This window comes from Pseudovibrio ascidiaceicola (assembly GCF_900114245.1).
GTDB classification, from domain to species: domain Bacteria; phylum Pseudomonadota; class Alphaproteobacteria; order Rhizobiales; family Stappiaceae; genus Pseudovibrio; species Pseudovibrio ascidiaceicola.
In genome coordinates this window covers 1-57,671 of the sequence record NZ_FOSK01000019.1, presented here as the reverse complement: position 1 = coordinate 57,671, position 57,671 = coordinate 1, and the positions used below count along the sequence as shown (strand labels likewise).

Sequence of the window (57,671 nt, the reverse complement as noted above, 5' to 3'; positions counted from 1 at the left end):
AGCGTTTCTCCAGTGGTCCACGGCATCACCTCTGCCATACTGATGCCAGCCAAGTCACACAAAGTCGGGCACACATCAATGTTGCTGACGGGTGTGGTGACCAACCTAGCTTCCATTTGTGGGGCTGAAATCATTAGCGGCACACGCGCTGACCCTTCGAAGAACGACATCTTGAACCACAAACCGCGCTCACCCAGCATATCGCCATGATCCGAAACGAACAGGATAATCGCCTCTTGCCGCGTGCTCTCCAGCGCGGTCATGACCTCGCCGATTTTGTCGTCAATGTAAGAGATATTCGCGAAATATGCGCGGCGAGACCGGCGGATATCTTCCTCTTTGATATCAAAGGAGCGCCAGTCATTGGCATCAAAGATGCGCTTTGAATGCGCATCATGGTCCTCGTAAGGCATCGCAGGGACCTGCGGCAGAAGATGCTCACAGTCCTCATAGAGATCCCAGTATTTCTTCCGTGCCACATAAGGGTCATGGGGATGGGTGAACGATACCGTCAGGCACCATGGCCGCTCATCATTGCCCCGCGCCAGATCGTACACCTTACGCGTGGCGTGGTAGGCAACCTCATCATCATATTCCAGCTGATTGGTGATCTCGGCAGTACCTGATCCAGTCACTGACCCCATGTTGTGATACCACCAGTCAATCCGCTCCCCGGGCTTGCGGTAATCTGGCGTCCAGCCAAAATCAGGCGGATAGACGTCAGTGGTCAACCGTTCTTCAAACCCGTGAAGCTGATCAGGGCCAACAAAGTGCATCTTACCCGACAAACAAGTCTGATAACCCGCCCGGCGCAGGTGATGCGCGTAGGTCGGTAAGGAGGATGCAAACTCTGCTGCATTATCATAAACACCAGTCGCACTCGGCAACTGGCCTGACATAAACGAAGCCCGCCCCGGAGCACAAAGCGGAGACGCCGTGTAGGCATTTTTAAAACGAGTCGAGCGCTCCGCCAGTTTCTTCAGGTTCGGCGCGTGGAGCCAATCAGCCGGGCCATCAGGAAACAGAGTTCCGTTCAGCTGATCGACCATAAATATCAGAATGTTAGGTTTGCTCATCGGATCCCGGCTGACGTCTAGAGATAAGGAAGGGCCTGCACGCTCATCTACATGCGCTCTTGCATCATCACCAAACACAAGAACTGAAGCGCGAGTCAGTAATACTCCCTATGCATACAACGTCAGTTAGGTGATTAATACGGGAAACAGCGGTAAGCTATCGCAGTGGCTGGGGTTTTCCAAGGCACTTGAGTTTCCTGTCTTTTTCTTCGCCAAGGTCCATGGTATTGCCATAGTCCTCTGACTATTCAGCGCCATTCCTTGTTTGAGAGTTGAGCGACAGCTGCATGCCGTTTCGTCTAATGACATTGCTGAGATCTGCCCTGCTCACGTGCATCGTTTTGATGCTCGTGTTCTCCGTCATGGGCCGTTCCACGCCATCACATGACCTGGCAGCACTGGCGCAAACCACCTATCAGCAGCATGTGGTTGCGGACACGCATGAACAAGAAGCAGGCCATAGCCACGACGGGTTTGAAGATTCCTTGCAAGTCTCCGGACACCTGCACGGGCATAATTCTGCTGATCATTCTCACGAAGCTCCCGCTGAAGCGGGTTTCACGCGTCTTCTGATTTCCGCTGAGGTTGGCAAGCCCGCCGCCCAGCCTGTCAAAAACCTGCGGTTTGACCTTTCCTCACGGCTGGAACGCCCTCCCCGACCATTCCTTCTGTAGCGCCAATCCTATAAACTACAGTTGGATTTTCCATGACATTTCCTCTTCAGCGCGCAGGCGCTGAGCGGTGGACGCCCGCGCGTTTGCTGCTGCTTTCCTACATCCTATTGCTGGCACTCACTTTGCCCGCAGCGGCCCATGGCATCGCGACCGGTGACAAGGGCTATATTCAAGAGATCTCCGGGATCAACATCATCCCCTTCATGTATCTGGGGGCCAAGCACATGGTCACGGGGTACGATCACATCCTGTTCCTGCTTGGGATCGTGTTCTTCCTCTACAAGACCAAAGACATCGGCGTTTATGTGAGCTTGTTTGCGATCGGTCACTCCACCACGATGTTGCTCGGGGTCTACTTCAACATTGGCATCAATGCCTACATCATTGACGCCATCATTGGTTTCTCAGTGGTCTATAAAGCGCTTGATAATATGGGAGCCTTCCGGGTCTGGTTTAAGTATCAGCCCAACACCCGCCTCACCACACTGGTCTTCGGGTTCTTTCATGGCTTTGGGCTGTCCACCAAGATCCTCGAATACGAGATCTCACCGGATGGTCTGGTGCCCAACCTCATCGCTTTTAATGTGGGCGTCGAGCTGGGTCAGTTACTGGCCTTGAGCGGCATTCTCATTGTCATGGGCTATTGGCGGCGCACGCAGACCTTCTGGCGCTACGCCTATTCCCTGAACACCACCATGATGACGGCAGGCTTTGCGTTGGTAGGATACCAGCTCACGGGCCTCATTCTATCTTTTTAATGTGAGGCACTATGCATAATACAACTCCACCAAAGCGCTCTGAGCTACCAACTTCCGCGCAGCTGAAACGCTCCACCATTATCGCAGCGTTGTCTGCTTTGGCCCTTCTTGTCGTAGTTATCCTACCCTCTGAATACGGAATAGATGCCACCGGCATGGGCCGTATTCTGGGCCTGACAGAGATGGGTGAGATCAAAACCCAGCTGGCAGAGGAAAGTGCAGCCGATGCAGCTGCGACTGCAGCTCCTGCATCGACAACCTCCACCCAACCAGTGGCAACCACTTCACCGGAACTGACCAACCGCGTTGACGAAATTGAACGTAAACTGGCTGAGGTGATGCTGAAACAGCAGTTGCGCGAACGTGTGACTGCCACGTCCCGCCAAGTTGAGGCAAAAGCCGTAGCACCAGCGAAAACTGTTGCTGCGGTACCCGCGCCTCAACCCGTTGCCCCAACACCTGCCATCAAAAACGATCAGACCACCATTCAACTTGATCCCGGTCAGGGTGTTGAGGTGAAGCTGGTGATGAAAGCAGGCAAGAGCGCAGCGTTTCGCTGGACGGCAAACGGAGGCACATTGAACTTCGACACACACGGCGATGGTGGAGGCCGCTCCATCTCCTACGTGAAAGGGCGCGGTGTGCCACAAGATGAAGGACAGATTACAGCAGCATTTGATGGCAACCATGGCTGGTTCTGGCGCAACAGAACTAACAGCCCTGTCACATTATCTTTGCAGACACGCGGAGAATACGAGTCGTTTAAACGAGTAAAGTAAGCGACTCACCAAGTTGACCTAATCGTCAATTCGGGTGGTTTTTCTGTAGTGTCCCGGCAAAATGCCTGCAAAACCGAAAAATCACCCGGGTTTTCCCCTTAAGCGCACAATATTCGGCGACAATCTGTCATGGGGTTCAATACCTATTACTCGAGGTAATACTGATATATGTCTCGCAAAAGCGCTTTGGTACTCATAATATTGCAACTAACCCGCACGTTCCCCTCAGTTAGTTTGTGATTTGTCATTTGAGGGAACTTTAAATCGTTATAACGTGGTCAAACCACGCTTTCGTGCGATTGCATCAGCTACGTATTCCTACTTATTTCATTCCAACGCGTTTCGATGCACTTTCCCTTCAAATCTTTTTGCACCCGGTGAAAAGTTTTTCACCTGCAAGGTTTGCCGCCACCCTCGGCAAACCTAATTCGGGGCCTTACTGCCAGCTATACCCCCTTTTAGCTGGTACGTAACAACCGAACCACATGAGTAAAAGCGAAGTCCGTTCCCTGCTGTTTTAGACAGCGTTCCCTCCTCCCGGGCTTCGCTTTTTACTCACTCAACATGCGATCGGGAGACCTTTAAGGTGACGAAGCTGCGTCCAGGCGTCATTTTTGGCGAAGAATACAAAACCCTCATTCAGGCAGCACGTGAAGGGCAGTACGCTCTTCCAGCAGTAAACGTAGTTGGCTCCAACTCAATCAACGCAGTGCTCGAAGCTGCAGCAGCCAACAAATCCGACGTAATCGTACAGCTCTCAAACGGCGGCGCACAGTTCTATGCTGGAGCAGCCATGCCGGATAGCTTCCAGGCCCGTGTTCTTGGCGCGGTTTCCGCAGCCCAACACGTGCACCTGCTGGCAAAACACTACGGTGTTTGCGTAGTGCTCCACACAGACCACGCAAACCGTAAGCTGGTGCCTTGGCTGGAAGCTCTTATCTCGCACGGTGAAGACTACTTCCGTGCAAATGGCCGTCCACTCTTTACTTCTCACATGCTGGACCTTTCCGAGGAAACTCTGGAAGACAACCTGTCTGAAAGTGAGCGCCTGCTGAAGCGTATGGCTCCACTGCAGATGAGCCTTGAGATCGAACTCGGCTGCACCGGTGGTGAAGAAGACGGCGTTGGCTCCGACGACGACATCGGATCTGACAACCCGAAACTGTACACCCAGCCAGAAGACGTACTGGAAGCGTACAACCGCCTCGACCCACTGGGTCACTTCTCTGTGGCAGCATCCTTCGGCAACGTGCACGGCGTTTACAAACCAGGCAACGTGAAGCTGCGCCCTGAGATTCTTCGTGAAAGCCAGAAACTGGTTCGCGAAACCCACGATCTGGGTGAAAACCCACTGCCACTCGTGTTCCACGGTGGTTCCGGCTCTGAAAAAGCAAAAATCGCAGAAAGCCTGGGCTACGGTGTGTTCAAAATGAACATCGACACCGATACCCAGTTCGCATTCTCCGAACAGGCGGGCGCTTATGTGTTCGAAACGCCAAATGCGTTCAAACACCAGATCGACCCAGAGACCGGTGTCCCTTATAAGAAGGTCTACGATCCGCGCAAATTGCTGCGTGAAGGTGAAAAAGGAATTGTCACTCGTTTGACAGAAGCCTTTGAAGACCTTCGCAGCACAGGTAAATCCCTGGCGCAGTAAGAATGACCTCACAGGCCACACGTTGGGGGTGTGGCCTGGATTTTAATGGAGTACAGGATGAAAGCGCTATTTATTGGCCAGTCCTATATTGACGTGACCTTTTTGTCAGAGACCATGCCGGAAGGTGATGAGAAGGCAATTGCGCAGGATTACGCTGTCAGCTTTGGTGGCAACGCTGTCACCGCGGCTTTCGTCTGCGCAAAGCTGGGCATCTCACCTGACCTGCTGTGCTCCATGGCAGACGACTGGCTGTCTCGCATGTTCCGCGATATGGCGGCCAAGTATTCCATTCCGATCCACGGCGCTAAGGTAAAGGAAAGCTCCCTCTCCTTCATCATGCCTAAGGACGGCAAACGTGCCATCGTACGCTGTCGCGACAATGACTTCCTGCATCCGGTTCCTGAACTTAACCTCGCAGGTTGCCAGGCGCTGCACGTAGACGGTCACATCCCACACGCTGCTCTGCATTACGCAAAGTTGTGCCGCAAGCATGGCATCCTGACGTCTCTGGATGGTGGTGCTGTTCGTGAGAACACCGAGGAACTGCTCGACTACATTGATGTAGCCATCGTTTCTGAGTTGTTCTGTGAACAGCTGGAAAAATCCCCGGAAGACACACTGGAATACCTGCGTGCCAAAGGCGTGAAGGTCGGCGGTGTCACTCAGGGCGAAAAAGGCCTGCTGTGGTACGAAGACAAGTGCCCGATCAAGCGTCTGCCAGCTCTGAAAGTGCCAAAAGAACGCGTCATCGACACCAACGGTGCGGGTGATACCTTCCACGGCGCTTATGTTTACGGCTACCTGGCGGACCCTCAGGGAACCTGGGAAGACCATTTCAAACTGGCTCGTGCGGCTTCCGCACACGCCATTCAGTTCCTCGGCAACGAGGCCTCTCTGCCAACCGTCCTCGATCTGGACAACGTGCAGAAAAATTTTCCTGCGAGCGACTAATCTAAGCGGCTTTGCCATAGGTGAAGCCATTTAGAGCCAAATAAAAACAATAAGAACGAACAAAAATAATAATAGGCCCCACATAGGGCACATGTTCATGTGGCGCTCGCACACTCAAAAAGCCCCGTCTCTTTATGAGGCGGGGTTTTTATTTGCCTTTTTACGCGCAATGCCAGGGACCCGAACCTGCTTCCCTTAGTTATTGTCAGCTATACCCCCTAGATTCAGGCGGACCAGAAAAGAGGGAACGCACTGGCCTGCAGACAATTCCTGCAGGATCACGCCAATAAAAACCCAGATATCTCGGGCTTCTTATTCCTCAAATATAATCCCTTTAAATATTACGGGCTCAGTTTCACTAATATTCTTCGAGAGTCCCAGAGAATATAAGTAAGCACATGATGAAGCCAATTGATCACGGGCTTCTTTCACACAAACACAAATTGCATACAAACAACTGCTCGCCTGATGCGACAGAACAATTTCTGCATGCCAATTACACAGTTCCCGGCAGCAGTATTTAGCTCAGTTTCTATTGTTTAAAACAGGGTTTATACTATGACTCATCTCAAATATTCATGTGCTTTGGTCGCCTTGCTGGCGAGTGCAGGCATGGCACACGCAGGCACAATTACTATCACCACAGATGGCAGCAATGTGGTCACTCATTACACAGGCTCGTCAGACAACGCTACAACAGCTTTTGATGAGGCATCGCTAACCGGCATTGCCGACAGCGCAGACGTTGATCGCATTTTCGCAAATGAAATCAAAGGTAACGCTGCAGATATTGCTAGTAACAGCCAAACTATTTCCGACTTTCAGACCCTGTTTGGAACAGTGCAGACAACAGCACCTGCGGCAATCTCTGATGGTGTTAAAGATCCGCTGAAGAACAACACAGGCACGCCTTTGGAGGAAGTCCGCGATATTGAGGCTGCGCTCAAAGATGGCACAACAGCCAAAACCGAGTGGAAAGCCTATCTGGACCACGTTGAGGCAAAAGCAGCTGCTGGCGAAGAGATCACCATGGATGCTCCAACAGATCCAGTGGCGGGTGATTTCACGAGCGGCGCTCTGCCTGCAAATATGGCGGCAGACCTGGGTACGCTTGATACTGCAGTAGACAACTACGCGGCGGAGCAGTTGCCACACGAGAACTACAGCACCTTCACCACGGCCAATGGCGCCAATGCATCTGGCCGCGCAACGGCTCAGGCATTGGAAAGCGGCGAAGGTCTGGCGAATGGCATTCTGGCATCCTTCAACGCGGTAGATGCTAAGATTGGCGACATCAGCACACTGCCAAGCGATCTGCAGGCACCAACTCCGGCAGATACCACCGTCGTTTCGGCTGTGACTAAGCTGAACGAGAAGGTTGGCTCTCTGGCTGATCTGAACTCTACCTTTACTGGCACAGCCCGTAACAGTGTTGTGGCAGCAGTCAACAGCAATGCTGAGCGTATTACTGCCAACAGCGCAGCTATTTCTGACAACAGCTCCCGCATCGTTTCATTGGAAGAGGACGTTGATGAGCTGCAGTCCGGTGTTGCCATGGCAATCGCAATTGCCAACGCACCGATCATTCAGGGCGGTTACAACGGCCTGTCTCTATCCGGTGGTTTCGGTCACTTCAAAGGCAAGTCTGCAGGTTCTATGAAAGCTGCCTTCATGCCAATGGACAACATGGCGATCACCGCCTCCGTCGCAACCGACTTTGACGACAACGTCGCCGCTGGCGCGGGTCTCGGTTTCTCATTCTAAGTTTTCAAGGAGAGGCACATGAGCCGACTTCTTTCATTTTTCTTCGTTGCCTTCGCCATGGTTTTCCATGGCGGGGGTGTTCTCGCACCTTCCTCAGCTCAGGCAAAAGAAGAATGGTCCGTTCAATGCAGCCGACAACAATGCCAGATGTACGCGGAGATCCGGCTTCAAAACGGAACCTTGTTTAACAACATCGCGTTTCGCAAACTCAACGCCACCACGTATGCAGGCATTTTGAAGCTACCCCTCGGTATTCACATCCCAAGTGGCATCAACATTGGCATTGACGAAGCCGCGATCATTCAAGCCAAGCTGATCACCTGCAATCCTGATGGCTGCGAAGCTGCCTTTACTGCAAACCAGACGGTGGTGGATTTTCTGAAGCGGGGAGACAAGATGTCGATCCTCGTGCGCAAGGCAGGTGACCGGAAGCAGCTGGCTCTCAATTACTCCCTGATCGGCTTCACCCGTAACTGGAACGCATTCCACAAGCGCATGGAAATGCTGACACCGTAGCCAGAAGGCCAAATGGATTTCTTGGGAGTAGTAAGTTATTGATATGCCTTGCACCTGTGGGAGGGGCTAGGCAGCCGTGACATACTCATCCAACACCGACAATTCCATATCCATTCGCGATGAGACCGAATTTCAGCGGTTTATCGGATATGAGCTGGAGCTTTTCCCAAAGGAAGGCACGGCAATCTGTGCGTTGGATATTGATGCCCGGTTTGCCAATCGCAGTGGAGTGGTACATGGGGCGATTGTGACCATGTTGTTGGATAATGCCTGCGGTGGATCTTGCAGTGCAACGGTGGATCCCACAGGTAAACAACCGTTCGTAACGCTGTCTCTCACCGTCAACTTCCTCGCGCCAGCCATCTGCAAACGATTAGTTGCAAAAGGCAAAGTAACTGGAGGCGGCAAATCAACACTCTTTGCCGAGGCGGAGTTGTTTGACGAGAATGATCAGCTGATTGCAACGGCCACCGGCCCTTTCAAACGCGCGCCACAACGCGATGCGCGGCTTGATCACTCCTGAGTTTTGGAGGGTTTTGGTCCAACACCGTCAAAGAAGGTCGTCATAAGCAAAGCCGTGACCTCATGGATATCCGCCTTTTCTTTCACGATCATATCCCATGCTGAGAAGATGAGCGCATCGTAGGTGTTCATCACCCACCGCGTTGGCAGCTCCTTGCGAATATCGCCGTCTTCTTTGGCTTGCTCAACCGTGATGATTGTTTCTTTTTCCATAAAGGCATAGCGTGGATCCTTACTCAGCACACGCTCCCCATCCAGCCAGAAAGAGGAGAGAAAACGCAACCGGTCCGCGAGTGGAAGCATCAGCTCAACAGCCCGCATCATCGCTTGTTTCCCGCGAAGACCTTCTTTCTCCATAGGCGTCAGCGCCTGAATAATGTCCTCAAAGCTGACCTTCAGGACTTCTTCAATCAACGCTTCCCGAGAGGCAAAGTGTCGGTACAGCGTGGCGCGACCAATCCCGGCTATCTCTGCGATTTCCGTTAGTGAAGCCATTGGATTTTCTGGCAATTCAGCCAACCCGGCTTCGATCAGGGCCCTGCGGGACTTAACAGCCCTTTTATCACGCAACACTATTTTACCCTCATTTTATGAGACGTACTTGTCTCACATATATTCATTATGATACACAATCGTCTCACAAATCAAGATCAGAGATGATTACGAGGCATTCACTCAGCGATAATCGGGCATTCCGTAGGCCTTCACCAAACTCTGAAACTTGCCTCTATGAAACGTATTGCTCAGGAGCACTGAATGTCCAAACGGATTGTGTGGTTGTCAGCAGCATTGGTGCTACTGGGAACTGTCGGTACCTATGTTCTTTCGCTGGAAGACACAAGTGATGTCGACATCGGAGAAAATGAAGTTGTTCTGCCTGTGGTGAGCTATGTGACTGCACAGGCAAGCGATAACACCGGCCATATTTCTGTTTTTGCTGAAGTCCGCCCACGCTGGACTGCTGATCTAAAGGCTCAGGTCTCTGGCAAACTGTTGTCCGTTGCTCCTCAAGCACTTGAAGGCAAGAAAGTCTCCAAGAACGAGCCGATGGCGCAGCTGGAAAAGCACACTTATGACGCCCAACTGGAAGACGCCAAATACCAGCAATCAACTGCAGAATTCAATCTGAAGAAAAAGCAGAACAAGCATGTGCTCGCGCTGAAAAACTGGCGTGCAGTGAATCCGAAGGAAGATCCGCCGGAAATGGCTGTTCACATTCCGGAGCTGCGCGTTGCAGAAAAGGCGCTGGAGGCCGCCGTTCAGAAGGTGAAAGTCGCGCGGTATGATGTGAACGCGACCACCATCAAAGCTCCTTTCAGCGGCTTCGTCACCAAACGCCATGCGAGTATCGGACAGAGCATCTCTGTCGGAGATACGCTGTTCACCCTGCTGGACGCTGAGCAACTGGATATTACGGTCTCTCTTGACCAGACCCAATGGAACCTGCTGGAAAAGGCGTGGCAGGAATTTCCGGCTAAGATTTATAATGCCAACAAGGAACTGGTCGGGATTGCAAAGATCCAGCGCGGTGGTGGCTTCCTTGATCCTAAATCGCGCCGTTATCAACTCTTCCTCGAAATCGTGAAATCACCTGAAACCTCTGTTCTGCCGGGCGAGTTCGTTACAGTTGAACTGCAAAGCAAAACAGTCAACGACAGCCTGAAATTGCCTGCAACTGCACTCACACAGGAAGGGTTCGTCTGGTTCCTAAACAACAAGGACGAGTTGCAACGCTTTGAGGCTTCCGTCGTTTTCCGTGATGATACAGATATCATTGTGAAGATGCCGAATGAACTGCAAGACCTTGATGAGAAGCGCGTTGTTCAGCTGCCAATGGCCGCGTTCTTACCCGGTCAGCATGTTGCCCCAACACCAGCGGGGCACTAGCACATGGCCTGGCTCACAAACTGGTTTATTCGCAACCCGGTCGCAGCAAACCTCATCATGGCGTTCATCCTGATTGTCGGGGTGTCTTCTCTCATGAACATCCGCATCGAGGGCTTTCCCAAGCTGCCTGCGGATACTGTGACCATCACGACGGAACTACCCAACGGCTACACCGAGCAGGTTGATAAGCAAATCACCCGCAAAGTAGAAAAAGCATTGGAAGGCCTGAGCGGCGTCAAAAACATCAGCTCAATTTCACAGCCGGGCTCGTCTGTTGTTTCCGTCCAAAAGACAAGCGATACCAAGCTATCCACCCTGCTGGATGACATCCGCTTGAAAATTGATGGCATCTACAATCTGCCCAAGAAAGCAGAACGGCCTGTCATTGAAAAAGAGAGCATGGATATGCCAGCCATGTTTGTGCAGGTCTACGGCGATGCGGATTTCAAAACCCTGCAACGCATAGCCCGCCAACTGCGCAACAAGCTGCTGGCCAGCCCGGAGGTTTCCCGTCTCAAGCAATGGGGTTTGCAGACCGAGCAGATCAAGATCGGTTTAGAACCGTACACGCTGGAACGTCTAAACCTGACCCCTGAGCAGGTCATGAACCGCATCCGCGAGTCTTCTCTTTACTTCTATGGCGGAACGCTGAAGACAGAGAGCGGCTACATCTCTTTGCGAGCAGATACACAGGCCTATTATAAAGCCGACTTTGAACGCATTCCGATCATCGAGTGGGAAGACGGCACCACAACCACTCTTGGCGATATTGCCAAGGTGGAAGACGCCTTTGCTGACATTGATATGGAAGCACGCTTCAACGGCAAAGAGTCCGTTGGGCTGGAAGTTCTGATTGGCCGCAAAGACAACCTTATTAATGTCTCAGAGGATGTGCAGGCCATCATAGCTGACTTCCGCATAACGCTGCCGACTGGCGTACAGGTGGGAATTTGGGGCAACTCCAGTGATTACATCGAGGATCGCCTGACTCTTCTCAGCTCCAACGCATTTCAGGGGCTGGCTTTGGTGGTGTTGATCCTGTCGCTGTTCCTCAACATGAAGCTGGCCTTCTGGGTCGCCATGGGTATTCCAATCTCATTAGCTGGTGCATTTGCTGTGGCGACGACTGGCTGGGTGGATTATTCGCTCAACGACATCACAACATTCGGTCTCATCATCGCGCTCGGCATTCTTGTCGATGATGCAGTCGTGGTCGGTGAAAGTGTCTTTGAGCAGCGCAAACGCTATGCAGACCCACGCAAAGGCACGGCTGCGGGCGTACACAAAGTAGCCGTTGCGACGATATTTGGCGTACTGACAACAACAGCGGCATTCTTCCCAATGCTTCTGATGAACAGTGAGCTGGGTAAGATCCTCGGCAGCTTCTCAGGCATTGTTATTCTGGCGCTGTTGTTCTCGCTGTTCGAGAGCAAGTTCATTCTGCCCGCTCACCTCGCATACATCTCCTTGGAAGAGAAGAAGCAGAACATCTTCTCCCGCAGCTGGGGCAAGGTGCAGGGCGTGACTCGCGGTGGCTTGTTCTGGTTCCGTGATACGGTCTATTTCCCGGTGCTTAGATGGGCTATCCGACAGCGATATGCGGTTCTGGTTGGCTTCATATCTGCAGCAGTGCTTGTGTTCGGCCTGATGTGGAAGGGCAAAATCCACTCTGTGTTCTTTCCGGAAATTCCCGGTCAGTACATCGTGGTGAACATGGAGATGGACCCACGTGCACCATTTGAGCTGACACAGAGCAACATCTCCACGATTGAAAACATCGCAAGTGCTGTTGACCGGCAATATGCCGAGCAACAGCCGGACGTGGGCGGTGTGTTCCAGAACATCTTCCGCATCGTATCCGACAGCACAAATGCCACCATCTATGCAGAGCTGCGCCCGTTGGACGAGCGCGGGGATGCAAAGACAGGTGACATTCTGCGCGACTGGCAGGACCGTACCGGCACTTTGGAAGGTGTTTCCAAACTCACCTTCTCGGGCTTTGAAGCGATCGGTGGCGGGTTCAAGATCCGTTTGTTTGGCGAAAATTCTGAGCAGTTGCAGCTGGCGAGTGAAGAGCTCATGGCAGAACTTGGTAAACGAGCCGGTGTCAACAACCTGCGCGACACGTTCAAAGCAGGTCAGCCAGAACTTCGCCTGACACTGAAACCAGAAGCTCGTCATCTTGGCTTTACGCCGGAGCGACTGGCAAGTCAGGTGGCGCACCAGTTTGGTGGCGGGGAGGCACAGCGCATCCAGCGTGGTGACTCAGAGGTTCGCGTGATTGTTCGCAACACGCTGGATGCTCGTGATGCCATTGAGGACCTTTTGCAGTCCCGCCTGCGCGGTGCCAACGACAACTGGGTCACACTGCAATCAGTTGCCAATATCGAAGCACGCTATGTACCCGGATACGTGTACCGCAGAAACGGCGATCAGGTCGCCACAATCGAAGCTGACATCAATAAACAGATCGTTGCTCCTGCTGAGCTGGGTCAGGATATCTTCACCTCCGTTGTGCCCCAACTACAACAGAAGTATCCCGGCGTTAAAATTAAGCAGGGTGGCGAGCTGGAGGAAATGGGTGAAGTTAAGGGGAATATGAACCGCGCCCTTCTCATCACCTGTTTCCTCATCTTTGTCCTGTTGGCGATCCCGCTAAAGTCCTACTTCAAGCCGTTGATCATCATGTCCGTGGTTCCGTTTGGAGTGGTCGGGGCAATCCTCGGCCATGCCATTATGGGCATCCCGTTCAGCATGATGTCGATCTTCGGCCTGCTGGCGCTGATCGGTGTGATCGTCAACGACTCTCTCGTCATGGTCACACACTACCTTCACCTGCGTGAGGATGGTGTAGAACATATCGAGGCAACGGAGCGCAGTGGCATGGATCGCTTCCAGGCGATCTTCCTGACAACGGCAACCACAGTCGCGGGTCTAATGCCGCTCATGAGCGAAACCTCAGAGCAGGCCAGATACCTGATCCCGGCGGCGGTCTCTCTGGCATACGGGGAAATTTTCGGGACACTTATTACTTTGATCCTGATTCCAGTACTGGTCGCAATTGCGGAAGATATTCGCGTATTTCTCTTCGGCAAACGCGATAAGGCATTGGAATATGCGCAATTGGAGCGAAAAGAGGCTCTGGAAGCAGAGGAAAAACTGGCGATTTTAGAAAAATCCCCAGAGAATGACAAAGATAGAAAACATGAGGGTTTTCCTCTAGAAAAGGCCTAAACGGACCTTACGACACGGCCTCCCCTAGCGGAGGCCGTGTTTTGTTAAGGACTGCCCTAACGAAATCTGCTAGTTAAGCTACTGTGAATCAGCAGAATTTCGGCGTTAAATATATATAAGCGATCACTTAAGTATTAAATTTCATTATATTTGAATATTCTAATATAAATTATATATTAGAAATGCAGAATGCACTTATATATTGCGATATCTCAAAGAGAAAAAATCTACTAATCCGGAATTGATTGCACTCAATTTGTGCTTTTTACATTTACTCTAGGTTCCTGCGCGTACGAGCGGGCACGTATAACGTTACGGTGTCTGCTCCAATCAATAGCTGCAAGAGGCGGCTGTTAGTACGGAGTACGCACATGGCTGGCTTAAGCCAAAATACCCAGACCACCGCTCCAGCAGTGAGTAAAGGCCGCGAGAGAGCAGCATTCTTGTTTCTGGCAGTTGTTCTTGCGCCAGTTCTGATGACTGCAGCTGTTGGCGGATACGGCTTCCTTATCTGGATGTCGCAGATCCTGTTTGGCCCACCGTCCTTCTAAGAGGTAGTCGTGGCCAACTTATCCCGCAGAGCATTCTTCACCCGCTTAAGCGCTACCCCAGAGGTGGTGACCCCGGTTCGTCCGCCTTGGACAACGGAACAGCGGATTGAAGACAAATGCACCGGTTGCTTTGAATGTGTCAAAGCCTGCCCGGAAGTAATTTTGTTCAGCGCGGATAATCGGCCTTACCTCAAAACCGGCGTTGGAGAATGCACGTTCTGCGAAGAGTGCGCAAAAGCGTGCCCAGAAGAAGATCTGTTTGATCTGACTGCGGCACCCTGGAGGCTCACAGCAGAAATTCAGCAAGGGGCATGTCTGCTTGAAAAGGGCGTTTCCTGCCAGACCTGCACCGATAGCTGCGATCCAAGAGCCCTCCGGTTCGATATGCGTGTCGCGCCTACAGGAAAAATTCAGCTGGATGCAAACCAATGCAACGGCTGCGGAGCTTGTCTCATTTCCTGCCCCGTAGATGCGATCGCTATGAACGACCAGAGCCGAGAAAGTTTAGCAAATGCGTAATGCAACAACCGTAGAGCGCGAAGAAGAAGCCGGGGTCTGGCACATTTCAAGTGTGCTGCTCCAGGCCGAGCCTGCCAAGCGAGAGCAGATATGCGCTGCGATTGAACAGATACCTTCTGCTGAAATTACAGAAGTATCTGACTCAACAAAGATAATTGTGACGCTGGAAACACCGAGCGAACGCGACCTTGCGAACGCTTTGAGTGACATGCAGCAGTTAGATGGCGTGGTTACCGCTTCGCTCATCTTCCACCAAACCGACACCACCGACCTCAATTCAATTGTGATTTCTGATCAGGGTGACATGCAACCCGAGGGGACTTGCTCATGATTAAACTAACAAGACGCGCTGTCATTAAGGCGCAGGCTGTTGCAGCGGCAACTGCCGCAGCCGGGGCAAGCCTTCCGGCGCAGGCAGCAAACATTGTAACGGATGCAAGCAAAACAGACCTGAAATGGTCCAAAGCTGCTTGCCGTTTCTGCGGTACTGGTTGTTCCATCATGGTTGCGACCAAGAATGACCGCGTTGTTGCAACACATGGTGATGCTCAGAGCCCGGTTAACAAGGGTCTGAACTGTGTGAAAGGTTACTTCCTTTCCAAGATCATGTACGGCAAAGACCGTCTTGAGCAGCCGCTGCTGCGTAAAACCGACGGCAAGTACGACAAAGAAGGCGAGTTCGAGCCAGTATCCTGGGACGAAGCTTTCGACATCATGGCTGTTAAAGCAAAAGAAGCCATGAAGAAGAACGGCCCTTACGCGGTTGGCATGTTCGGCTCAGGCCAGTGGACTGTTTGGGAAGGCTATGCAGCTGCAAAGCTCTGGAAAGCTGGCTTCCGCTCCAACACCATTGACCCGAACGCACGTCACTGCATGGCATCTGCTGTGGGCGCATTCATGCGGACCTTCGGCATTGATGAGCCAATGGGTTGTTACGACGATTTTGAGAACGCAGACGCATTCGTGCTCTGGGGTTCCAACATGGCTGAGATGCACCCGGTTCTTTGGACCCGTCTTGCTGATCGCCGTCTGTCTAACCCAGATGTAAAAGTTGCTGTTCTTTCTACATACCAGCACCGCAGCTTTGACCTTGCTGACATCCCAATGGTCTTCACTCCACAGACCGATCTCGTGATTGCGAACTTCATCGCAAACTACATCATCGAGAACGAAGCCGTGGACATGGACTTCGTTAGCAAGCACACCAACTTCCGCCTTGGCAATCAGGACATCGGTTACGGCCTGCGCCCTGAGCACCCACTGCAGCAAGCAGCTAAAAACGCTGACAAAGCTGGTGGTTCTAAAGAAATCAGCTTCGAAGAGTATGCAGAGTTCGTTAAGCCATACACTCTCGAGTATGCTGAGAAGATGTCTGGTGTTCCTGCAAACCGTCTGCTGGAACTGGCAAAGCTTTACGCTGATCCAGACAAAAAGGTTATGTCCCTCTGGACCATGGGTGCAAACCAGCATACCCGCGGCGTTTGGGTCAACCAGATGTTCTACAACATCCACCTTCTCACCGGCAAAATCTCCAAGCCAGGTTGTGGTCCGTTCTCACTGACCGGTCAGCCATCTGCTTGCGGTACTGCACGTGAAGTTGGTACCTTCGCACACCGTCTGCCAGCAGACATGGTTGTGAAGAACCCGGATCACCGTAAATACGCTGAGAAAATCTGGAAGCTGCCAGACGGCACTATCCCGGCAAAGCCAGGTTACCATGCTGTTCTGCAGTCCCGTATGCTCAAAGACGGCAAGCTGAACTTCTACTGGACCCAGGTCACCAACAACATGCAGGCTGGCCCTAACGTTGTTGAAGAGATCTACCCAGGTTGGAGAAATCCAGATAACTTCATCGTTGTTTCCGATCCGTACCCAACAGTGTCCGCAATGGCTGCTGACCTTATTCTGCCAACAGCAATGTGGGTAGAAAAAGAAGGTGCTTACGGTAACGCAGAACGTCGTACTCAGTTCTGGCATCAGTTGGTTTCCGCTCCGGGTGATGCAAAGTCTGATCTTTGGCAGACCGTTGAGTTTTCCAAACGCTTCAAAGTTGAAGAAGTTTGGCCTGAAGAACTGATCGCAAAGCAGCCAGAAGTACGCGGCAAAACTCTGTTCGACATCCTGTTCGCAAACGGCAACGTCGACAAGTTCCCGCTTTCTGAAACCAGCGATGAGTACAAGAACGACGAGTCCAACGACTTCGGCTTCTACATTCAAAAAGGTCTGTTCGAAGAATACGCAGCCTTTGGCCGTGACCATGGTCACGATCTGGCACCGTTCGAGCGTTACCACGAAGAACGTGGCCTGCGTTGGCCTGTTGTGAATGGCAAAGAAACTCAGTGGCGCTTCCGCGAAGGGTCTGACCCATACGTTGGCGAAGGCAAGGGCTACGAGTTCTACGGTCATAAAGACGGCAAGGCACGCATCTTCGCGCTTCCTTACGAGCCGCCAGCAGAAAGCCCGGATGAAGAATACGATTTCTGGCTCTGCACAGGCCGTGTGATTGAACACTGGCACACTGGTTCCATGACCCAGCGCGTTCCTGAGCTGTACAAAGCTGTTCCAGATGCTCTGTGCTACATGCATCCTGACGATGCAAAAGCAAAAGGTCTGCGTCGTGGTTCTGAAGTGCGCGTTGTTTCCCGTCGCGGTGAAATCACAACACGCATCGAGACCCGTGGCCGTAACAAGCCGCCAAAAGGCCTCGTGTTCGTGCCGTTCTTTGATGCAAGCCAGCTCATCAACAAGGTGACACTGGATGCAACAGATCCTCTTTCAAAACAGACCGACTATAAGAAGTGCGCGGTCAAGATCGTAGCCGTGTGAGGTACGCCATGAAACTTCTGAAACTCCTTGTAGCCAGCCTTATCGCTGTGTCTGTCTTTGGTGGAGCAAGCTCTTTTGCTGCTGACACCATCTCCGAAATGCGCAACGCGGACATCCTGACTCAGGATGCCGCACCGCGGATCCCGAAAGTCGTGAACTCCGACGAGCGTCAGGTGCGTAACTACCCTGAGCAGCCACCATTGATCCCTCACAAGATCGACGGCTACCAGATCGACAAGCGCCTGAACAAATGCATGACTTGTCACAGCCGTACGGCAATTGAAAAGTCTCAGGCACCAATGATCTCTATCACGCACTTTATGAACCGTGATAATCAGTTCCTGGCGTCTGTATCCCCTCGCCGTTTCTTCTGCACCCAGTGTCATGTGCCTCAGACCGAAGCCAAGCCACTGGTTGAGAACACCTTCGTTGACGTTGATGACGTGCTCGAAGGCAAGGCCGGTAAGTAGGAGCACACCGTATGTTTTCAGCTATCAAACGGTTCTGGCAGGTTATCCGCAAACCTAGTGTCCATTACAGCCTTGGCTTTTTGACACTTGGCGGGTTTGTCGCTGGCATCATCTTCTGGGGTGGTTTCAACACCGCCCTGGAAGTCACCAACACAGAAGAGTTCTGTATTGGATGTCACGAGATGGAAAACACTGTCTATCAGGAACTCAAGACCACCATTCACTATACCAACCGGTCTGGTGTGCGTGCGACTTGCCCTGATTGCCACGTACCTCACAACTGGACCTCTAAGGTTGCCCGTAAGATTCAGGCATCCAAGGAAGTTTACGGCAAAATCTTCGGTACAATCAGCACACCGGAGAAATTCGAGGACAAGCGTCTTGAGCTGGCAAGCCATGAATGGGCTCGCTTTAAAGCCAATGACTCTCTTGAGTGCCGTAATTGTCACAGTGAAGAGTCCATGGACTTTACACGCCAGAGTGTGAGGGCTTCCGAGCAGCACGAAAAATACCTCGTGACTGGCGAAAAGACCTGTATCGATTGCCACAAAGGCATCGCCCACAAGCTACCTGATCTGAGCCTGCTGAAAGAAGGTCACTAAGAGCGGAGCTCGCTTGATTGGTTACGGTCAAATCCAGCGAGTTTGCTCAAGCAAAGACATTAGAACTCAAGGCGTGTTTGCAAGTGCGCGTGGCGAGTTCTAAAACCCTTCACAAGCTCAGACACAAGAACCCCGCGGTTTGAAACCACGGGGTTTTTTCTTGTCCACATTTATTCCATAATTTTATCAATTAAAATTATATGAAATATACTCATGAGGTTCAATTTCTGAAAAATGCCTCAGAGTCACCTCAATTCCCGCAATTTTGCGAGAGTTTACAGATATTAACCAATGCAAGTCGCAGCTGAAATTTTTCTAATATTTTCACCCTAGGGGTACCCCTAATTTCCTTAGGGAAGGTCTCTAGCCTCACACCAGTGCTTTTTGACACTCCGGTAAAAATTAGGGGCCATATGCTCTCTGAAAATCGAGAGTATTAGAATACACCCCATCTGCAACCCATTGTTTTTGCGGAACTAATAAACTCGTCCTCAATTCAGGTGTACGCAAATGACGTGACAGCTGAAAACTTTAGACCGGGCAGTGCACACGCAAGTAATGCCCCTCTGAAAGGACATAAAAAGATGAACGCTTTGAAGCTTTCTGCTGCGATTGTGGCCCTCATTGCAGGCGTGAGTACCGCTCATTCTGCAGATATCACTGTTTCCAGCGGCACCGTGACCACCAACGGCGGCACCGTAAACGGCGGTCTGGCAGATGGTTCCACCACTTCTGGGCAGACTGGTACTGCAACAGGTATCACTGCAACCATAAGTGATATTAATGAGTCAGACCTGAGCAGCGCTCTTCAAGCCAAGATCAATGACTCCGTCGACGAGTCCGATCTCAGCTCTGCGTTGGCAACAAAGATCAACAGCAAAGCTGACCAAAGCGCGCTTGAGGCTGAGAAGCTGCGGATCACCAAAAATGCTGATGATATCAGTACAAACGCCGGTGATATCGCAGACAACAAGACTTCTATTAGCGCAAATACAGCTGCCCACGAGCTTAATGCTCAAAACATCCAAACTAACGTTGCAGACATCACAACAAACAAACATGCGATTGCTGTGAACTTGGCCTCCATCGACCAGAACAAAGCCAACATCACGACAAACACAAGCCGTATTGGTGTGAATGAAGGAAATATCGCAACAAACGCGACCAACATCTCTTCCAATACTGGCCGTATCCAAGTGAATGAAGGTAACATCGCTACAAACACAAACCGCATCGGCATAAACGAGCAGAACATCGCGACCAATGCTGCAAACATCTCCTCCAACACTGATCGCATCGTGTCACTGGAAAATGATGTAGACGAGCTGCGCAGCGGTGTAGCGATGGCAGTGGCGATTGCAAACGCTCCGGTTCTGCAGGGCGGTAAAAACGGCATCTCCGTTTCCGGTGGTTTTGGGCACTTCAAAGGCAAAGCAGCATCTGCTTTGAAAGTGGCCTTCCTGCCAACCGAGAACATGGCTGTTACAGCTTCTGTAGCCACAGACTTCAGCAACAACGTCACTGCTGGCGCTGGTCTGGGTTTCTCCTTCTAACAAGGATGTAGATCATGAAACCAATCTGGATCCTGCTGACAGCGGCAATGCTCTTTTTCTTTCAGGGTGTGAATGCGTACAGCACCACTGAGCCTTCCAATGAAGAGGATTGGTCAGTCAAATGCAGCAGTGACCTGTGTCAGGTTTATGCTGAAATCCGGCTTGAGAACGGTGCGCTGGTAAATTCCATCATGTTTCGCAAACTCGAAGCAGATGTGTATGCAGCTATTATCAAGCTGCCGCTCGGGATCCACATCCCCAGTGGTATCCAGATTGGCATTGACGACGATGCCTTGTTCGACGCCAAGCTGATCACCTGCCAACCAGACGGGTGCGAGGCGGCATTTAACGCCAACAAGACCATCGTCAACTTCCTCAAGCGCGGCAAGGCCATGTCCATTGTGGTCACCAAGACCAATGATCGCAAAAAACTGGCGCTGAACTACTCCCTGATCGGCTTCACCCGTAACTGGGAAGAATTCACCAAGCGTATGGCAGTCTTGCTGCCAGATGAGACAACCGGCTGATTTGCCCTGCCAAGACCCATGGTTGAAGCCTTAAGCTTTGAGGTCTATATTAAGGCAGATAGGAACGGGAGGCTCTCGCCCCCCATTCCCGTCGCTAGATGACTTTAATAAGAGCTCGGAAGAAGATGGTCAGTCGATTCCGGGCTCTTGTCATGCTCAGCTTAAACTTAAGCTTTATCGCAAGGTTCATCCAACATACCACCTCCTCACCAGGCCTTGCTACGATCGGAGTGCCTAACTCTCTCCGATTGCGCGGACTGACACGCGCTGCTGCTTTGCAAGGAAGTGGCTGACAGCAGCCTAACAAGCCCGCAAACACTGCGCGTCCCCGGATCATCTCCCGCACAAAACACCTAGCGCCTTCTTTAGGTATCGACGCCTTTACGCCCACGCGATTTTCGGATGATGTTGAGTGAAAAGCTGCTGCGGCTTAACGCTTTGTTTTATCTATCACCCCATGAGGTTTGCCCCTGCATTGCAGCATAAACTAAGATTACGCCCAGCCTAAAACGCATAGCATATATGGCTTAAGCAAAGTGCTTCGCACACGCATCAGGAAGGTGATGCTATTGACTGATCAAGAGAAGAAATCAGAGCACCTCTCAAACATCGCGGCCTTTTACTCCGGGAAGCTTGCAGACGGAAAAGGCAGGAACACGTTCCAACAAGCCTTGGCTCCTGACTATGATGCCCAGGAGATTCCGGAGCACTTGCTTGGCTCAAGTTTTGGCTGTGGCCATCCGCTGGCTTTCTCGCAGATAAAGGAAGGGGAGACAGTGCTCGATCTCGGATCTGGAGCCGGGCTGGATCTTATCCTCGCCGCCGAGAAAACCGGGCCGTCGGGCAGCGTGATCGGCATTGATGTCAGCGAGGATATGATCGCGCTCGCCAAAAGCAATTGCGAGCAACACGACCTCCGCAATGTTGAACTCCATCAAGGAGTTATCGAGCACCTGCCGTTCCCGGATCAGTCCGTGGACTGGGTCATCTCAAACTGCGTCATCAACCTGTCTGCCGACAAAGCAGCAGTGTTCTCTGAGATCAACCGTGTGCTCAAACCGGGCGGAAAGCTGGTTATCTCAGACATGCTGGCGGAGGATTTACCGAACTGGCTACATATGCATCAGGATCTTCTGTCCGCCTGTATTTCTGGCGCAGTATCTGAAGCTGCTTATCTGGAGTTTGCAGGAAACAGCGGTCTCACTGCGCTGACTGTTCTGGATCGTATGACCTATGAGGATGCGGTGTTGAAACAGCTCATTAAAGATGAACTGCCCGCAGCACTCGATGAACTGGCGAGGCAGCTTGGGCTTTCGACAGATGCAATGCTGGACAAAGCAGTCAATGAGCTTTCAGGCAAGGTGAAGGCCATCAAGCTGTACGGTGAAAAGCCAACGTAAGGCCGATTTTTGAGCAACTCAGGCTCTCTTCTGGCCTAGCAAAACATAGTAGCCGACACCCAGCCCCATGAGCGTCAAGGCAATTAGCGCGGCAACAAGATCATATGCAAAGCACGAGGTGAGCGCCAAAAGCGAAAGAACAAGCGTTACATAGGCTGTCTTTTGCCCACCCGGAGCACGATAAGGCCGGTGCAATTCTGCGTAATCTCGTTTCAGCAAAATGTAGCTGACGCTTTGCAGGGCGTAGGAGAGCGTTGCGCCAATCACTGCAATGTTGATCATCAGCTCCCCTTTTCCGCTGAGTGAGCAGATAAACCCGATCACCCCCGGAATGATCAATGCCCAATGCGGAACTTTTCGAGAGCTTATGGCAGACATGAAGCGGGGCAAATACCCTTCCCGCGACATGGCGAACACCAACCTGCTGTATCCGAAAATAATGGAGAAAAACGAGGCGATCAGTCCGGCCAGCCCCACCAGATTAACAACATCCGCCAGTACTGACTCTTCACCGAATACATGCTTCAGCGCATCAACCAATGGCGCACCATAATCACCAACTTGCTGTGACGAGGCTGCACCGGGAATAAACACCACAATCAAAACCGCACTAACCAGCAGAAAGAGCATGGCACCGATGATGCCTCGCGGCAGATCAACAGCTGGATCCTTTGCTTCCTCTGCTGCAAGCGGCACACCTTCAACTGCCAAGAACAACCACATGGCAAACGGAAATGCGGCCCAGACGGACACCACATCAAACGAGAACAAGTTCGGTTCTGTCGATGCGCCGTAAGAGGATGCAGCAAGGTTGCTCAGGCTGAAATGAGGGCCAAGTGCCAGCAATGTCACGACAATAGCCAGCACGGCAAACACCGTAACCACCAACATAAACCGCAGCGCTTCTCCCACTCCAACCAAGTGTACACCGATAAAAACCACGTAAAACACTGCGTACACGAGAGGGCCGTTGATGCCCCAAAGCGCTTCAATATATTGCCCGATGAAGATGACAATCGCAGCGGGAGCGATGGAGTATTCCAGCAGCACCGCCAGTGCGGTCGCAAAGCCCCCAGTGTCCCCCATCACTTTTCGTGAAATCCGGTAGCCGCCCGCTGCACTTGGCAAAGCTGCAGACATCTCTGCAAGGCACAGAACAAGGCAGAAATACATGAGCCCCATCAATGCCACAGCGATCACCATGCCAAACCAGTTTGTCACCGCGAACCCAAAGTTCCACCCGGCAAAGCTACCTGAGATCACATAGGAAACTCCAAGCGTTGCCAGCAAGAACCAGCCAGCCGCACCTTTCTGAAGCTGTGTTTTCTCTTCATGTTTCATCGTTCATGAGGCCCGTTTCAGTAGCTGGTGCAAGCAGTCACCTGTAAGCTTACTCTTCCAACACCCCGGCCCGACACCCATCAGTTCTCCCGGACTGTCCCGATGCATCAGTTGGCGTAGTGTTGCCCTCCAACATCTCCCCTCACAACTTCGTATTATTGGGAGTCTATTGAAGTTTCACTCCAAGTATTGCTGTGGATGTTCAGGGTGGGTTAGGTTTTCTGCAGGAGCTTTGCACTGGGAGGGGCGAGGAGATGGCGAAGAAAGAGATTGTTCTCATTCATGGCACATGGGGACATGCCAGCAATTGGGATGAAATGCGGGCAGAGCTGGAAGCCCGCGGTTACACCGTGCACACGCCAATTTTGCGATATCATGATTTGCCCGTGTGGGAAGGCGCACTCAAACTTGGCACCGTGCGGTTACTGGACTACGTAAATGATCTGGTGGACTTCGTGAAAACGCTCGATGAACCACCTATCATCGGCGGCGTTTCTATGGGCGGTTTGCTGGCTCAGCTTGTGGCCGCACGCGTTGAAAACAAAGGCCTGCTGCTGCTTTCACCTGCACCAGCCTGGGGCATGTTCCCGTTCTACCCATCCATGACACGCACCTTCTACAAGCACTTCCTGCAATGGGGGTTCTGGCGCAAACCGCTCTACCCACATTGGGAGGAGTTTCGTTGGTCAGTGGTGAATGAACAAACTGAAGAAAAGGCCCGCGAATTCTTCTACTCACTCAAGCTGGAATCTGGCCGTGCCTACATGGACATGGGCTTCTGGTTCCTTGATCCGCAGCGTTCATCCTGGGTGGATGTTGACGCCATCACCGCCCCAGTGCTCATCCTCAGCGGCGCAAAAGACCGCGTCGTCGCCCCACGCATCGCCCGCGTCACCGCAAAGCGTTACAAGAAAAACGGTAAGCTTGTCGTGCTCCCAAATTCTGATCACGTGATGATGGTTGGCAAAGAACTGGCAAACACAATGCGCGAGTTTGATCAGTGGGTTGCAGAGAACAACATCCTGCCGGAAACCGAAGTATTGGAAGATAACTGATACGCAGCTAACCTCTTGCACCAAAGCTTAAATCGGGATGCATGATCAACATTTAAGAGATATGCATAATCCCATCAATTTCTGGAAGAAAACATAAAAACCCCGTGGAGGGGATCCACGGGGTCTCTTAGGTCTGCCTGATAAGGGGGGGGGAATCAGGCAGGAGCCTGAGCGGTTTGGCGGGTGCAGACGGAGGCGAGCTCCTCTTGTGCCTGATACTGAGAGAGGAACACTTTGCCCGTCAGCTCATCAAGGAAGTGCGAGCGTTGGAGGCGATCCATCACCGGGCCTTTCACCTCTGAAAGGTGCAGCGAGATGCCCGCGTCCTGCAGGCGGTGATTGATGGCCTCTAGTGACTCCAATGCACTCAGGTCCACCTCATTCACCGCAGAACATTGCAGCACCACATGTTTGAGGTGTTCGTCGTCCACCGCGCGGTCGTAGATGTAATCTTCCAGAAAACGCGCATTGGCAAAGTAGAGGCTCTCATCAATGCGGATGGTCAGCAGCTCTGGCGTTGTCAGCACATCATGCCGATTGACGTTGCGGAAATGCTCAGTGCCCGGTACCAGCCCAACCTCTGCAATGTGAGGTCGGGATGTCTTGTAGAGGTAGAGACCAATGGAGAGGATCACGCCTGCAGAGACACCTGTCTCAACACCAAAGCCGAGGGTCAGCAAAATGGTAGCGGCCACGGCTGAGAAGTCAGACTTGGAGTAGCTCCAGCTGTGCTTGAGAATGCTGAAATCCACCAGTGACAACACCGCCACAATAATGGTCGCAGCCAATGTGGCTTTGGGCAGGAAGAAGATGAGCGGTGTCAGAGAAACCGCAGCAATCGCCAGACCAACCGCCGTATAAGCACCAGCAGCCGGCGTTTCTGCACCCGCATCAAAGTTGACAACTGAGCGGGCAAAACCGCCCGTTACAGGGTAACCACCTGTGAAGGCCGCACCAAGGTTGGCTGCGCCAAGACCAATCAACTCCTGATCAGGGTCAATGCGCTGACGCTTTTTGGCCGCCAGTGTTTGCGCAACGGAAACGGATTCAACAAAACCAATGATGGAGATCAGCAGCGCAGGTATAAACAGTGCGCCGATCAACTCACTGGAGAAGCTTGGCATGCTAAGGGGCGGTAGGCTTTGCGGCACAGCGCCCACAATCTTAACACCGGCTTGCTCCAGCCCAAAAATCCACGTAACAGCCGTTGTCACCACCACTGCAGCAACAGGTCCAGCCTTGGTCAAAACATCTGCAAGGCGCGGCTTCAGACCCATGCTCAAAAGCATCGGTTTCATACCCTTGCGCACCCAGAACAGGAACAAGGTGGCCGAAACACCGATCAGGATCGTCGCCAGATTGGCTTCGCCCAGATGCTCCCAGATGGAGAAGACAATCTCTACCAGCGTATGCCCTTTCGCATCCACACCCAGAATATGCTTGAGCTGGCTGCTGGCAATCAAAACACCTGAGGCGGTGATGAAACCGGCAATCACAGGGTGGGAGAGGAAGTTGGCGAGAAAACCGAGCTTGAACACGCCCATCAGCAGCAAAATACCGCCGGACAGCATGGCAAGGGTGAGCGCAGCAATGGCATAGCCCGCCGTGCCGCTATCTGCAATCTGGCCAATCGCTGCTGCCGTCATAAGCGAAACGACAGCGACAGGGCCAACGGCCAGTGCACGGCTGGTGCCGAAGATGGCGTATAGAATAATCGGAAGAATTGACGCGTAGAGCCCGGCTTCCGGCGGTAGGCCAGCAAGCAAAGCATAAGCAAGAGACTGCGGGATCAGCATGATCGTCACGATCACCGCTGCAATCATGTCATTAGAAAAACTGTCTTTATTATAGTTTCTGCCCCAAGTTAAAACGGGCAAGTATCGCCGAAAGGCCGAGGAGAACATGGGTCTGCCTTCAAAGTGCATAGATTAATCCGGGGAAGCAGCTCCCCCGGATACATGATAGTAATTCAGCAAAGGCCGCAATGCTTATTTTAGCTAGCGCTAACCTTCTCAGGCTTGATCATCCATTCCTTGCCGCGCAGCATTGCCCACCAGTAAACCGGTGGCAGGATCTGCTCTTTAAGGATCCAGGCTGCGCGCGTCGGCTTGGTGCCGTCCAGCAGCCATGTAGGGAAGCTTGGCAGCAAGGTGCCGCCGTACCCAAACTCAGCCAACACGATCTTTCCGCGCTCCACGGTCAGCGGGCAGGAGCCATAACCGTTGTACTTTGCTGATGGTAATTGGCCTTTGATGTCCGCAACGAGGTTTTCAGCAACGATTGGCGCTTGCATGCGAGCTGCGGCGGCTGTTTTTGCATTGGGTGCGTTCATCACATCACCCAGCGACCAGATATTGCTGTGCGTTTTGTGGCGCAACGTCATGTGGTCCACATCCACCCATCCGGCGGCATCTGCCAGTGGTGACACGCGGATGAAGTCCGGCGCGGATTGCGGCGGGCATACGTGGATCATGTCAAAGTCAACTTCCACCCGCTCAACCGGCGTGTCCGGCTTTGCCACGTCAAACCATGCCTTCTTTGCAGGGCCATCAATGGCGACCAGATTGTTGAAGAAGTTGAGGTCTGCGTTGTACAGGTCGATGTATTTTTCCAGCGCAGGCACATAGTCCTTCACGCCAAACAGCACACCACCAGCATTGTGAAACTGGATGTCGATGTTCTTCAAAACACCTTGCTTGCGCCAGTAATCACCAGAAAGATAAAGCGCTTTTTGCGGAGCACCAGCACACTTGATTGGCATTGGAGGCTGGGTAAAGAGCGCACGGCCCTCCTTCATGTTGCTCACCAGCTCCCACGTGTAAGGCGCCAGATCGTAACGATAGTTGGAGGTCACCCCGTGCTTGCCAAGTGTGGATACAAGACCCTCCACCTTGTGCCAATCCAGCTTCAGGCCGGGGCACACAACAAGGCGGTCGTATTTCACGACACGGCAACCATCGAGGATGACCGCATTGTCTTGCGGTTCAAACGCAGCCACCGCAGATTTGAGCCAGTGCACGCCTCGCGGTATCAAAGAGCCCATGGTTTTGGCGGTCTGGGAGGCATTGAAGACGCCACCGCCAACCATGGTCCAACCCGGCTGATAGTAATGAATATCAGCAGGATCAATGACAGCGATCTCAAGATCGCCCTTACGGGATTTCAAGCTCGCGGCCACGGCAATGCCAGCAGCACCGCCACCCACAATCACCACATCAAACGAAGCATCGGCGCGGTCTGTTGGTGTTCTGCCACCATTGGCAATGCGGCGCACGACGCCTGCCATGTCATAACCAGCGGATTTGGTGGCTGCCAGAATGTCGGCCACAGTCAGCGTTTCAGCCTGGCTGAGAGACCACAGCGTGGCACAGCGCGTACCAGTGCGGCAATAGGCCAGCACAGGGCGCGGAATTTCATTCATGGCCTTGCCAAAGGCCTCGGCGTCTTCGTCAGACACCTTACCGGAAATGACCGGCAGATAGCGTGTTTCCAGACCGAGCTTCTTCGCTGCAGCTTCAATCTCGTCAAACACCGGCTGGTCTGCACCTTCCCCGTCCGGACGGTTGCAAACAATACTGCGGAAGCCCAGGTCCGCGATCTTCTGAACGTCTTGCGCAGTAATCTGCGGACAGACAGAAAGTGATGAGCTGATACTCTTAATATCCATGATGTTTCCCCTCCTCACATCATCAGATCAAAGTGCGTTGACTGGCACTTTGAGCATTGGAACGCCGTCCTCATCGGTCGGCACTGCACCTGCACGCATGTTCACCTGCAAAGACGGAATGATCAGCTTTGGTACGTCCAGCTGCGCATCACGCTCTGTGCGGAATTTGATGAAGTCTTCACGGGAGTGGCCTTTACCAACGTGGATGTTGTGTTCTTTCTCTGCGCCCACTGAGGTTTCCCACTCAATGTCGCGGCCATTCGGGCCGTAGTCGTGGCACATGAACAGGCGCATCTCGTCGGGCAGCGACAGTACCTTCTGGATGCTGTCATAAAGAGTTGCTGCATCCCCGCCCGGGAAGTCAGCACGAGCAGAGCCGCCATCCGGCATAAACAGGGTATCGCCCGCAAACGTTGCATTGCCCACTACATGAACCATGCAAGCAGGAGTGTGCCCCGGAGTGTGAATGGCAAACGCAGTCATGGTTCCGATCTGATAGCTGTCCCCGTCCTTGAACAACTTGTCAAACTGGCTTCCATCGCGCTGGAATTCGGTTCCCTCATTGAACACCTTGCCAAATGTGTCCTGAACCACGGTGATGTTCTCACCAATGCCGATCTTGCCGCCCAACTTCTCCTGAATGTACGGAGCAGCTGAGAGGTGGTCGGCATGAACATGGGTCTCAATCAGCCATTCAACCGTCAGGCCATTGTCCTGCACGTATTTGATGATTTCATCCGCATTGTCATAGGTGATGCGGCCCGCTGCATAGTTGATGTCCATTACGGAATCCACGATAGCAACGGAGGATGAGGCAGGATCCTTCACCACATAGCTGATTGTGTTGGTGCCGGGGTCAAAAAAGGCCCTGACTTCAGGCTCGACAGCCATGTTCACGGGGTAGTTCGTCATAACTTCCTCAATAAGTTAACGCGTGCGCAGTGGCGGTCGATGGTACGTGCACTTGTTTGTTTTCGTGTTCGACCGCCTGCACAGCCGCCTAAGCATTTCTTATTATATTTTTTTGTCAGAAATCAGTTTGTGATCTCCGGGAAGATGCTTAAACGCGGCAGGTCTTAATTCCAAAAATGGAGTAGAGCGGGCAAATCCGCACGGCGGAAACCAGCAGCATTACAATGCCGACAATGATTGCGCCATAAAAGAAAAGTGGCTGCGCAAACAAAGAAATATTGGTAGACAACGGCAGTGCAATCAGCACAACACCGATAATAAAGCGAAGAATGCGGTCAATAGTTCCAACGTTAGCCATCATAGTCTCGTCCTCCAGGTACGTGGCCTAACGGATAACGAGTCTTCGCAAAGGGTTCAGTGACGAAGTCACCAAACTCGGCTCCAAGCCCCTCTTTTCTTCGAAGCGCCTTAAAAATCAATGCGAAATGCCCAAAGGCCATAATGCCAGCTGGTCATCCCAGAACAATCCATAGGTTTCAGAGACTAGTTTTCTGGCTAGCATGGCGTTGAAGGGCACTGCGGAGAGATCCGATTGCCCAAAACGTGCGCCAGAAAGCAGTTGGGGTTCCAGTTGACCGAAGTCACCGTAGTAAACAAAGATTTTTACACTCAGCTTCATAAATCAAACCCCGGGTATGGCACCTCCTCGTCCTACCTGATGGACGTAATCCTACCGCTGGCAGAAGACGTGAAGCCTGCAAGAATTCTGGATTACGGCTGCGGGAAAAGCTCATTGATTGAGGAGCTTGCGGCGAACCTGCAATGCACTTCACACCGATATGATCCCTGCATCGCAGAATACAACGACATGCCGGAAGGGCGTTTCGATCTTGTGCTGAACACGGATGTGCTGGAGCACGTGCCGGAGGACGAGCTGGACGATGTTTTGGCGGATATTCAGGCCAGATCAGACAAGGTGGTCTTCCATATTCCAACGCTTTACGCGACAGCCTTGCTGGCGGACGGCTCCAACGCCCACTGTACCGTTCGCTCGTCCCCCTGGTGGCAGGAGAAACTCTCGCTGCACTTTCCATATGTTGAGGTTTTACGCAGCACCAATAACGATCAGCAATTCTATGTCACCTGGGATGCTTCAACTGAAGCGCGGCAAAACCTGAAGCGGGTGTACCGCCAACGCAGACGCGCCAATTCAGTGACAAAGCGCAAACATATTCTGCGCATGCTGCGAATGAAGCTGTTGAGGGGTTTCGTGCCCAAACACGAGTTGCAAAATGACATTGCAGGCAAGCGCATCGCTGTCGTCGGCAACGCGCAATCCCTCAGCAACAAAGAGTATGGGCCGGAAATTGACAGCCATGACATCGTGATCCGGCTGAACCGTGGCGCAATCCCTCACGTTAAAAGCCACGGTCAGAAGCTCTCATGGGTAGCAACGAGCCTCGATATTCCAAAAAGCTTTGTGTATGGCGAGCAGGCGCGGCGGATTATCTGGACACCAGCCGAGCGTGGATTTTCTCTTCCACATTGGCTCGCCCGGCACAGAGATGTTGTCTATCTGATGAAATCAGCAGAGTTGAAACGCTATCAGGCGCGCACCGAGAAGAAACCGAGCACGGGATTCCGTCTGTTGGGACTGCTGGAAGAGTTGGGCGGCTACAAGCACATCAACATCTACGGCTTTGATTTCTTCGCATCCCCCACGAACACCAACCACATAGAGCCCAGCAAGGCGCGGGCAGATCACGATTATGACCGCGAGCATCATGAAGTTCAGAAATGGATAGCTCGCGACCTGAGGGTTTCTCTTAAACTCTGAAGATTTAGAGCATATCGCATTCATGTGCATTCACACACCGAACTCTAAACCCTTATTCTTACGCGTATTCTTATCCGAAAACCGGAACCATTTTTCGGGAATACGCTCTAGGCCTTCGCCAGTACTTCCAGTCCGGCACGGTCAACAATCTCGATGGTTCCGCGGGATTGGGTGATCCAATCACGGCGCTGAAACTCTCGCAGCTGGCGAGAGATCACCTCACGCGCAGTACCCAGTTCTGCTGCCATTTGCTGGTGCGTAGTGACCACTTGTTTACTGCTGCCAGCAAGTTCCAACAGTTTCTGCGCAAGGCGGATGTCCATGCGCTGGAACGCGATTTCCTCGATCACCAAAAACAGGTCGGTGATGCGCTTGGAATAGGCGGAGAACACAAAGCGGCGGAAGGTTTCGGATTGGGCGATGAGGTCATCAAACACCATGCGCGGAATAGCGACAGCCTGCGTGTCTGTCTCCGCAATGCCTTCTGCTGAATAATCTTCATAGGCCAACAAACAGGCCGTCGTCAGCACACAGCTTTCGCCTGCATGCACACGGTAGAGAATAATCTCGCGACCGCCTTCTGAAAGTTGCTGTACACGCACGGAGCCCGAGAGCAAAAGCAGGAGGTTTTCCGGGGCTTTACCGGGGCCAAAGATGATTGTGTCGGCAGGTACGGAAACAATGGTGCTACGATTAACCAGAATTTCCCTGATGTGATTTTCCAGCTTGGAAAGGCCTTGGAATCGATCGATCCAGTTAGCAGCAGCGATTGTCATGTTTCCCTCCCGAAACGCCCCCGAAAATGCGCGTGTCTTTGGCATAGTGCATAAAAGCGTTTAGCGCAATCAGGGCCTTTAGAAGAAGAATAATCTAACTTCCCTACGTTACCAGCCACATTCAGGAATAAATTTTCGCCTCGCCTTATTCCGGACGGGCGCTAACAACACCCAAAGCCTCTTCGGCTGACAAGCGTTCTTCCGGAGATAGTTTCAGCAATCCTTTAATCGCACCCTTGATGTTGTCCGGGGTGCCGTCCAACCGCGCTTCCAGCTTCTCATCCAGCAAAGATTGATCATTGCTGCTGCCACTGCGGAACTCCTGAAGGTCATCAATCAGCTCCTGCTGTGCATTTTTGCCAGCAGCTGCCGCAACAAGCACCAAACCACCGGCCCAGGAATCCACCTTTGAGGACAGCTCTGCCCCATCAACAAATCGTTCAGGCGGCTGGTTGTTCGGCGTGCCGCCAATCTCCATTTCAAAATGCTGCCCATCCTCACAATCGGCGGCAACACCCTCATGCGCCGTTGCATAGTCAAAGCTGGTGATCACCGGTTCTGTACTATCTTCCTCACGAAACTGGATGGTGTCGATATTCAGGTCCTGATGAAAGATGTTTCGCTTTTGCAAAAACGCGACTCCGGCCAGCAGACCTCCGGCGAAGTCGTTGAGCGGCTCTTCATCCATGCCTTTGTCTGCAGGAAGGCGATCATCCAGCGACCCTCCCTTCAGCTTCTCGCGAATGGCGAAGGGTTCTCCAAACTCTGTCAGGCCTGCACCTTTCAGCTTCAGGATATTCTCGCTACCGGGCGCCTGATCAAACTCACCAAGAGCGGTGAGGATCTTGGCTTCGTGCACCAGCAGCTCCGCTCCCACAAAGGTTGGTGGAGAATCCGGTCCAGCAGCATACGCATTTGGCCGCTTGATCACGGCATCTTCCATATATGGATAGTCTTGCACCACGCCAGACGCATCGTACGACAGCACATTTTCAGCGTTGGCGGCACCGCCCGTCACAGGAGGGCTAACCTTGCCTGTCACATCCATGGCATGTTCTTCAGAGATGCCAAACATGTTGCCGTAGGGCTGTTTGCCAGCGCTGGTGTTGCCGTGTTGAAAAGCTGAGGGTACGGAGTCTGGCTCAATGACCATGGTTCCGTCTGGTTTGGTTTGCACCTTGATGGGGCTGTTGTCCGGAGGCGTTTCGCGCGCGGTTTCAGAGCCCGCTCCAGCTTGTGCTGGCGGAAGATCTATGCTCAAGACTCTGGCGACAGCTTTCATCCACGCGTCATAATCAGCCATTGTCACCTCTGGAAACGTCACCGGTCATGCAAACCACGCGTGATCTCCTCGTTTTAGCCAAGAGTTGGATGGAGTATCGTTTGTCGCCTGAGTGGTGGAAAGCAATCAGCATAAACAGCGTATAGGCGAACCTACCAAAATGCAGAGAATTGCAGCTACTGCTGCTCATCTTCTGGCTGATCTTCAATCAACGCCAACGCTTGCTCAGCAGCCATTCTCTCATTCAGATCGATCTTCAGAAGTCCTTTGATCACGGCCTGAATGTTTGGCGGTACATTTGCGATGCGCGGATCAAGAAAGGCGTCATAAAGCCCCTGATCTCTGCGTCCGTCTCGTCTACGAAACTCTGCGGTTTCATCAAGGAAAGCTTGTCGCCCCTCATTGCCAATTGCCGCTTGTAACATCAGAATGCCACCATTCCAGGAGTCGATCTTGCCAGTCATCTGGCCATTATCATCGTGTACTTCCGGCGGTTGAATATCGGGAGACCCGCCTCTCTTATAGCCAAAGTCCCGGCCATTTTCGTGGTCAGAGGCGATGCCCTCATGCGCCGAGGCTGTATCGAAATCACTGATAACCGGCACAGTGCTGTCATTGTCGCGAAACAGTATGTTATCAGCCTTCAGGTCCTGATGAATGATGTTCCGATTTTGCAAAAACGTCATGCCCGAGAGAACGCCCTTTGCAAAGTCATTCAGTTGCGGCTCATCCAGACCGCGATCATCAGGGATACGATTTGCAAGTGTGCCGCCATTCATCTCTTCCATAATCAGGAACGGATCACCAAATTGCGAAATGCCAGAGCCTCGATATTCGATGATATTCTCTGCCCCCTTCGCATCTTTGAAATGAGAGAGAGCGGTCAGGATTTTGGTCTCATGCACAATCTGATCAGCACCAACAAACTGCAATGAACCATTTGCTTCTTCCATCGCATGGCATCGCTTGATAGCGGAATCTTCAATATCCGGGAACTTTTGCAAGTATCCTGTCGCGCCACTCGCGAACACACTTTGCAGCCGCTCGTTGTCAACCTTATTGGGCGGTGTGAGCAGACCCTCCACATTCATCGAATGCTCGGTAGGTTCATAAGTCACCTTGTCTCGCCGACCTATCCTGCGTTCCCGTTTGGCTTTAATCGTGGCTGGAACAGAGCGTCGATCAATAACCATGGTGCCATCATTTTTCCGGTTCAGGCGGATCGGGCTGCCTGCCTGCGGCATCTCGTTGTAAAGCCGACGTTCTGGTGGCTGCTCGCCCTCCCCTGGCTGCGGATCATGCTGGTGCAACTCGCGATGCTCGGGCAGTTCCAGTTCTTCAAACTCCTCGTCATCCATATCCTCCTGCTCGCCCGCTTCATAAGGTGGCGGAGGATCGTAGGGCGGCGGGGCCTCAAACGGGATTTCCGGTTGCCGCTGGTCTACACCGCGCTGTTCAGCACCCCGCTCAATGTCGCGTTCGTCCTCATCATCTCCAAGGGCCAGAAACTCGCCTCGCTCTTCGATAATGCGGCCTTGCTGATCGCGCGTGGGCCGCTGCTCAATGCCTTCCTCAATGTTTTCCTGCTCTTCATCCTCAACGAGGGCCATAAACTCGCCGCGCTCTTCCTCAGGCCCATCAACAATCATCTGCTCCACGGCATTGTCACCTTGAGGCGGAATCTCACCCAGTCGAACATTCAGCGCTCGTTCCACAGCATCCAGCCATTGCTCTTGCTCTGGCGGCAGGGTTTCCTGATTTCCAGCGGGGTCTTGAGGTTGAGCAGGCACGGAGTTCCTCCCAAAATCGGTCCTGAGAGGCATATTATATCATGCTAAGAAAAATGCCTTCCGTTAAGTAATGTTTATTTGAGTTTAGGTGCAGGCAGACTTAGCAAGACCCGCAAAATCGAGCATCCTGCGTTTACTCAGTCGCAATCAATATGCCCGTCAGCTTTCCACGCCAACTCCATGCCGCCCTTTGCCGTGGCTGAAAGCCGTTGCGCCGGAAACGGTCTCCCCGCTGGAGATCACTGAAAGGCCACGCCGCATCTCATTCTTGATCGCCTCAGCCTCCGTCATGTCCCACTGCTCAAACATGGAGAGTCGGTCACTGCGCATGCACATTTGCGGAAACTGCGCGATATGAGCGGCTAATTCCTTCGCTTTGGAGAGAGCCTCTCCGTCTTCCACGAGACGATTAACGAGGCCAAAGGTCACTGCTTCCTCACCACTCACACTCCGTCCAGTCAGGATCATGTCCGCAGCGCGTGACTGCCCAATCAAACGCGGCAGGCGGATGGTGCCCATATCAATCAATGGCACGCCAAACCGTCGGCAATAGACGCCAAACACGGCGGACTTTCCGGCCACACGCATATCCGCCCAAAGCGCCAGTTCCAGCCCACCAGCCACCGCATGGCCCTCAATCGCCGCAATCACCGGCTTGGAAAGCCGCATACGAGACGGGCCCATCGGCGCGAAGTCGCCTTCTTCTTGCAGAGTGTTGAGCTTGCCTTCTGAGATAGCTTTAAGGTCAGCACCCGCGCAGAACGTTCCTTGAGCCCCGGTGAACACAGCAACGGCAAGGCTGTCGTCTTTATCAAAGCGGGTAAAGGCATCCACCAGCAGCTGTGCCGTCTCCCCATCCACCGCATTGCGTCGCTCGGGTCTATCAAGCGTAATAACCGCTGTCGTCCCCTCAACCTCAAAACCAACCACCATAAACCCCTCCCCTGAAATGCAGGAGAAGCCTAACAGAACTTGCAGAGCCCCGTCAGCCATTCAAAGGTGGAGTGTGGGAAGGATAGCGGTATAGACATTACTTGCGTGGACTGTCTATACCATCTTCTTCACAATGTTAATCAGGCTATCAGAACGGCACGAACTCGAAGGTCAGAGCCTTCATCCAGTCCATTACAAACTGAACGAGGCCAGAACGCTTGGAGATGTTGCATTGGCCAGAGAGAAAACCTGTTTGGCGAGTTCTGACTGCACTGTTTGTGCTTTCTCCCGCGCCAACTCTACATGCATGTCTTTTTCAATTTCCGGCGCAACTTCAGCATCGACAGGTCCCTCTGGCTTGGAAAGCATCTCAATCTGAGCATCACGTGCAGAGCCGATACTGTCATGGACACCCTCAAGCGCCGCGCTCCAGTTGCTAAATGCCTCTGCGAGAACGCCTACAGCCACATCCGCATCACCTGCTAACATCTCTGAGAAATCAAAGGTGAGAACGTTGATCCCTGCCATGCCTGCATTTTCTGCAGCTTCGCCATTGAGAACCCAAGTCAGGATGTTTGTCTGATCGTTTGGCTCGCCATCCGTGCTGCCCGGAAGAATGCTCTCCAGTTTCTCACGGATTTCATCATTCTTGAGATACGGGTTGTCAGGATTAAACTCGATGCCATCCGCAACTATGGCCTGAACGTTTTCCTGAAACTTGGAAAGCTGATCGCCAAGAAGCGAATAGTTACCCGTGTTGTGGGCGACCTGAGCGTAAGCGTTCATCAAAGAGAACTCAGCCTTAAGCGGAATGGTTTTTGTAGTAATCTCCATTGCCTTAAGCTTGGGTGTCACCTCTGACCAATCTTTTTCAAAGATCTCAGCGTAAACCTTGTCTGCAGCTTCTGCATCCAGGGGAGCAGGCTCGAAGATGCCTTTAGCAGCGTCAACCCGAAAGCTCTTAAAACTCTCATCTGCTTCAAAATAGGCCAGAGTCGAACTAGATCGCTCTACAGGGTTTTGTGTTTCGAACAGCTGAACACTGCTACTATTTAAATCAACAGAATTCATGCTTCTGCCCCTCTCTGGAAATAATGGGACATCTCGGCGAATCCGAGTCTGCAGAATAGCTTCATGCTCTTTCGTCGAAAGTCTGCAGTAAACCTGATAACGAAATCAGTTATATACGAAAATACGTTATTAAAGGCAGGAGTATTTTATCATATTACATGCATCAATCACATGAAACATTATAAATGAAGCAATTCATTACTTAGGAAAATCGATTCCATTGGTTTCAACCTCAATACATTTGGAATCAGAACGCGGTATAGACATTTTCAAACCAAACTGTCTATACCGAATCTTAGCATCCAGATCTTCAGAACGGCGCAAGAGCAGGCGCAATTTTTCCAATCCATTACAAGCCGAAGGACGCCAGAGCGCTTGGAGAGGTCGCATTGGCAAGAGAGAAAACCTGTTTGGCGAGCTCGGTTTGCACGTGTTGCGCTTTTTCTCGCGCCTGATCCACGTTCATGTCTTTTTCAACGTTTGCGGCAGCCTCAGAGACGAGGGATTCTGCTGGCTTGGAAAGCATCTCAATCTGAGCATCACGAGCAGAGCCGATACTGTCATGGACACCCTCAAGCGCCGCGCTCCAGTTGCTAAATGCCTCTGCGAGAACGCCTACAGCCACATCCGCATCACCTGCCAACATCTCTGAGAAATCAAAGGTGAGAACGTTGATCCCTGCCATGCCTGCATTTTCTGCAGCTTCGCCATTGAGAACCCAAGTCAGGGTGTTTGTCTGATCGTTTGGCTCGCCATCCGTGCTGCCCGGAAGAATGCTCTCCAGTTTCTCACGAATGTTGTCATTATCAAGATACGGATTGAAAGGATTAAATTCGATACCCCTCGCAAGCATGCCCCGCACGCCTTCCTGAAAATTTTCAAAGCGATCTGTAAGACCTGAGTAGTCTTCATTTTCGTCCGCAAACATCAACGAGGAACTCATCGAGGTAAATGCGACTCGAAGTGGAGCAAGTTCAAAGTCAAGTTCTGCGGCGTGATATCTGGCCGTTAACTCTGCCAGTACACTTCTGGTTTCTTCAGAAATAAGGCTATTCGAAGTTCCTTCACCGATGGCAACGGGCTTAAAGTCAATCCCTGACGCGTTCGCTCGAAGAGTCTTAAGGTCCTCATCGGCTCCCCGTTGCACCGCAGAGGAGTTGGGTTGCTGCACAGGGTTTTGTGTTTCGAACAGCTGAACACTGCTACTATTTAAATCAACAGAATTCATGCTTCTGCCCCTCTCTGGAAATAATGGGACATCTCGGCGAATCCGAGTCTGCAGAATAGCTTCATGCTCTTTCGTCGAAAGTCTGCAGTAAACCTGATAACGAAATCAGTTATATACGAAAATACGTTATTAAAGGCAGGAGTATTTTATCATATTACATGCATCAATCACATGAAATATTATAAATGAAGCAATTCATTACTTAGGAAAATCGATTCCATTGGTTTCAACCTCAATACATTTGGAATCAGAACGCGGTATAGACATTTTCAAACCAAACTGTCTATACTGCCCAAATGACAGATTTTCCTCTCGCTTATCAGAACCTCGCTGCGGATTATATTCAGAAAACGCATGATGATAGCAGGGCTCTTCGGGGCTCGGTTTATCAGCAAGCGAAGGGGAATGTTGAGAACGTTTTCGTCAAGATGCCCGTGGGGGCTGGTCGCAAGAGCCTGTATGTGGGGCCAGCTTTGCAGCCGGAAACGCAGGCAAAAGTCGAGCGGATCAAGCATGCCAGCGAGCGGGCGCGAGCGCGGCGTAAGGACCTGAGCGTACTCAACAAAGTCGGCGTGCTGTCTACCCACAGCTATGCGGGCCGCGTGCTGGATGCGATGGCTTATCACGGCCTGTTCCGCAATGGTGCCATTCTGGTGGGCACGTTGGCCTACCAATGCTACCCGCTTCTGCTGGGATGCACGCTGCCATCTACTCAACTGGCGACCGATGATGCAGACTTGGTGGCTGCCTCACTGGCAATCAAGGCAGATGAGGGCGTCGATATGCTCTCGATCCTGAAGGATGCCGACCCGAGCTTTGAGCCAATTCCGGAACTGGACGGACGCGCAAAACCTTCCCGTTTCCGCTCTCGCATCGGGTTTGTGGTGGATCTGTTGACGCCAACACGCAAGCGCGGAGAAAAACAACCGTTAGAGCTGCAGGGGTTGGATGCGGGAGCCATGAGCCTGCAATATCTTGCCTGGCTGATTGACGACGCCTCTCCGGCAGCCTTGCCGTATGGCGCAGGCATTCCGGTTTTTGTGCCACGTCCTGCGCGCTATGCCGTTCACAAACTCATCCTTTCGCAGAAACGAGCCCATACAACCATTAAAATCGCTAAGGACCTGGCACAGGCCAAAGCCCTTATCGAGGTGTTGGAACGGGCATGCCCCGGCTTGATTGGCGACGAACTTTTGGATGCCCAATCTCAAGGCAAACAAGGCTGGAGTGACCCGATCGTCAAAGCCATGAAAGCTCTCTGGCCGGACGGTTCATGGCATGAACGCCCAGAGTTTGAGGATTTTGTTGAAGGGCTATAAGGCCCGCTTTCAAAACTCACGCCATGAACAGATTGCTGATGTTGCAGTCTTGCGAAAGATGCCCTTTCTCCCAAATGGAATAAACAATATTCCCAGCAGTATTGAGGACAGAAGGCCCTAATTCATTTCCGTTCATATCAACGGGCACAAAATGAAACTGCTGAGAAGTGTTTGTACCCCCCCTATCAAAAATCCGATAGCACATGTCCGGCTTCAGCTCTCCGTCCATCTGTCCTTTGATAAACGCGGTTTTCAAATACCCGTAGCTATCAAACTCACCATTTCCAACCCACATAACACTCCCCTTAGTATTGGCCTCACCGTCATCAAAGCTGAGAGTATCGCCTGCATACATACAGAGCATCTCCGCCTTTATAGGGAGCTAAAGTCACAATAGCAGCACACCGACCTCTGAGCATTCAGGGGGCTTACAGTCTCTCAGGTTTCTTGAAGGCTTAAGGAAGACGCGTTATATTAGGTAAGTGGAACGGGAAGCGCTAACTCCCCGCTCCTGTTGTTAGGTTATCCTAAAGAGGGCCCGAAAGTAGACTGCCAGTCGTCTTCGGGCTCTTTTTACTTTGAACCTCAATTCAAATCTCACCTAACTACCACCTCCTTTGACCAGGCTTTGCTTCTGTCGGAGCGCCTAATCCCTCCGATTGCACTGACTGGCGGGTACTGCTGCTTCGTAAAAGGGTGGTATGAGTGAGCGTATGCTGGCCAGAACAAACCGACAACATCATGATTTATCTAGCTTATTTTTACCAATGCATTTTCATAGATGAAATTCGACAGTATTTTGAGTCCTGCTCAACTCGCTCCGTTTAACTGGCTTCAGTCACACTCACATGTTTCTGCAGGAAGGCGTGGAAGACTGCGTCGAACTCCTCTGGTTTTTCTATGTAAGCGGTGTGGCCGCATTTCTTGACCACATAGCGCTCAACGCTTCCACCATTTGCCTCATAACGGTCCAGGGCGTCGGAGGTTTGGGTGACCATCAGTTGGGGTGGGAAGACCTCTTCGCCGGGCCAACTGGGGAGGAAACCGAGTTTGCCCAATGAACCCAGATCGAACATGGAGGAGTCGGAGACGACAAGATCATCCGCACCATGCACCCAAAGCACGGGTGGCTTGGCATCCACATCGCAGAACCCAAGTGGGTTTGCCTGACGGTTGGGTGCGAGCGCGTTGATGCTGCCAAAGCGGCCCGGAGCGACACCTGGCCAGTTGGAGGAAGGCAACACGTCCCCCGGATAGGATTTGTCGCCTGTGTGCTGAGCAAACACGGTTGCCATGCATGCTTCCATCCGCTTGGGCTGAAATGGCGGTTTCCAGACAAACGTGTTGAGGATATTGCGCGGAGAAAAATCGCTCCCCGTGCTGCTGTCTTTGTCCATAAGCAGCTTAACAAACTCAGGGTTCACTGCTGCTGCCCCACTGCCTGCGCCATCCTCAAAACACGGCGTGCCATCCGCTTTGGAGCATCCAAAGCCAAATGGAGAAGATGGACTGACTTGCGTGAGCGACAGAACACGCTGCGGATAATCGGCAAGAAACTGCCAGAGCACACCGCCGCCAAGCGAATGGCCGACCATGTGTGCGGTCTTGATACCCAGCTCATCCATCAGCGCGGCGAGATCATCAGCAAAGTCCTTGGTACCACGGGTTGCATCCACAACAACAGCAGGGTCAGCGCCTGCATAACCGCGCAGGTCCGGTGCAATGGCGCGAAAAAACTTCGGAAGACGCTGCATGGTTTCTTCAAACCACGTTGCCGCAGAAAGATTGCCATGAATGAAGAAGATCGGCACACCATCTTCAGGGCCAGAAAACAGCACCCGCGTGGTCAAGCGCGCAGATTGAACAGATCGCGCCTCCAAGAGTGTCGGAATATCAATCATCTTCACCCCAATGCTTTGGTGCACCTTGCGATCAGACACAGAAAAATGCCTGGGACGCGCGCACAGGGCCAACCGCTTAAAGCAGTTTGGTTGCCCACACATAAAAGCAAACCAACTCAAATAGCTAAAATTTTAATAATGATGACGGCGCTGGTGCGCTGATGTCAAGGTTCCACACCATGCACGCGGGGTGGGCGTAAGCAAAAGAGCAGAGGTCAAGGTGTAGGCGTGCGGTGTCCCTCACCGCCCGCGCCGGGTAGATGTCGCCAGTGCCTTGATTTCCAGCAGGGCTTTTACCGCGATTTTGCGGCTGGTCAGGCTGAGCTGCCGTTGCCAGGCGTCCTCATGACGAGACCAGCGAAACGCATTGCTCTTTAAGATCCGGCAGATCTCCTCGCTGGGTTGCTCATCAAACACAAACTGAATGCGGTTGATGCGCGGGTTCTCTTTCACCGTCAGTCCAGGAACACGAATACTCCCCGGTTCGACCAGCTGCTGTTGTTGCCGAGGATTGTCTTGGGGCATAGCCTCGATCCTTTTTCTGTCTGCTATTCCTGAACGGGCAGAGGCGGAGTACCAACGGCTGGCCTGATCTGATGCCAGTTACCTGACCCGTTGAACTCCTTCTCCGCATCACCCGGCACAGGGGTGTAGTGCTGCAATCACCCTCAATCTACGTAGGTTGGGTCAGCTGCATGTTGAAGCAGAGCAATAACCCTTAAACTTCGATCCTGCAGATCCTCATTATGTCCCATAATGGCGTGATTGATAGTGAGCAGCATGTCGTACTCTCGCGTATGCTCCAGCCGGCTTGTCAAAACGATGTTCAGTGCTTCCACGAGGTTCTTCAATTGACAGGATGCAAGTTGAAGGCCTTCTAATTCCTGATAAAAAGAGGTGTCATCCTCTCTGAGAAAGTCCAATTCCGCCATTCCACTTCACCCCATATTTTCCAAATTAGCGGCTTATTCCGTGTTTTGGTTATCTCGCGAATGTCTCCGGTATTTTGCAGGAGACACCCCAAATTGCCGCGTGAACGCACTTATGAAATTGTTGTAGTGGCGGTAGCCGATGTGCTGCGCAATCTTGGAGAGCGAGGCGTCACTCTGCTCAATCGTTTTGCGGGCAATCTCCAGCCGCTCATTGCGGTAGACTTCAAAAACCGTCCCACCGAATATCTTCTTAAATCCACTGTTAAGCCGCTTCTCACCAAGGTTCACTTTGTACGCCAGATCACTCAAAGACAGCGGCGTACTGAGGCTTCCCATCAACAGCTTGTAGGCACGTTGAACACTCGCCACTTCATACTCATTCAGCATTCCGGCGGCAGATACCTGATTGCTGAGAAAGTTGGCTTTGAGTGCCATTAGTTGCAGCACCGCCCCTTCAATAAACAGATTCCGCATCGTCCCAACCAGCGGACTGCTGATCACGGACCGCACAAGCCTCCGCATCTCAGGTGTTGGGCGAAACTCCAGCAGGTTGAACCCCTGCTCACTGGGTTTCAGAAACGGTAGAAACGTAGCCGGAATATCCTTTTCGAGCGCCCGCATTAGATACTCCTCAGAAATGGAGTAGGAAAGCATCTGCAGGTCGGTGCCACGGGCAATCTGAAATTTTGTAGTAGACGGTCCGTATTTGACGAGATTCGCTCTATCTGCATTCAGGGTAAACTGCTGAACACCCGCCACGGTTGCAATCAACGATCCTTGCAGGAGAAAGTTTCCTGAAATTGTGCAAGCCTCGTTTCTAAATGAAGTATAGCAGGCGCTAAAATCCCTCTTCGGAAGTATTTTTGCAATCCGTACCTGAAATTCTTGGCTATATTCTATATTACTTATTATCGCGGAGACATTCTCATTATTAACGTATATTGGGGCAGATGCATCAAAATACTTGCGAAAATGTCCGTCATTCAAATAGGACCCTTCTGATTGCATCTAAAATTCCAGTCATAACTATTCCAAATTTAAATTCATTATGCATTTATACCTAGCGCATATTTTTAGTATCAACTAAACAACCCAACTTAACCCCAAGATTACCTTTGGGAATATTTTCAGCCTTTACGCATAGAAAAACGGGTACAAACGACAAAAATGGGCAGCCCAAACGGGTTAACAAAAGGACTTAAACCTTTTGTGCCCGGCAGGTGCCCATTTCAGTATTATTATGTAAAGCTCTGGTCACTTTGATGTTTTGAACCTGCCACAGCAGGTTGCAGTGACCCTCAGGCGCCAGAAATCAGGGAAGCTGAACCAGTTGGATAAGATTACCGCACGTATCATCAAAGACGGCGAGTTTTACATCTCCAAATGAGCTTGGGGCCTGTACAAAATTGACACCGAGTGTCTCAAGGCGTTGGTGTTCTTTATCCAGATCTTCCACGCTGAAAGACGCAGCAGGAATGCCATCAGCTGAAAGAGCTTTCTTGAAGGGTGAAACTGCCGGATGGCTGCTCGGTTCAAGCAGCAACTCAATGCTGTTTTCGTCTTCCTTGCTGATCACAGTCAGCCAGCGGCTCTCGCCAAGAGGAACATCGTTCTTCTTCTCAAAGCCGAGCTTTTCAGTATAGAACTCCAGCGCTTTTTGCTGATCATCGACAAAGACGCTTGTGATATAAATCTTCATTCATTCTCTCCAAACTTAGAGAGCCATCCGGAACGCAACTCTGCCAGTGGCTTGGTGTTCAACGAATGCAACTTCGTCGTCCCCTGCCACTCGACAACAAGTACGCCAGCCGCCTCTAATGCTGAAAGGTGCCGCGAAAAGGCCTGCCTCGTTAAGTCGACACCGTATTCCTGTAAAACCCGTGTATGGATTTCGAAGAGCGACTGCCTGCTACGCCGGGACAATTCGTCAATTATTCGCCGTCGCGTGCTGTCGCCAAGTGCTTTGAACAGTGCGTTAAGATGATCATCTGCTGCAGTCATACCCCCTTATGCAACAAAATAGTTGCATAATCAAATGCAACATTTTCGTTGCATTAAAACAAACCCTACCAGTCTTAGCCGACGCATCCCTGAAAACGGCGGATTACACTTATAAATAACGAATATTTTGCAACAGGTTAGGCTTCCAAAGCCTGTTGCATGGCGCGGTAAGATTGGGTTTGCAGAGCGTCTGAGGAGAGGTTGAAGCTGTCGGCCAGTTCGCCGATTTCCTGCTCGAATTGCGCCAGTTTGTCAGCATCATTTGTCATGATGGCCAGTTCAACAAAACGGCCAAGGCCTGGGAGCTCGTCCAGCGTGACGTGGAATTTGCCGAGGAAATAGATGTCGCGTTTCTTTTCCAGTCGCTCAACCTCCTCAAACCCCAGAGACAGGATCATGGCGTTCGCCTGATCCGCATCTGCCAGATCCATGGAGATGCATTTGTCCGGTCCCGGCCCTTTGCTGATCCAGAGCGCACGGCCTGACGGACGCATGACGCGCAGCACGTGTTGCTGGTTGTTGTTGGCAAGGCGGCTGTCCGCAAGGTCATAGAAGATGTCTTGCTCTGTATTGCCAAGGGTGAAAGGCACGGCACCACGTGCTTCCAGCTGACAGCGGATCACCTCAAGGTCGGCAACAGCATACTTGCGCTCAACCTCATAAATACCGGTGAAGTGATCACCCGGATCACACAGCATGCCTTTGGTTTGCAGATCGGTCCCAGTCATCACAGGCTCCCTAAGCTCATAAGAGTATCCTTAAAAAGCGATTGGGAGGGATGCAAGGGCAGAATACAACGGACCACTGCTACGTGGCCCGTTTAGTATGTTCGTGTCGCTTTAAGCCCTTATGGGCGGGCGGCGTATTGCGTGCCGACTTCATAGCGCTTCATCTCGCTGTCAGTCATCCAGTGCACATCTTCCGGCGGGGCGGCTTCCAGTGTGTACCAGTAAAACAGCGGATCAATGCCAATGCTCTTGTAGTATTTGAGGTACTTCTCGTGCTCTTCATCAGACCTGGACAGATCCAATGCGGTATAATCCTCGGCACTCCACGAATGCACACCAATGCGCGCGCCCTTCACCACAACTCGCTTTTTGCCAGCAAGGAAAAAGTCTGTCCCGCCAGAGGCAATAATGCCGTTTGATGGAATGACCGTGGTCAGCCCGCGCTCGTGAACAATGCGACCCGCCTCCAGATTGGCGTAATCATCATCCGAGCCCGGCACATCCACCATAACGATGCGTTTGATCTTCGGGTTCTCATCCAAAGCTGTCCGCAAATCAATCGGCGTGGACGAGCTGATCACCCCGTTCATCACCAGTTCCCCATCCACCGCATCAAACCGTGCGATCTCGTAGTCATCCTCTATCGAGCCACATCCAGCCAACACCAGCACAAACAGCACTGCCGCAGGCCAACCAACCATCTTCTTCAAAGCCACCATTCCAAACCCATCAACTCGTTCTTCCTGCCCCAGACTTCTCACAGGCACAATGAAGGCTGGGTGATCGGCCAACCGATCTCACCCCGCCTGCTATGGCCCGAGAGTGACAACGATAGTCAAACCTCAGTTTTGGCTATACCCTGCCCGCCGGATAGCGAAGGAGTGTTAAGATGGAACAAGTCACGGGTGGGTGTTTGTGTGGCGCAGTTCGCCTTGTGGCGACGGGGGAGCCGGACAGGGTTGGCGTTTGCCATTGCATGGATTGCCGTAAACATCATGGCGCTGTTTTCCATGCCTCGGCGGTCTACCCTGAGGAGAAGGTCAGCGTTGAGGGCGAAGTGAACGCCTATCAAGGCCGCGCTTTTTGCCCCAAATGCGGATCTTCCGTTTACTCAACCAGCGAGGGCGAAATGGAGGTCCATCTGGGCGCTCTGGACGAGCCCAACCAGATGAACCCAACCTATGAGCTCTGGACCACCCGCCGCGAAACCTGGCTACCAGAATTCCCGGTTGCGAAAACCTACGAGAAGGATCGGGTTGAGGAGTGAAAAGATTGCAGTCACACTTCAGCAAGAGCACTGTACCCCTCTAACCATTTCTTTCTCTAAAGCCCTCAAAAAACATCTAATCACGACCTTTAAGCCTAACAGAAACCAATCTCTTGATCAGACGTCGAAACCCAATGACTATAGCTTTGAGCGTTTCACTTGAGGAAGTCTGTAAAGAGGTTGTCGAAGATGCCAACTGCAGTAAAAGCACCTGAACTCCCCAAGAAGTGGTCGAGTAGCAGTATTCCAAGCGAACATGAAGCAAAGCAGAGCATCAAGATCCTTCAGGCTCGCGCGAAACTGGCCGGAGATTCACAAGCCCGCAAGCTGGCTGATCTAACGCTGCAGAAACTTGGAAACTTTTTGCTATTTGAAGCCAAAAAAGGGGATCAGAACAAGCAAAAGCAAGCGGATGAAATCAAGCCATTGGTCATGAAGCTCTTTGAAAAAGCGCATGAGTTGAGTGCTCGCTTAAAGTTGCCAACCGGGTCTTTTGTTGTGCGGGTCGCAAAGCAGTCCAAACCAAAATTCTACCACAACGCCTCCAGCGCCGGGAAAAAAGCCGTCTGGACGTTTAAATACGAAGATGTTGGATTACCGTCGGTAAATGGGACATTCGATATCACCATGGACCGCAGCTATGCGTCCTTAAAAGGGGATGAGAACAAACAGGCCAAGAAGATTGGTGATGAAGCTGTTGCCGAAACAAAGAAGATTACGAAATCAAAAGACGTAAAGCTGGTGAAGTAAGTCGCTCAGTTTGCAACAGAGGCTCACACACAAAGCATGTCTTCAATGGCAGTCTGGTTTCGACACTGCCCAACCCGCAGCAGTTTTGTCTTGTTGGGTTTAGAGGCTGGGTGGCAAGCCCAGCAAATCACAGAGGAACGCAGAAAAACGCTAAATCGCGCAAAGCAACGCACATTTCAACGCAAACGAGATATCCCCGTTTGGCGCGAGGATTAAGCCTCTTCCAACAGCGCCGGATCAGCCACCACGGCACGCAGCACAAGGTCAGAAACACTGCGGGCGATTTCTTCCAGATCCTTATCCGTCTGCTCAGCACGTGGAGAGTACCAGAAGCATGGGCCGTTCATCAGGATGATGATGGAGTGCAGGGTGATGGAGACCGATTGCTTTGCAAACACACCAGCCTCAATGCCTTCCGTCAACACGCCGCGATAAAGGTTCTCATAGGCGCGGCGCATTTCGATGATTTGCTCAATCATCTGCGTTTCGTGAGGCTTGGCCGCGCCACGAAAAAACATGCGAGTGTCTTCGCTGACAACGCGGTGATAGCTCAGGAACTTGAGGATGCGCAGCACATGGGCGATGGACATGGCTCGCAGCTTCTCGACAGGGGGTATGTCCTGCGCCGCGATCGGGCTAACCCGTTCCATCAGCAGGGAAACAGAGCGCAGGCGGACGGCGTAAAGCAGCTCACCTTTGGAGCGGAAGTGATGGTAGACACGCCCTTTTGTAGACCCAAGAAGACCGGCAATATCATCAATGGAAGCCACATCCGGCCCCATTCTCATGAAACACTCAGCAGCAGCGTCCAATATCTCCTGCTGAGACCGGCTCAAATCTTCGATCATTCCCGTATTCCCCTAAAGGCTCCCGCTGCCTTCCCTTTAACGCAGTTTGCTTGCAATCTGAATCCTACAAACTGCTTTAAGGCGTTATTCTTGCACGCAACCCTACCCGAAAAGCAGCAGACGCATTTCTGGAATGCGCTGTAAATACACAGGTTTACAACCTCCACCCGAAGCAAAATCCTAGCATACCTAACGAAATTGTGTATCAGAAAATCCTTTACCTGAAGCACCAGTCCCTAGTATAAGTTCAACCTATGATAGATGGAATTGGATCCTCATTTACCGGACTGGCTCGCTCTGCGTCTTACAACGCAGCTCAGCCTGCACGCGTAAACCAGCAGGAATCCACGTCTTTTTTTCGTTGAACATGCGGTTCCCAAAGACTCCATCACCATCACAAGCGACCTTTCTGCCAACCCGGTTGCAGCAAGCTCCTCCTCTGAAAAGTCCAAGAACGAAAACGGACAGCTTTCTGATGGAGAACAGGAGCAGGTTCAAGAGCTTAAGACACGTGATACGGAAGTTCGTGCGCACGAACAAGCTCATGCAGCAGCGGGTGGTGCCTACGCCGGAGCGCCGAGCTACACTGAAACTCGCGGCCCGGATGGTCACAGCTATGCCATTGGCGGCGAAGTCTCAATCGATTCCGCACCCATTTCCGGTGACCCGGAAGCCAGCATCGCCAAGCTGAACACGGTGATCGCAGCTGCTCTGGCCCCTGCACAGCCATCCGGTCAGGATCAGGCTGTCGCCTCGCAAGCCCAGACGAATCTGGCGCAGGCTTATACCGAACTGCGCGAAAAGAACCTTGGCGGCAGCGAGGAAGAGCAGGAAGCAAGCGAAGTCAGTGGGTTACAGTCCCTGTTGCAGGTTCAGGAATACCCTGAAACCGCCTCGGACCCATCTGCTCTGCTGCTCAACGCTACACAAGCCTATCAGGCTGCGGCAGTTTAACTCTTACCTGAGCGCTATAAATCCAACATCTGTAACCACAGCGCTGACTGCCCCAAGTAACCTTATGAAAACATGATATTTTCTTACTTTGGTAACTAAGGAAGCCGGGCCGATCTACCGCGTGATTTGCTAAAATTTTTTCATAAACTCACAGTGCATATAAGTATAAGTCATTGACACGTATTTTGTACTAGCCTAAGGCGGAAATGCACTTACGCGTGACTAGAGTTTGCTGTGAAACTGACAAAAGCCAAAGCGACTGTATTTGCTGCACTGTTTGTATTGATGCAGCTTGTTGCGCCTCCCGGCATGATGGTGTCCGGAGGTGAGGACGGCTTTGAGATTGTCATCTGCACCGCGCAAGGCATGCGAACTGTCCTTCTTGACGAGCAGGGCAATGAACTCCAGCAAGCAGAAGAACAGCAAGCCTACGACAACTGCGCCTTCGGCACTGTTGTTGCAAAGGCCCTCAGCTCTTCTCCTCACACAGAATTCGGCGGATCTCCTCTTCCTATCGATGTGGTTTCACTGCCAACGAGCATTGCGTTTGCTGAAACGACAGTGCGCATCGCCGCCCCTAGAGCCCCTCCCGCCTGAGCATAAATTGGTTTGTCCCAGCCTTTCTTATTGTGGCTAATTTGCTGACATAAAAGGGCTATTTTCTCAAAAGACATTCCTGTTCCGTCATGCAAACCCATGGCAATGACAGGTTTTCTGCAGGCTGCTTGCCAGAAAACCCACGCCACATTTGCATGCAACGGACCCCGCAGGGTACAGCCTCGCGTAAAGCTCATCCCTCAATCTCGGCAATGTCTGAGGTTGGCTCTGATTGCTCATCAAGTGCAAGGTGCATTCACTTGGCTTTGAAACCATCAACCGTACTGGCCTGCTGGCTCGCAACCTGGTTTGTGATCCTACAGCTTGTTGCGCCGCCCGGCATGATGCCGCGTGCGGGCGCAGATGGTTTTGAGATCACCATTTGCACCTCGCAGGGCTTACAGCAGATCTTCATCGAAACCTCTGATGAAGACGACGAGCAAAAGGACGTACAGAACAACGCGTTCTGCCTTTTCTCCCTTGCCATGCTGAAGTCACCGACCCCTGCCTCCTTGGGCAGCTTCGCTATTGAAATCTCAAGACCACAGCATATCTTCGCCCTCAACGAGGTGGGGCATTACGCAATTTCGCGGCGAAGCCATGCTCCGCGGGCGCCTCCTGTCTTTGTCTGATTTTCGCTCGATTACAGATAATGATTGGAATTGAAATGAATAAATTCAAACAACTACTTGGCGTCAGCGGTGTGCTCGCAGCGTCTCTTCCTGCTCTGATTTCCGGCGTGCCAGCGGCACAGGCGGAAGACATTCAACAGCTGCGCATTGCGGTGAAAAAAGACCGCTACAGCGTAGACCCGAAGAAGTTCAACTTCACCACCCGCCGACCAGCCGGGCAGATCGTTGAAACGGCTGTTAAACCAGACGAAAACTTCATTCCGCAAGGCGTGTTGTTTGAGACTTGGGACTACAAAGACGGCATCTACAGCATCAAATTGCGCGAGGGCATCAAGTTTCACGACGGTCAGACATTTGACGCCAAAGCCGCAATCGACGCGCTGAAGCTGTACGATCAGGGCCGCTCTGACTTCCTGCAGATTGATCAGGAAAGCTTTGATCAGACCGGGCCTTACACCTTTACGTTCAAGTCCGAGATCAACTCCTCTCTTGTCATTGAAAACATGACCCACCGTGGGGCATCGCTGTTTTCCATCAACGGTGAACGTGCGGAAAACCCAATTGGTACAGGTCCTTACCTGCTGGACAGCTACAAGCCAAAACAGTCCATCAGCATGAAACGCAATGCGGATTACTGGGGGGATGCACCGAAGGTTGAGAACATCACCTATCACTTCATCGCGGATGATCAGGTGCGTTTGCTGGCACTGCAGAACAATGAGGTCGACATCGTTGCTGAAGTCACCCCACAGATGCTGCTAAGCTTGCCAAAAGACGGCTCTGTGGTGGTGCACGAATCCCGCCCGATCCGTTATGTGGCCCTGCTGACCAACCTGCACGGCAAGGCACCATACGACACGCTGAAGGACAAACGCGTGCGCGAGGCGCTGGCTTATGCCATCAACCGCGAGCAGCTGGCGCAAGTTCTGTTCAACGGCAAAGGTGTTGTTGCAAAAGGCATTTTGCCAGACTGGATGTTTGGCCTTGGTGACAAGCACGTTGACGGCTTTGACTACAACACCCAGAAGGCAGAAGCCCTGCTGGATGAAGCTGGCTGGCCCAAAGGCAGCGACGGCATGCGCAGCAAAGACGGCAAACCGCTGAAACTGCGCCTTGTTGCAGCTTACCCGAACGTTTCCAGCGTGCGTCCAATGCCAGAGCTGCTGGAGCAGATGTTCCGCGGTATCGGCATCGACATTGAGCTGGTTCAGGTTGATGATTCAGGCGTTTACGACGACACCTATCTGGCAACCGGTGAAGCGGATCTGTACATGGAGTTCGCCTCCAACAACAACGCAGACCCAACCTACCTTCTGTACAACCTGTTCCACTCCAAAACCCCGTGGGGCTACCAGTACACCGCGCCGGGTGGCAAGCTGGACACCATTCTCGACAATGCTCGTCAGGCGCAGAGCCGCGAAGAAGTCATTGAACTTGTTCGTGAAGCGCACCGCGAAATCGTGCAGACCAAACTGGCTGCTATTCCAATCCTGATGGTGCCGAACTTCAACCTGTCCCGTCCGGGTCTGAACATCCCGATGTTCGAGCACGCTGACTGGATCGATTACGGTCAGGTTACCCAAACCAAATAAGAGATGCGCAGCACAGATCATTGCAACACCATGATCTGTGCTGCCTTTTCACGAAAGATCAGCACATGAAGCAGTTTGTTTTCAAGCGCACGCTTTCGGGAATTCCAACTCTGTTTGGCATGACCCTGATTGGTTTTTTAATCATCGGCCTCACCCCCGGCGATCCTATTGAGATGGAACTGCGCCGCTTGGGCGTGTCGTTCACCGCTGAGCAGGTGGAGGCATTGCGGGTGGAGTATGGCTTGGATAAGCCTCTGATCCAGCGCTACTTTATCTGGTTGCTGGACCTGTTCCGGCTGGATCTGGGCACGTCCATCGCGTCGGGCCGTCCTGTGTTGGAGCTGTTTAAAGAGCACTTGCCGATTACGGCGACGCTGTCCGTTCTGGCTTTCGTCAGCTCACTGGCTCTGTCGCTGGTGCTTGGTACCGTGACGGCGGTTTCACAGCGCACATCGGTCTCCACCAGTCTCTATGTGCTGACCATGTTTCTGGTCTCCGTGCCCTCCTTTTGGCTGGCGCTGTTTCTGCTGGCGGTGTTCGCGTTGGGTTTGGGGTGGTTCAACCTGCTGCAATTCGGCAATGCGCAGGACCTGATCTTACCTGTGATCACGCTGACCCTTGGCAACGCGGCAGTGATGAGCCGGCTGGTGAGGGAGCGGATAATCGCTGTTATGAGCGAAGATTACATCCGCCTTGCGATTACTAAAGGCCTGTCCCGTAGAGCTATTCTGGGGCGCCATGTGTTCAAGTCCATTCTGCCACCACTCATCACCAACTGGGCCATTTCCTTTGGTTCCCTGCTGGGTGGATCAGTGATCATTGAAAACATCTTCAACCTGCCCGGCTTAGGGCAACTGGCACTGCAGGCCATTGCGGAGCGGGATTTTGCGATCTTACAAGCTTATCTGCTGTTTATGGGGCTGGTGTTCTTCTTAGCGAATTTTGCGGCGGACCTGACAAACCATTGGCTCATGCCTCAACTCAAGGAGGATGACCATGGCGTACGTTGATAGCGCAAAATCTATCCCCCTCTCACGGGCAACCAGCCTCTTCAGAGGCAAAACCACGTTTTTGCTCGGCAGCCTCTTTCTATCCTGCTTCATCATATTGGCGATTGGCGGCGAGGCTTTTGCTCCCAACCCACCCAACCAGATTGACCTGCTGCACCGCCTCAGCGCACCTAGCCTAACCTACCCGCTCGGCACCGACCATCTGGGCCGCTGCATCCTTTCCCGCCTGATGACTGGCACGGCGTTATCGCTTGGCACAGCGCTGACAACAGCTGGACTTATCCTCGCCATCGCTTTGCCAGTTGGCCTACTCTCAGCCCTCTGCAAAGGCTGGGTTGATGCGGTTTTGATGCGGATTGCGGATATTTTCCTCGCGTTCCCCATGCTGGTGTTCGCCCTCGCAATCATCGGCTATCTGGGCGCGTCCCTCACCTCCGCCGTTATTGGCGTCGCCCTCGCCTGGTGGCCAGGTCTGGCACGTTTGGTCCGCACGCTAACGCTGGAAGCAGCCTCCAAAGAGTACGTTCTCGCCTCTCGCCAATGCGGGCAGAAGCCATTGAATATCATAGCAAAACACATCCTGCCGCAAATCCTGCCACCTCTGCTGGTGGTCCTTTCTCTGGAGATGGCGGGGCTTTTGCTGGTGCTCTCGTCCCTCAGCTTCCTCGGCCTTGGCGCACAACCACCCGCCGCAGAATGGGGTGCCATGCTCAACGAGGCACGGCCCTTCTTTGCAGAGCGCCCCAGCGTCGTTCTGGCCCCGGGCATCGTCATCATCCTCGCCGTTCTCAGCTTCAATCTGGTGGGCGAAGGCATCCGCTTTCAGCTGGACAAGAGGAAACCCTACAGATGGTAGATATCCCCCTTCTTCAGGTGCAAAACCTCACCATTGCCAACAGTACCCAAAACAACGAGTCGCTGGTAGAAGGCGTAAGTTTCAGCCTTTCCGCTGGCCAACGTTTGGGTCTGATCGGCAAGTCCGGTTGTGGTAAGTCATTGACCTGCCACGCGATTACGGGTGCTTTGCGTGCTCCACTCACCACTTCAAGCGGGTCCATCCGGTTTCAGGGCCAAGACCTTCTGGCAATGCCGTTCGCTGAGAAACAGAGGATCAGAGGCACAGGCATCTTCTGCATTTTCCAAAGCCCCGGCAGTGCCTTACACCCCAGCCTGACCATCGCAACGCAGCTGCTGGAAACGGCGGGTAACGTCTCTTTGTTTGGGCAGGACGCGCAGCAGACCATCAGCCAGGCACTGGAGGCCGTCTCACTGCCTCAGCACTGCCTGAAGCAATACCCCAATGCCCTGAGCGGCGGCATGAAGCAGCGGGTGATGATGGCTATGGCGTTGATTTTAAAGCCAACTGTCCTGATAGCCGATGAACCAACCACCGGTCTTGATGTCATCACCGAACATGAAACGCTAGAGGCGCTCAACGTGGTACAGCAGGAAACCGGCTCCGCTCTGCTGTTCGTTAGCCACGACCTGCGCATTGTCCGCCAAACCTGCACCTCCGTGCTGGTGATGGATGCTGGCCAGCTCGTAGATGCCTGCGACTTGAACCAGCCAATCGCGCCGGATTGCCACCACGCCACCGCCGAAATCACAAGAGCTATGGAAAGGCTTCAACTATGACCATAGAAGCACGACATCTCTCCATCGCATACGGTTCAAATCAAGTGCTTTCCGAAGTCAGCCTGACCCTGCATCCTTCCCGGACCACAGGCCTTGTAGGCCGCTCCGGCTGCGGAAAATCAACGCTGGCCAAGGCTATGACGGGCATCATCCCGGCACCGCAAGAGACACTGTTTCACAACCACCAGATCTTCTTCCCAGACCTCAGCAAGACCGGAGATATCATCCACTACATGTGGCAGGATCCATTGGCCGCTCTTAGTCCTTTCTTAAGCGCACTAGACTTGATCTGCGAGCCTCTGAAAGCCATCCATAAGTTGCCCAAAGCTGAGCGCCAGCGAAAGGCGCGAGATCTGCTGCATATGGTGGGGCTAGAGGACGCCTGCGCCGCAAAACGCCCGCATCAGCTTTCCGGCGGGCAGTGCCAACGCATTGCTCTGGCACGAGCTTTAGCCGTAAAGCCAAAGTTTCTGGTGTTGGACGAGCCGCTCTCCGCGCTGGATCTGGTGACTCAGGAGCAAATCACCGCGCTGCTACGCAAGGTGCGGGCGGAGATGAACATGGGTCTGCTGATCATTTCCCACGACCTGCAAACACTGGCCAAACTGGCGGATGACATTGCAGTAATGGAAGGCGGCAGGATCGTAGAACACAAAGAAACGCAAGAGTTCTTCGCAACCCCCGAACATCCGCTCTCGCGTCGGTTTGTCGAAATTTCAAAGTATTCCGCTCCAGCAGCCTGATCATTGAAATTTTTCAATAAACTGTGCTGCCCTGCGACAAAACACTCCGTTAGTCTCTGGCGAACCCATTTCGCCAGTTTGTATTTTTTTGGATTGAGTATGCCCCTTCTGGAACAGAGCAATATTGAACAGATCAGCCGCGACGCCCAGCTCAGCAAACTCAGAAGGAACAAGGTGCGGTACACTGCCCTGCCACAACGCCAGCAAGAGAGTATATTGCTGGGCTCAGGGCTGGTCGGGGTCATGCTATTCCAGACCAGCGAAACTACACTGCAATTGGCTCTGGGGCGGGCGGATGTTTACAACGTCAACCCCGAGGTGATGGCTCACCGCAAGCCACTTGGGCATTGCGAGCTCACCTTCTCCAGCAAAATCAAAGGCGTGGAGTTATCGCTTGACCTTGCCACTGGCATCCTATCTGGCACGTTAAAGCTGGAAGAAGAAGACATCACCCTCACTTGCTTCTGCCATGCCTTGAAGGACAGCATCATCCTTGATGTGAAGCAGATGATGACCAGCTCAACGCTCACCTATCATCCCGTCGAGAACCCACAGTCCTCCCGTACCCGAAACTCACACCCACACGACAATGGACCATTTGAGCAAGCCGAGGTGCGGTCATATGCCGATGATATCGGCGCTTACACGAGCACAGCGTATAGGGAACGAGGCATGCAGGCTGGGGAGGTGATCGTCGCAACCTCAACACAGCGCCATCACCAAAGCCTCCGGCATTTCTGCCGCATTGAGTATGACCGCGACATCAAAAGTCAACTTGCAATAACGGCACGCACCAACCTTCAGGCTACACTTAACGCGCCATATGAAGCACTAGTGCAATCTCATCAGCAAGAATGGTCGAAGTATGCCGATAGAACACTGTTTTCATTACCAGATCAAGAACTTGAAGCCTATATTGATTTCCAGTTCTACAAGCTCCGCTGCCTCACCCGGCCAGATGGAGCGCTGATTGATCTGCAAGGTGTTTGGTTTGATCCGACAACCCCGTGGCCCGGCGTCTGGCATAACCTCAACTCTCAGCTCACCTATTGGATCTGCGCGTATGGTAATCGCTCTGATCTGATGAAACCACTCATTCGCCAGCTGCAGAAGCATGAGCACCAGCTGGCAAAAATGGGTGGAGAGACAGATGGTTATAACCTCTACACGGTCACCAACGTAGACTTCTGCCCGCCAGGACCAAAGCCAACGCCAATCGCGCCCTTTACAGAAGGGGCCAGCATTGCAGATGGCACCGCGTACCACACACAAAACGTACAGGACGCCACGCTCGGCAATTTCCTCTGGCTGGTCCATAATCTCTGGTTGGCAGCTTCTTATGAGGATGATCAGGAGCTCCTACAAACAGTCGTTAAACGCTTCCTGAAGAAGGGGATTCAGTTCTACCGACCCCACTTCACGCAGGCACCCGACGGCTCCATACATTTGCCGGAGAGCTTCTCGCCAGAATATAAATCGGCCCGCAACTGCAACTATGATCTTGCTGTCCTGAAATGGGCAATCTCTGCTTATCTAACCCTCGAGCCAGACACCGAGGAAGCGCTGGAGCTCGCAGCAATTCTGGGCCAACTTGTTGATTACCCTTATTCAGAGGACACCGGGTACCTGATCGGCGAAGATGTAGCTCTCACAGATGCCCACCGACATTACAGTCATTTGCTGATGGTCTATCCGTTCTACCTGCGCAATATGGATCAGCCGGACGAGAAAGAACGCATCCGCAAGTCCGTAGACCACTGGCAAAGCTTCTCAAAATCACCTCATGAACCGCATGAAAAGCTGGTTGGATATTCCTTCACAGGTGCTGCTTCACTGTACGCTGCCATTGGCGAAGGCGATCTTGCGCATGAGTATCTGCGGGCGTTTCTCGACACCAATGCAGGCGGGCGCATGCATTTGACCAACACTCAATACTATGAACACGCCGGAATTGACGCGACCACGGTCGAAGTCCCCCTTACCGGTGCGACAGCGGCCATTGACATGCTGTTGCAAAGCTGGGGCGGGAAAATCCGGCTCTTCCCAGCAATCCCGCCAGACTGGAAAGACGCTGCCTTCTTCAACTTACCTGCTCATGGAGGCTACCTGATCAGTGCTGTGCTGCAAGATGGGAAACTCGCATTCCTTTCTGTAAAGGCGAAGCGCAACGGCAGGTTTGCCCTGAAATCAGCGATACTGCCACACGAATTGCAGGAAACTTCCATTCACCTGGAAGCAGGTAAAACTTATGTTTGGGCTGCACCAAATTTTGATATTGCTGCCTTCCTTAAAGATGATCAGCAAAAAATCAGGTTCAACCGGCAAGGAATCTCAGAAACACACTAAAAAAGATGGAATTTATTGAAATATTTTCATAGTAATACTTTGATATACCACAGAGGAACTACTTATTCTCGTTCCATAGATATTTGCAAAGCGTAGAGATACCCGATCTCTCGCAATAAATATTTCATGGTTGGATCATTGAGGAGTGAACCACCGTGAGATGGGGGGAGAATTTGATGAAGAGCGTTACACTCACGTCGATTGCTGCTTTGACGCTGCCGTTTCTGGCCGCCAATGGCTGGGCCTATAACGAAGCGC

57 protein-coding genes (1 of these 57 running past the window's edge) are annotated in these 57,671 nt (G+C 52.3%); 33 read left to right on the top strand and 24 right to left on the bottom strand.

Translation table 11 applies throughout. The features are described 5' to 3' along the window. On the bottom strand, positions 1–1,076 hold the 5' portion of the coding sequence (gene betC / locus BM231_RS25040; protein WP_093523965.1) for a choline-sulfatase. Its footprint begins 433 nt before the window's first position; only the first 1,076 of its 1,509 coding nucleotides appear in the window; the start codon lies at positions 1,074–1,076; the stop codon falls past the left edge of the window. A 287-nt stretch (positions 1,077–1,363) separates the two neighbouring features. Between betC and BM231_RS25035 the strand changes: the two genes are divergently transcribed. From BM231_RS25035 to BM231_RS25000, 8 genes are all read left to right on the top strand, one after another. Further along, positions 1,364–1,750 (top strand): hypothetical protein, encoded by a 387-nt coding sequence (locus BM231_RS25035; protein ID WP_208860639.1) that lies wholly within the window; start codon positions 1,364–1,366, stop codon positions 1,748–1,750. A 32-nt stretch (positions 1,751–1,782) separates the two neighbouring features. Continuing rightward, the gene (locus tag BM231_RS25030) at positions 1,783–2,508 is read left to right on the top strand and encodes a HupE/UreJ family protein (protein WP_093523915.1); all 726 of its coding nucleotides are present in this window, start codon (positions 1,783–1,785) and stop codon (positions 2,506–2,508) included. Between the two features lie 11 nt (positions 2,509–2,519). Beyond that, positions 2,520–3,287 (top strand): hypothetical protein, encoded by a 768-nt coding sequence (locus BM231_RS25025; protein WP_093523913.1) that lies wholly within the window; start codon positions 2,520–2,522, stop codon positions 3,285–3,287. Between the two features lie 586 nt (positions 3,288–3,873). Continuing rightward, on the top strand, positions 3,874–4,944 hold the full coding sequence (gene fbaA, locus BM231_RS25020) for a class II fructose-bisphosphate aldolase (RefSeq protein ID WP_093523911.1): 1,071 nt from the start codon (positions 3,874–3,876) through the stop codon (positions 4,942–4,944). A gap of 57 nt (positions 4,945–5,001) precedes the next feature. Beyond that, positions 5,002–5,895, top strand: a complete 894-nt coding sequence (locus tag BM231_RS25015; protein WP_063292963.1) for a sugar kinase — start codon at positions 5,002–5,004, stop codon at positions 5,893–5,895. A gap of 558 nt (positions 5,896–6,453) precedes the next feature. Further along, positions 6,454–7,659 (top strand): YadA C-terminal domain-containing protein, encoded by a 1,206-nt coding sequence (locus BM231_RS25010; RefSeq protein ID WP_093523909.1) that lies wholly within the window; start codon positions 6,454–6,456, stop codon positions 7,657–7,659. Between the two features lie 18 nt (positions 7,660–7,677). Further along, the gene (locus tag BM231_RS25005; protein ID WP_208860638.1) at positions 7,678–8,175 is read left to right on the top strand and encodes an invasion associated locus B family protein; all 498 of its coding nucleotides are present in this window, start codon (positions 7,678–7,680) and stop codon (positions 8,173–8,175) included. Positions 8,176–8,251: 76 nt separating this feature from the next. After that, complete coding sequence (locus BM231_RS25000; protein ID WP_093523907.1) at positions 8,252–8,698, top strand: PaaI family thioesterase; 447 nt, start codon at positions 8,252–8,254, stop codon at positions 8,696–8,698. On the opposite strand, the gene BM231_RS24995 is transcribed toward BM231_RS25000, so the two are convergent. Further along, complete coding sequence (locus tag BM231_RS24995) at positions 8,689–9,270, bottom strand: TetR/AcrR family transcriptional regulator (protein WP_244527211.1); 582 nt, start codon at positions 9,268–9,270, stop codon at positions 8,689–8,691. The genes BM231_RS25000 and BM231_RS24995 overlap by 10 nt on opposite strands. Positions 9,271–9,453: 183 nt before the next feature. Between BM231_RS24995 and BM231_RS24990 the strand changes: the two genes are divergently transcribed. The 11 genes from BM231_RS24990 (at position 9,454) to BM231_RS24940 (ending at position 22,266) form a co-directional block, all read left to right on the top strand. After that, positions 9,454–10,584, top strand: coding sequence for an efflux RND transporter periplasmic adaptor subunit (locus tag BM231_RS24990; RefSeq protein ID WP_093523903.1), 1,131 nt, complete (start codon positions 9,454–9,456; stop codon positions 10,582–10,584). 3 nt (positions 10,585–10,587) lie between these two features. Continuing rightward, positions 10,588–13,818 carry an efflux RND transporter permease subunit gene (locus tag BM231_RS24985; RefSeq protein WP_093523901.1) on the top strand — a complete coding sequence of 1,077 codons (3,231 nt, stop codon included), beginning with the start codon at positions 10,588–10,590 and terminating at the stop codon, positions 13,816–13,818. 371 nt (positions 13,819–14,189) lie between these two features. Then, positions 14,190–14,369, top strand: coding sequence for a periplasmic nitrate reductase, NapE protein (gene napE, locus BM231_RS24980; RefSeq protein WP_093523899.1), 180 nt, complete (start codon positions 14,190–14,192; stop codon positions 14,367–14,369). A 9-nt stretch (positions 14,370–14,378) separates the two neighbouring features. Next, positions 14,379–14,888, top strand: coding sequence for a ferredoxin-type protein NapF (gene napF / locus BM231_RS24975; protein ID WP_093523897.1), 510 nt, complete (start codon positions 14,379–14,381; stop codon positions 14,886–14,888). Beyond that, positions 14,881–15,219 carry a chaperone NapD gene (locus tag BM231_RS24970; RefSeq protein ID WP_063287882.1) on the top strand — a complete coding sequence of 113 codons (339 nt, stop codon included), beginning with the start codon at positions 14,881–14,883 and terminating at the stop codon, positions 15,217–15,219. The genes napF and BM231_RS24970 overlap by 8 nt, the downstream gene beginning before the upstream one ends. Continuing rightward, a complete protein-coding gene (gene napA / locus BM231_RS24965; protein ID WP_093523895.1) occupies positions 15,216–17,714 on the top strand; it encodes a nitrate reductase catalytic subunit NapA in 2,499 nt (832 codons plus the stop codon). The genes BM231_RS24970 and napA overlap by 4 nt, the downstream gene beginning before the upstream one ends. Positions 17,715–17,722: 8 nt before the next feature. After that, positions 17,723–18,184 (top strand): nitrate reductase cytochrome c-type subunit, encoded by a 462-nt coding sequence (locus BM231_RS24960; RefSeq protein WP_093523893.1) that lies wholly within the window; start codon positions 17,723–17,725, stop codon positions 18,182–18,184. A gap of 11 nt (positions 18,185–18,195) precedes the next feature. Continuing rightward, complete coding sequence (locus tag BM231_RS24955; protein ID WP_093523891.1) at positions 18,196–18,786, top strand: cytochrome c3 family protein; 591 nt, start codon at positions 18,196–18,198, stop codon at positions 18,784–18,786. A gap of 584 nt (positions 18,787–19,370) precedes the next feature. Next, positions 19,371–20,339 (top strand): YadA C-terminal domain-containing protein, encoded by a 969-nt coding sequence (locus BM231_RS24950; protein WP_093523889.1) that lies wholly within the window; start codon positions 19,371–19,373, stop codon positions 20,337–20,339. A gap of 14 nt (positions 20,340–20,353) precedes the next feature. Beyond that, positions 20,354–20,866, top strand: coding sequence for an invasion associated locus B family protein (locus tag BM231_RS24945; protein ID WP_082596641.1), 513 nt, complete (start codon positions 20,354–20,356; stop codon positions 20,864–20,866). A 569-nt stretch (positions 20,867–21,435) separates the two neighbouring features. Continuing rightward, positions 21,436–22,266 (top strand): methyltransferase domain-containing protein, encoded by an 831-nt coding sequence (locus BM231_RS24940; protein WP_093523963.1) that lies wholly within the window; start codon positions 21,436–21,438, stop codon positions 22,264–22,266. An 18-nt stretch (positions 22,267–22,284) separates the two neighbouring features. Here BM231_RS24940 and eat read toward each other — a convergent pair whose 3' ends face one another. Further along, the gene (eat, locus tag BM231_RS24935; protein WP_093523887.1) at positions 22,285–23,607 is read right to left on the bottom strand and encodes an ethanolamine permease; all 1,323 of its coding nucleotides are present in this window, start codon (positions 23,605–23,607) and stop codon (positions 22,285–22,287) included. A 254-nt stretch (positions 23,608–23,861) separates the two neighbouring features. On the opposite strand from eat, the gene BM231_RS24930 reads away from it, so the two are divergent. Further along, entirely contained in the window at positions 23,862–24,662 is an 801-nt protein-coding gene (locus tag BM231_RS24930) for an alpha/beta hydrolase (RefSeq protein ID WP_093523885.1), read from the top strand. A gap of 155 nt (positions 24,663–24,817) precedes the next feature. Here BM231_RS24930 and BM231_RS24925 read toward each other — a convergent pair whose 3' ends face one another. The 5 genes from BM231_RS24925 to BM231_RS27090 all read right to left on the bottom strand — a co-directional run bounded on the left by BM231_RS24925 (position 24,818) and on the right by BM231_RS27090 (position 29,920). Next, complete coding sequence (locus tag BM231_RS24925; protein WP_093523883.1) at positions 24,818–26,566, bottom strand: SulP family inorganic anion transporter; 1,749 nt, start codon at positions 26,564–26,566, stop codon at positions 24,818–24,820. 89 nt (positions 26,567–26,655) lie between these two features. Further along, entirely contained in the window at positions 26,656–28,329 is a 1,674-nt protein-coding gene (locus BM231_RS24920; protein ID WP_093523881.1) for a bifunctional protein tyrosine phosphatase family protein/NAD(P)/FAD-dependent oxidoreductase, read from the bottom strand. Positions 28,330–28,356: 27 nt separating this feature from the next. Continuing rightward, complete coding sequence (locus tag BM231_RS24915; protein ID WP_063295905.1) at positions 28,357–29,241, bottom strand: MBL fold metallo-hydrolase; 885 nt, start codon at positions 29,239–29,241, stop codon at positions 28,357–28,359. Positions 29,242–29,389: 148 nt separating this feature from the next. Continuing rightward, positions 29,390–29,602: a YgaP family membrane protein gene (locus tag BM231_RS24910; protein WP_063310275.1), complete on the bottom strand. Its 213-nt coding sequence runs from the start codon at positions 29,600–29,602 to the stop codon at positions 29,390–29,392. 114 nt (positions 29,603–29,716) lie between these two features. Continuing rightward, entirely contained in the window at positions 29,717–29,920 is a 204-nt protein-coding gene (locus BM231_RS27090) for a hypothetical protein (RefSeq protein ID WP_167550332.1), read from the bottom strand. A gap of 39 nt (positions 29,921–29,959) precedes the next feature. On the opposite strand from BM231_RS27090, the gene BM231_RS24905 reads away from it, so the two are divergent. Continuing rightward, complete coding sequence (locus tag BM231_RS24905; protein WP_208860636.1) at positions 29,960–31,078, top strand: glycosyltransferase family 29 protein; 1,119 nt, start codon at positions 29,960–29,962, stop codon at positions 31,076–31,078. Positions 31,079–31,185: 107 nt separating this feature from the next. Here the strand turns inward: BM231_RS24905 and BM231_RS24900 are convergent, their stop codons facing one another. The 6 genes from BM231_RS24900 to BM231_RS24875 all read right to left on the bottom strand — a co-directional run bounded on the left by BM231_RS24900 (position 31,186) and on the right by BM231_RS24875 (position 38,158). Then, on the bottom strand, positions 31,186–31,854 hold the full coding sequence (locus tag BM231_RS24900; RefSeq protein WP_063310273.1) for a Crp/Fnr family transcriptional regulator: 669 nt from the start codon (positions 31,852–31,854) through the stop codon (positions 31,186–31,188). Positions 31,855–31,999: 145 nt separating this feature from the next. Continuing rightward, positions 32,000–33,157 carry a protein kinase domain-containing protein gene (locus tag BM231_RS24895; RefSeq protein WP_093523877.1) on the bottom strand — a complete coding sequence of 386 codons (1,158 nt, stop codon included), beginning with the start codon at positions 33,155–33,157 and terminating at the stop codon, positions 32,000–32,002. Between the two features lie 155 nt (positions 33,158–33,312). Then, complete coding sequence (locus BM231_RS24890; protein ID WP_093523875.1) at positions 33,313–34,926, bottom strand: protein kinase domain-containing protein; 1,614 nt, start codon at positions 34,924–34,926, stop codon at positions 33,313–33,315. Positions 34,927–35,085: 159 nt separating this feature from the next. Continuing rightward, positions 35,086–35,859 (bottom strand): crotonase/enoyl-CoA hydratase family protein, encoded by a 774-nt coding sequence (locus tag BM231_RS24885; protein WP_093523873.1) that lies wholly within the window; start codon positions 35,857–35,859, stop codon positions 35,086–35,088. 192 nt (positions 35,860–36,051) lie between these two features. Continuing rightward, positions 36,052–36,930, bottom strand: a complete 879-nt coding sequence (locus tag BM231_RS24880) for a hypothetical protein (protein ID WP_093523871.1) — start codon at positions 36,928–36,930, stop codon at positions 36,052–36,054. A 349-nt stretch (positions 36,931–37,279) separates the two neighbouring features. After that, complete coding sequence (locus tag BM231_RS24875) at positions 37,280–38,158, bottom strand: hypothetical protein (RefSeq protein ID WP_093523869.1); 879 nt, start codon at positions 38,156–38,158, stop codon at positions 37,280–37,282. Between the two features lie 296 nt (positions 38,159–38,454). On the opposite strand from BM231_RS24875, the gene BM231_RS24870 reads away from it, so the two are divergent. Beyond that, entirely contained in the window at positions 38,455–39,477 is a 1,023-nt protein-coding gene (locus BM231_RS24870; RefSeq protein WP_093523867.1) for a GSU2403 family nucleotidyltransferase fold protein, read from the top strand. A gap of 16 nt (positions 39,478–39,493) precedes the next feature. Here the strand turns inward: BM231_RS24870 and BM231_RS24865 are convergent, their stop codons facing one another. The 9 genes from BM231_RS24865 to BM231_RS24825 all read right to left on the bottom strand — a co-directional run bounded on the left by BM231_RS24865 (position 39,494) and on the right by BM231_RS24825 (position 45,830). Beyond that, entirely contained in the window at positions 39,494–39,832 is a 339-nt protein-coding gene (locus tag BM231_RS24865; protein WP_063318127.1) for a hypothetical protein, read from the bottom strand. A gap of 469 nt (positions 39,833–40,301) precedes the next feature. Further along, complete coding sequence (locus tag BM231_RS24860; protein ID WP_208860635.1) at positions 40,302–41,417, bottom strand: alpha/beta fold hydrolase; 1,116 nt, start codon at positions 41,415–41,417, stop codon at positions 40,302–40,304. Between the two features lie 201 nt (positions 41,418–41,618). Next, the gene (locus BM231_RS24855; protein WP_093523863.1) at positions 41,619–41,903 is read right to left on the bottom strand and encodes a hypothetical protein; all 285 of its coding nucleotides are present in this window, start codon (positions 41,901–41,903) and stop codon (positions 41,619–41,621) included. A gap of 143 nt (positions 41,904–42,046) precedes the next feature. Continuing rightward, complete coding sequence (locus tag BM231_RS24850; protein ID WP_063310263.1) at positions 42,047–42,310, bottom strand: hypothetical protein; 264 nt, start codon at positions 42,308–42,310, stop codon at positions 42,047–42,049. A gap of 33 nt (positions 42,311–42,343) precedes the next feature. Further along, positions 42,344–43,318 carry a helix-turn-helix transcriptional regulator gene (locus BM231_RS27245; protein ID WP_208860634.1) on the bottom strand — a complete coding sequence of 325 codons (975 nt, stop codon included), beginning with the start codon at positions 43,316–43,318 and terminating at the stop codon, positions 42,344–42,346. A gap of 304 nt (positions 43,319–43,622) precedes the next feature. Further along, on the bottom strand, positions 43,623–44,009 hold the full coding sequence (locus BM231_RS24840; protein WP_093523861.1) for a VOC family protein: 387 nt from the start codon (positions 44,007–44,009) through the stop codon (positions 43,623–43,625). Further along, a complete protein-coding gene (locus BM231_RS24835) occupies positions 44,006–44,311 on the bottom strand; it encodes an ArsR/SmtB family transcription factor (RefSeq protein ID WP_093523859.1) in 306 nt (101 codons plus the stop codon). Before BM231_RS24835 ends, BM231_RS24840 begins: the two co-directional genes overlap by 4 nt. Positions 44,312–44,448: 137 nt before the next feature. Beyond that, positions 44,449–45,039, bottom strand: a complete 591-nt coding sequence (gene cyaB, locus BM231_RS24830) for a class IV adenylate cyclase (protein ID WP_093523857.1) — start codon at positions 45,037–45,039, stop codon at positions 44,449–44,451. Positions 45,040–45,158: 119 nt separating this feature from the next. Beyond that, positions 45,159–45,830, bottom strand: a complete 672-nt coding sequence (locus BM231_RS24825) for a COG3904 family protein (RefSeq protein WP_208860633.1) — start codon at positions 45,828–45,830, stop codon at positions 45,159–45,161. Positions 45,831–45,928: 98 nt separating this feature from the next. Here BM231_RS24825 and BM231_RS24820 point away from each other — a divergent pair, with 98 nt between their 5' ends. Together BM231_RS24820 and BM231_RS24815 are read left to right on the top strand one after the other, a co-directional pair. Next, positions 45,929–46,306, top strand: a complete 378-nt coding sequence (locus BM231_RS24820; protein ID WP_093523855.1) for a GFA family protein — start codon at positions 45,929–45,931, stop codon at positions 46,304–46,306. 189 nt (positions 46,307–46,495) lie between these two features. After that, the gene (locus tag BM231_RS24815; RefSeq protein WP_093523853.1) at positions 46,496–47,056 is read left to right on the top strand and encodes a hypothetical protein; all 561 of its coding nucleotides are present in this window, start codon (positions 46,496–46,498) and stop codon (positions 47,054–47,056) included. Between the two features lie 212 nt (positions 47,057–47,268). Here the strand turns inward: BM231_RS24815 and BM231_RS24810 are convergent, their stop codons facing one another. After that, positions 47,269–47,904, bottom strand: coding sequence for a TetR/AcrR family transcriptional regulator (locus BM231_RS24810; RefSeq protein WP_093523851.1), 636 nt, complete (start codon positions 47,902–47,904; stop codon positions 47,269–47,271). A gap of 387 nt (positions 47,905–48,291) precedes the next feature. Between BM231_RS24810 and BM231_RS24805 the strand changes: the two genes are divergently transcribed. The 9 genes from BM231_RS24805 to BM231_RS24765 all read left to right on the top strand — a co-directional run bounded on the left by BM231_RS24805 (position 48,292) and on the right by BM231_RS24765 (position 57,413). Further along, on the top strand, positions 48,292–48,858 hold the full coding sequence (locus BM231_RS24805) for a putative metalloprotease CJM1_0395 family protein (RefSeq protein ID WP_208860644.1): 567 nt from the start codon (positions 48,292–48,294) through the stop codon (positions 48,856–48,858). A 234-nt stretch (positions 48,859–49,092) separates the two neighbouring features. Continuing rightward, positions 49,093–49,455 (top strand): DUF2946 family protein, encoded by a 363-nt coding sequence (locus BM231_RS24800; RefSeq protein WP_093523849.1) that lies wholly within the window; start codon positions 49,093–49,095, stop codon positions 49,453–49,455. 260 nt (positions 49,456–49,715) lie between these two features. Beyond that, complete coding sequence (locus tag BM231_RS24795; RefSeq protein ID WP_139226400.1) at positions 49,716–50,087, top strand: DUF2946 family protein; 372 nt, start codon at positions 49,716–49,718, stop codon at positions 50,085–50,087. 35 nt (positions 50,088–50,122) lie between these two features. After that, entirely contained in the window at positions 50,123–51,679 is a 1,557-nt protein-coding gene (locus tag BM231_RS24790) for an ABC transporter substrate-binding protein (RefSeq protein ID WP_093523959.1), read from the top strand. A gap of 65 nt (positions 51,680–51,744) precedes the next feature. After that, positions 51,745–52,689 carry an ABC transporter permease gene (locus BM231_RS24785; RefSeq protein WP_063299924.1) on the top strand — a complete coding sequence of 315 codons (945 nt, stop codon included), beginning with the start codon at positions 51,745–51,747 and terminating at the stop codon, positions 52,687–52,689. After that, positions 52,676–53,545 carry an ABC transporter permease gene (locus BM231_RS24780; protein ID WP_093523845.1) on the top strand — a complete coding sequence of 290 codons (870 nt, stop codon included), beginning with the start codon at positions 52,676–52,678 and terminating at the stop codon, positions 53,543–53,545. The genes BM231_RS24785 and BM231_RS24780 overlap by 14 nt, the downstream gene beginning before the upstream one ends. Further along, positions 53,539–54,324: an ATP-binding cassette domain-containing protein gene (locus BM231_RS24775; protein WP_093523843.1), complete on the top strand. Its 786-nt coding sequence runs from the start codon at positions 53,539–53,541 to the stop codon at positions 54,322–54,324. The genes BM231_RS24780 and BM231_RS24775 overlap by 7 nt, the downstream gene beginning before the upstream one ends. After that, positions 54,321–55,067, top strand: a complete 747-nt coding sequence (locus BM231_RS24770; protein WP_093523841.1) for an ABC transporter ATP-binding protein — start codon at positions 54,321–54,323, stop codon at positions 55,065–55,067. Before BM231_RS24775 ends, BM231_RS24770 begins: the two co-directional genes overlap by 4 nt. Before the next feature lie 99 nt (positions 55,068–55,166). Then, on the top strand, positions 55,167–57,413 hold the full coding sequence (locus BM231_RS24765) for a glycosyl hydrolase family 95 catalytic domain-containing protein (protein ID WP_093523839.1): 2,247 nt from the start codon (positions 55,167–55,169) through the stop codon (positions 57,411–57,413). Positions 57,414–57,671 lie beyond the last annotated feature (258 nt).

Bases quoted from the DNA above. Each gene is read 5' to 3' on its own strand.
- BM231_RS24865 (WP_063318127.1), bottom strand. From the start codon at position 39,832: ATGTATGCAGGCGATACTCTCAGCTTTGATGACGGTGAGGCCAATACT.
- BM231_RS25015 (WP_063292963.1), top strand. From the start codon at position 5,002: ATGAAAGCGCTATTTATTGGCCAGTCCTATATTGACGTGACCTTTTTG.
- BM231_RS24895 (WP_093523877.1), bottom strand. From the start codon at position 33,157: ATGGCTGATTATGACGCGTGGATGAAAGCTGTCGCCAGAGTCTTGAGC.
- napA (WP_093523895.1), top strand. From the start codon at position 15,216: ATGATTAAACTAACAAGACGCGCTGTCATTAAGGCGCAGGCTGTTGCA.
- BM231_RS24770 (WP_093523841.1), top strand. From the start codon at position 54,321: ATGACCATAGAAGCACGACATCTCTCCATCGCATACGGTTCAAATCAA.
- BM231_RS24945 (WP_082596641.1), top strand. From the start codon at position 20,354: ATGAAACCAATCTGGATCCTGCTGACAGCGGCAATGCTCTTTTTCTTT.
- BM231_RS24840 (WP_093523861.1), bottom strand. From the start codon at position 44,009: ATGAAGATTTATATCACAAGCGTCTTTGTCGATGATCAGCAAAAAGCG.
- BM231_RS24835 (WP_093523859.1), bottom strand. From the start codon at position 44,311: ATGACTGCAGCAGATGATCATCTTAACGCACTGTTCAAAGCACTTGGC.
- BM231_RS27245 (WP_208860634.1), bottom strand. From the start codon at position 43,318: ATGCAATCAGAAGGGTCCTATTTGAATGACGGACATTTTCGCAAGTAT.
- BM231_RS24920 (WP_093523881.1), bottom strand. From the start codon at position 28,329: ATGGATATTAAGAGTATCAGCTCATCACTTTCTGTCTGTCCGCAGATT.
- BM231_RS24900 (WP_063310273.1), bottom strand. From the start codon at position 31,854: ATGACAATCGCTGCTGCTAACTGGATCGATCGATTCCAAGGCCTTTCC.
- BM231_RS24970 (WP_063287882.1), top strand. From the start codon at position 14,881: ATGCGTAATGCAACAACCGTAGAGCGCGAAGAAGAAGCCGGGGTCTGG.
- BM231_RS24930 (WP_093523885.1), top strand. From the start codon at position 23,862: ATGGCGAAGAAAGAGATTGTTCTCATTCATGGCACATGGGGACATGCC.
- BM231_RS24785 (WP_063299924.1), top strand. From the start codon at position 51,745: ATGAAGCAGTTTGTTTTCAAGCGCACGCTTTCGGGAATTCCAACTCTG.
- BM231_RS24985 (WP_093523901.1), top strand. From the start codon at position 10,588: ATGGCCTGGCTCACAAACTGGTTTATTCGCAACCCGGTCGCAGCAAAC.
- BM231_RS25025 (WP_093523913.1), top strand. From the start codon at position 2,520: ATGCATAATACAACTCCACCAAAGCGCTCTGAGCTACCAACTTCCGCG.
- BM231_RS24915 (WP_063295905.1), bottom strand. From the start codon at position 29,241: ATGACGAACTACCCCGTGAACATGGCTGTCGAGCCTGAAGTCAGGGCC.
- BM231_RS24990 (WP_093523903.1), top strand. From the start codon at position 9,454: ATGTCCAAACGGATTGTGTGGTTGTCAGCAGCATTGGTGCTACTGGGA.
- BM231_RS24925 (WP_093523883.1), bottom strand. From the start codon at position 26,566: ATGTTCTCCTCGGCCTTTCGGCGATACTTGCCCGTTTTAACTTGGGGC.
- eat (WP_093523887.1), bottom strand. From the start codon at position 23,607: ATGAAACATGAAGAGAAAACACAGCTTCAGAAAGGTGCGGCTGGCTGG.
- BM231_RS24905 (WP_208860636.1), top strand. From the start codon at position 29,960: ATGGACGTAATCCTACCGCTGGCAGAAGACGTGAAGCCTGCAAGAATT.
- BM231_RS25010 (WP_093523909.1), top strand. From the start codon at position 6,454: ATGACTCATCTCAAATATTCATGTGCTTTGGTCGCCTTGCTGGCGAGT.
- BM231_RS24875 (WP_093523869.1), bottom strand. From the start codon at position 38,158: ATGAATTCTGTTGATTTAAATAGTAGCAGTGTTCAGCTGTTCGAAACA.
- BM231_RS24780 (WP_093523845.1), top strand. From the start codon at position 52,676: ATGGCGTACGTTGATAGCGCAAAATCTATCCCCCTCTCACGGGCAACC.
- BM231_RS25035 (WP_208860639.1), top strand. From the start codon at position 1,364: ATGCCGTTTCGTCTAATGACATTGCTGAGATCTGCCCTGCTCACGTGC.
- BM231_RS24880 (WP_093523871.1), bottom strand. From the start codon at position 36,930: ATGAATTCTGTTGATTTAAATAGTAGCAGTGTTCAGCTGTTCGAAACA.
- BM231_RS24950 (WP_093523889.1), top strand. From the start codon at position 19,371: ATGAACGCTTTGAAGCTTTCTGCTGCGATTGTGGCCCTCATTGCAGGC.
- BM231_RS24775 (WP_093523843.1), top strand. From the start codon at position 53,539: ATGGTAGATATCCCCCTTCTTCAGGTGCAAAACCTCACCATTGCCAAC.
- BM231_RS24790 (WP_093523959.1), top strand. From the start codon at position 50,123: ATGAATAAATTCAAACAACTACTTGGCGTCAGCGGTGTGCTCGCAGCG.
- BM231_RS24765 (WP_093523839.1), top strand. From the start codon at position 55,167: ATGCCCCTTCTGGAACAGAGCAATATTGAACAGATCAGCCGCGACGCC.
- BM231_RS25005 (WP_208860638.1), top strand. From the start codon at position 7,678: ATGAGCCGACTTCTTTCATTTTTCTTCGTTGCCTTCGCCATGGTTTTC.
- BM231_RS24910 (WP_063310275.1), bottom strand. From the start codon at position 29,602: ATGATGGCTAACGTTGGAACTATTGACCGCATTCTTCGCTTTATTATC.
- BM231_RS24855 (WP_093523863.1), bottom strand. From the start codon at position 41,903: ATGCCCCAAGACAATCCTCGGCAACAACAGCAGCTGGTCGAACCGGGG.
- BM231_RS25030 (WP_093523915.1), top strand. From the start codon at position 1,783: ATGACATTTCCTCTTCAGCGCGCAGGCGCTGAGCGGTGGACGCCCGCG.
- BM231_RS24810 (WP_093523851.1), bottom strand. From the start codon at position 47,904: ATGATCGAAGATTTGAGCCGGTCTCAGCAGGAGATATTGGACGCTGCT.
- napE (WP_093523899.1), top strand. From the start codon at position 14,190: ATGGCTGGCTTAAGCCAAAATACCCAGACCACCGCTCCAGCAGTGAGT.
- BM231_RS24820 (WP_093523855.1), top strand. From the start codon at position 45,929: ATGGAACAAGTCACGGGTGGGTGTTTGTGTGGCGCAGTTCGCCTTGTG.
- BM231_RS24955 (WP_093523891.1), top strand. From the start codon at position 18,196: ATGTTTTCAGCTATCAAACGGTTCTGGCAGGTTATCCGCAAACCTAGT.
- BM231_RS24885 (WP_093523873.1), bottom strand. From the start codon at position 35,859: ATGGTGGTTGGTTTTGAGGTTGAGGGGACGACAGCGGTTATTACGCTT.
- BM231_RS24850 (WP_063310263.1), bottom strand. From the start codon at position 42,310: ATGGCGGAATTGGACTTTCTCAGAGAGGATGACACCTCTTTTTATCAG.
- BM231_RS24870 (WP_093523867.1), top strand. From the start codon at position 38,455: ATGACAGATTTTCCTCTCGCTTATCAGAACCTCGCTGCGGATTATATT.
- BM231_RS27090 (WP_167550332.1), bottom strand. From the start codon at position 29,920: ATGAAGCTGAGTGTAAAAATCTTTGTTTACTACGGTGACTTCGGTCAA.
- BM231_RS24815 (WP_093523853.1), top strand. From the start codon at position 46,496: ATGCCAACTGCAGTAAAAGCACCTGAACTCCCCAAGAAGTGGTCGAGT.
- cyaB (WP_093523857.1), bottom strand. From the start codon at position 45,039: ATGACTGGGACCGATCTGCAAACCAAAGGCATGCTGTGTGATCCGGGT.
- BM231_RS24960 (WP_093523893.1), top strand. From the start codon at position 17,723: ATGAAACTTCTGAAACTCCTTGTAGCCAGCCTTATCGCTGTGTCTGTC.